Raw genomic sequence first — 45554 nt, 5'->3', positions numbered from 1 at the left:
GCGCTGTTTCTCGTAAAAAACAAGTGGTGCCTCAACTGACAGAAAGTTTTAATGCTTAAAGAGCTCATTTGAATAGATTAGTTACTAGATGAGGGCTATTCCCCTCATACTAAAAAGGAGTTTCGGCTCCTTTTTTGATAGGCGAGAGAAATGAAGATTCAAGATTTACAAGATGGAGATTTGATTTTTACGGTCGGATCTTCAGAAATTGCAGCAGCCATCCGAGCAGCAACTGGCTCATACAGCCACGTGGCCATCTTTTTTAATGGTGAGATTTATCATGCAACCCATGAGAAGGGTGTTGTCAATCAAGATTTGTCTGATTTTTTGCAGGATGAGGATGTTTATGACGTGTATTGCTATCCAGCTATTGATGCAGATGCTGTCTTTAAAAGGGCCAAATTGCATCTAGGAAAGCCATACAATTTCAGCTTCTATCCGCAGTCCGATGGTTTTTACTGTTCGGAGTATATTGCGGAAATTTTGCCGATTTTTGATACGATTCTCATGCAGTTTGGCGATGAGGAAAATTTGATTTCTGATTTTTGGCAGGAATATTATCGAGAATTGGGCTTAGATGTGCCCTTAAATCAGCCTGGGACGAATCCTAGCCAGTTGGCTCAGTCAAGAAAACTCATCTACAAAGGAGAACTTCATGATTAAAATCATCAACCCCAGCCGTTTGACGCGTAAATCTTTTTTTCAGGAGCTGATTGATTATTTGGATCAGCATGAGACGGTGATTCTACGTGAGATTAAGCGAGAGTTTGAGGACGTGGCTAATATTGACCGCTCGATAGAGGACTATATCAAGGCAGGCTATATCCGGCGGGAAAACAAGCGATATTATCTGACGCTGCCTTTTGTGGAAAGTTTGGAGGACTTACGTTTGGACCAGGAGGTCTTTATCCGTGATGATAGCCCCCTCTATCAGGAACTCTTGGAGCTGCGCTTTGAGACCCAGCTTTCCAATCAGACCAATGCGGCGGTCTTGCTGGAAGAGACAGATTTTCAGCGGGATAAGCTGACCTTGGCTAATTATTTTTATAAGATGCAGTGCCAATATCCGCTGTCTGAGGCACAAAAGTCCCTCTATGCTGTCTTAGGCGATGTCAATCCCGAATATGCACTCAAGTACATGACGACCTTCCTCCTCAAGTATGTCCGCAAGGATGAGCTCATGCAGAAGCGGCGGGACATTTTTGTTGATAGCTTAGTAATTTTAGGTTATATTCAACAAAATGAAGCAGGCAAGTATGAGTTACAGGCAAGCTTTGATAAGGAGAGATTGACTTTTCATCTGGACTGATTTTCCCATAGTATGAGCAGAATATTTGACCTTTGAAAAGAAAAAACTTATACTACTGTAAACGGTATCAGAAACCGTAAAAAAGAACGGAGGCAATCATATGTCACTAGAAAATAAATTCGATCAAGCTAAGGGCGCTGTTAAAGAAGGCGTGGGCAAAGTTACAGGAGATAACAAGACCGAAGCAGAAGGCTTTGTAGAAAAAACAGTTGCCAAAGCAAAAGAAGTTGCTGAAGATGCTAAAGAAGCTGTTGAAGGTGCTGTTGAAGGTATCAAAAACAGCTTGGATAAATAAAAAACAATCAGTCGATTATTCGGCTGATTATTTTTTTTGCTGATACATAAGGTAGAGGAAGTAGGGGGCTCCAATAATGGAAATCAAAATGCCTGTCGGGACGGAGCTTCCGATGAGGAAGGTTCTTGTGATCGTATCTGCCCCTGTCATGATAAAGGCACCTAGCAGCATGGCGGCTGGAAAGAGTAAGCGATGATCGCTAGGCAGGAATCGTTTGCTGATATGGCTAGCCAACATACCGATAAAGACAATATTTCCAGCTAGGGATAGACTAAAAGCGACGAGAGCACTGGCTAATAACAAGGTTATCTGACGCTCTCTTTTTAGATGAAGCCCTAGGCCTAGAGCTGTTTCATCATTTAGGCTGAGGATATTGAGCTTGTGGGAGAGCAGATAGGTCAGCAACCAGAATAAAAGCAAGAAGGGGCCAGCAATAGCTAGACTTTCCCAGTTATTACCCGTAATCTTACCAGCTAGCCAGCTAACTACATAGGTCAGTTTGTTCTGATTGACACGGCCGGTGATGGCAATCATACTGGAAGACAGAATGGTTGACAAGGTCACACCAGCAATAATGAGTTTGACGGGGCTGATAGCTTGGCCTTTTTGATGTGAGATCAGGTAAATAAGGGCTACAGTCATCATACCGCCAAAGGTCGCGATGAAGGGAAGATAGCGGATATAGAAAGGATCGGTCACTTCTAGCTTGCTGATAGCAAGAGTAATGATAACACCAGCTCCTGCATTGATTCCCAAGGTTCCTGAATCGGCAAGTGGGTTTCGAGTAAAGGTCTGCAGTAGTACACCGCTCATCCCTAGCGAAGCTCCTGCTAGAAGGCAGACCAGAATTCGAGGCAGGCGGATCTGCTCCATGATAAAGGCGCTGCCATCATCTCCCTGCCCCAGCAGATATCGAAAAGCTTCACCGATATTAAATTCCTGATCGCCTGATGATAGAGACAGTAGGAAAATTAGGAAAGTCAGGAGGCTGAGGCTTACTAGAACCAAAAGAATCCGTTTTTTATCTCTCATAGAAGGCCCCCGTTCTCATCAGCCATAGGAAGACTGGCAGTGTAACGAGACTGATAATAGAGCTAAGAGGCAGACCGACCATATGACTTGCAGCAAAATCACAGATCAGTAGAAAGAGCGCTCCTGTTAGCATCGTCAGTGGCAAGATTTTCTGGTAGTTCTTTCCGCTGATGGTTTTGACAAAGTGTGGAATAATCAGTCCGACGAGGGCTAGGCTTCCTACTAGGGCAACGGCTGCCGCTGATAACAGTAGAACGAGGCTTAGAAAGAGAAGGGTCAACTGAGTCGTTCGCTGGCCTAAGCCCTTGGCTACTGTTTCATTGAGGCTGAGAATGGTTAGTTGGTGAGAAAATAGCTGAGCCAGTAAGAGGCCTAATAAGATAAAGGGAGCAATGAGTTGCAGCATTTTCCAATTGGTTCCTAGAAGTCCTCCAGCCTGCCAACCGATGACAGCATTGGTCAGGTTGAGGTAAATGTTCAAGCCTTGTCCGATAGCAGTCAGGAGTGTTGTTACCATGGCACCGGATAAGACGAGACGTAGTTGCTCAAAACCTATTCTAGGATGGTAGGAGAGACTGAAAACCAGAATACTGGCTAGACAGGCTCCTGCAAGTGAGAGCAGGAGGATGCTACTGTAGTGTATACTCTTAGAAAAGGCATAACCGCAGATGAGCGCTAGGCCAGCTCCAGAGTTGATCCCCAAAAGTCCCGGATCAGCAATGGCATTGCGGGTAATCCCCTGCATGATGGCTCCTGAAACGGCCAAGCTAGCTCCGACTAGCAGAGCTGCTATTCCTCTAGGTAAGCGCAGATCTATGATGATGTTCTGGGCTGGACTTTCCTTGAAAGGATGGCTCAGCGTTTCTATCAGTTGCCGATGGGAGTAGCTGGGAATGCCAAAGCGCAGGTAGAGATAGAGTCCGCTAATCAGCAGGAGAATGAGGGCGAAAAAAACAAGCCAAAAGATGTTTGGCCTATTTTTTTGAGTGAAGAGTGTATGAAGCGTCATCTGGTATCCTTTATATAGTCGAAAATCAAATAGCTGTCATGAGATATATCGCTTACTAGCAATGTTTTTTACTAGTCTGAGTTTCTGCAAGGAATGGCCTAGTTCATTTTTTCAAGGCCATCTTGAATGGTTTTGAGTTCGTATTCAAGTGTCAATGGATCGTTGAAATAAAAGGCGTTGGCATCCACTTTTAAGATATGATTCTGTTGGACAGCGGGAATAGATTTCCAAACATCGCTTTCGTAAAGAGCGCTGCCTGTTTTATCATCTTCAGCTGCAACCAGGACATAATCGCCAATATACTCACTCACCGTTTCTTGGCTGACTTGCAAGTAGCCACTTGGGAATACTTCCTCCTTCACCTTTTGTGGGGCATCAAATCCCAGTGACTTGTAGATAACTTCTCCGCCTCGTCCCCAGTTGTTACCGAAGAGGTAGATTTCCTTTTCATATAGCCCGACAACCGTGAAAGTGACATCTTGTCCCAGCTTTTCTTTTAACTGCTTGCCAATATCAGCTGTTTTACTCTTCCAATCAGCAATCCATTGGTCAGCTTCTTTTTCCTTACCAAAGATTTGGCCAAAGCGATTCAGGATTTCTAAATAGTCATTTTTTCCATAATCAATGGCAATAGTTGGAGCGATTTTCTTTAGTTCATCGATATTTTTGTCACTGGCATCTACCACGATAAGGTCTGGCTTTTGCTTAGCGATTGATTCCAAATCTTCCGGCATCAGGACCTTGGCGTTTTTGACTTTTTCCTTGAGGACAGGGTTTTTAGCATCATAGGATGTTACAGTGACAGGGTCGAAACCTAGTTGCAACAAATAACCGGTGTGGGTTGAGGAGAGGCTGGCGATGCGTTTTGGATTTTTAGGAATGTCGCCGTAGTAGTGAAATCCATCAATTTTGGGCTTGCTGGATAGCTCGACCTTGTCTGCAGAGGCAGAGTTTTCGGGTTTAGATGAGCTGCCGCAGGCAACTAAAAGGAAGATGGTAACAGTAAGGGTGGCAAATGATAAAAACTTTTTCATTTTTTCCTCCAATTCTATAAAAAGTTTAGAAGCTGTATCCATGAAGAAGATATGGAAAAATTATCTATGAATACATAACTTATTTAACGAGCTGATAGCTGAGGCAGAGTGGCTTATCCTGAATAGGATCCCGAATAATCTGGGCTTCAATCTGAAAAATGTCTCTCAGAATATCCGAAGTCATGACCTGCTCAACACTTCCTTGATACCGGATACGCCCATTTTTCATAGCAATCAGCTGATGGGAAAAGCGGGCAGCTAGGTTGATGTCATGCAGAACCATGATAATGGTTTTTCCGCTGAGTCGGTTGAGGTCATTCAGCAACTCCAAGATTTCCAGCTGGTGATTCATATCCAGATAGGTGGTCGGCTCGTCCAGAAAAATAGTCTCTGTATCTTGAGCTAAAGCCATAGCAATCCAGACGCGCTGGCGCTGACCTCCAGACAAATCATCCACCTGCCAGTCTGAAAATTCGCTGACCTGAGTTGCTTCCATAGCCCAGCAGATTTTTTCCCGGTCTTCTGTACTGAGCCGCCCCAAGCCAGTTTGATGCGGAAAGCGGCCATAAGAGACCAGATCATAAACAGTGATGCCATCGGTCGCCTCCATGGTTTGGGGCAGCAAGGCAATCTTTTGCGCCACCTCCTTGGTCGGCAGTAGGGCGATGGATTGTCCATCCAGGGTTATGCTGCCGGCTTTTGTCGGCAAAATACGGGTAAAGGCCTTGAGAAGAGTGGATTTACCGCAGCCATTGCTACCGATAATAGTTGTAATCTTTCCCTCGGCGAGTTGGCAGTCCAGTCCGTCAATAATAACCTTTTGATCGTAGGCGACTTGGATACTTGCTGCAGAGATAATGGACATAGACTTCCTTTCTGGCTGATTCTTCTATCAGAATTACATCTTTTATTATACCATGAAAATTTTTCTAAAAAAAGAGTTTTCTGACAATTTAATAAAAATAAAATAAAAAAGTTTTATAAAATTGTAAATAATAAAAATTTAAGCTTTTCATGCTAAGATAGAAATATAAAAAAGAACCTGAAATGATGACATAAATTTACAGGTGGTGAAAGGAAATATGATGAAATTATTGACAAACCTACGCCCCTCTAAGCCTTTGAAAGAGCTGAGGTGGTTTGATATTGCAGTGATTACCCTGCTCATGTTTGGGCAGTTTATTTATCGCTCAACAGAGCTTTATCTAGCTAGCTTTGCGCCAGCCGCCAGCACAAGAGCGACTGAAACGGTGACCAATACAGCCAGTGAGGGAGCGGCTTTTTCTAGTAATTTCAATTTTCAGCTACTGATGCTGGTCTTGACCATTCTTTACCTATTGCTTCGGCGCTTTGACTTTAAGCAGCTTCCCATCCGTCTGAGCTGGTCGGTTCTCCTTTGGACTCCTCTTATTTTTGTAGTGGTAGGGTTCTTTGGTGACATTGTAACGACACTGAGCGGCGAGTATAATTACTTTGATCCAACTCTCTGGTCTTATGTAGATATTCTGGAAATCTTCCGGAAATTTGCTGAACTGACACCTATGGCCATTCTCTACGGACTTCTCAATGGCTTCTATGAGGAATTCTTTTTTCTGGGGCTTATGACCTCTGTTAAGGATAAGTATAAGTGGTGGGCTCTGGCTTACTCTACTATCATTCGGATTTCTTTCCACACCTATCAGGGCATGCTGTGGGCCTTGGTTATCGGAGTGGTGTACGGTCTCTTTTACTATTTCCTTTACAAGTACAAGGTCAAGAACCTCTTGCCTTTCTTTCTCATGCACGCCTTGGCGGATATGTTTGGCTCCAGCTTGATGTACGTTCTGATTAAATGGCGTTAATTTTTACAAAACGACAATAAAAAGGCGATATTCTCGCCTTTTTTCTTATAAATACTTTTCTGCTAAGGCATAGTCTCCTGAATAGGCTACTTTTTCTCCTTCTATGATTTGGTAAGCATCTGCTCCTTTACCGGCCAGAATGACGGCATCTCCCTCTCGGTCTGTCAGACTGAGAGCTTTTTTGATGGCTTCTTCTCGGTCGGCTATTTTTTCCACTGGATAGGAGATGTAGGATGCGATTTCCTCCGCAATGGCTAGAGGATCTTCATAGTTAGGGTCGTCAGCAGTTAAGATAACAGTCAGCTCAGGATGCTGATTGAGTAAGAGACCGAAGTCTTTGCGGCGGCTTTCACCCTTGTTGCCTGTAGCACCCAAGAGGAGAATAATCTTGCCCTTTTGGTGTTCCTCTACCACAGAAAGCAGGTTGCTTAGGCTGACGCCATTGTGAGCGTAGTCAACGAAGACCTTGGCGCCGTTTTTTTGAGTCAGGACTTCCATACGGCCTGGGACTCGGGTTGCGGCAATTCCTTTTTTGATGTCTTCGAGGCTAGCACCCAGTCGCAGACAGGCAAGACCAGCAGCTACTGCATTTTCCTGATTGAAGTGGCCGATGAGCTGGATATCGTAGCGGCCAGCTAACTTACCAGGAACTTCAAAGCTGAAGGCCTGAGAATCTATGATGGTATTGCTTGAGCCTGCTCCATAGAAATCATGTTCCATAGAAGCGACTTGTTCTTTCACGATTTGGAAATGGTCCATATCGCTATTTACGATAACTGCTCGGCTATTATCCATCAAAAGCCGTTTATTGTAGAAGTAATCCTCAAAAGTCGGATGCTCGATAGGGCCGATATGGTCTGGGCTGATATTAAGAAAGACACCCACATCAAAGGTTAGGCCGTAGACTCTTTTCTTGAGATAAGCCTGACTGGAAACTTCCATGATGAGATGAGTCCGATTATTAGCAAGGGCTTGGGCCATCATTTTGATAAGATCCAGACTCTCTGGTGTGGTCAGAGTTGACTTGAAGAAAGTCTCGCCATCCAAAGTAGTGTTCATAGTCGAGAGTAGGGCAGGACGATGACTTTGAGAAAGGGTTTGATAGGCAAAATAAGCTGTAGTTGTCTTGCCCTTGGTTCCAGTAAAGGCAAGTAGTTTGAGCTTTTTCTCAGGATGGCCGTAAAATTCCATGGCTAAGAGACTCATGGCTTGCTTGACATCGTTGACCAAGAGGACCGGAATGCCCACTTGAAAGTCTGTCTCGCTGATATAAAAGCGCAGGCCAGCTGAGACGGCTTTTTCTAGAAATTCTTTCTTAAAAGCCTCACCCTTGACAAAAAAGAGGGTAGAGGCATCCGCTTCCCTGCTGTCATAACTGATACTATCGAAAGTCAAGCCGCTGTAGGAGAAAAAGTATTCTCCGTCTTTGACAATATCACGAAAATTATGGTCTTCTTTTAAAATATTTAATACGGTTTCAATTTTAATCATAAATCTATTGTAAACCTTATGGCTGGGTTTTACAAGAGGCAAGGAAAAGTTTATAATAAAAGAAGAATAAATAGAAGAGGTTTTCTATGAGCCAAGAAACAACAAGCCAGCAGCAGCAGATGCTGCGGGGAACTGCCTGGCTAACTGCCAGCAATTTTATCAGTCGTCTTCTGGGTGCCATCTATATCATTCCTTGGTATATTTGGATGGGCAAGCACGGCGCCGAGGCCAACGGCCTTTTTACTATGGGCTACAATATCTATGCCTGGTTTTTACTGATTTCTACAGCCGGCGTGCCAGTGGCAGTAGCCAAACAGGTAGCTAAGTACAATACAATTGACAAGGAAGAGCACAGTTTCACTCTCATCCGAGAGTTTCTCAAGTTTATGCTGCTTTTGGGAGCTGTCTTTGCAGTGATGATGTACCTGCTCTCACCAGTTTTCGCTTCTATGTCTGGCGGTGGTTCAGACTTGGTGCCAGTCATGCAGAGTCTGTCTCTGGCCGTTTTGATATTCCCATCCATGAGTGTTATCCGAGGTTTTTTCCAAGGTTTTAACAATCTCAAGCCTTATGCCATCAGTCAGATTGCGGAGCAGGTCATTCGGGTTATCTGGATGCTGCTGACAGCCTTTTTCATCATGAAAATCGGTTCTGGCAACTATGTAGAAGCGGTTACACAGTCAACATTTGCAGCATTTATCGGTATGCTGGCTAGCATGGCTGTCTTAGCCTTCTATCTCTGGAAGACAGGTATGCTGACTTCTATCCTTCATAAGTCTGCCAATGCAGGGGAGATCAATAGCCGTGCCCTCCTCTGGGATACAATCCGAGAAGCCATTCCTTTCATTATCACAGGATCTGCCATTCAGCTTTTTCAGATTATTGACCAAAATACCTTTATCCATGTCATGGGCTGGATCAGCAAGTACAGCAAGTCCGAGCTGCTGGTTCAGTTTGCCTATTTCTCAGCCAATCCTAATAAAATTACCATGATTTTAATTGCAGTGGCTACCTCTATTGGCGGTGTTGGGATTCCTCTCTTGACTGAGAACTATGTCAAAGGTGATTTCCGATCGGCTGCACGCTTGGTGCAGGATAATCTTAGTATGCTGATTTTCTTTATCTTGCCAGCAACCATTGGTGCTGTTTTGGTAGCGGAACCTCTGTATACCGTTTTCTATGGCAAGCCAGATGGTCTAGCACTAGGGCTTTTCATCTTTGCTATGCTGCAGACCATTATCCTCAGTCTATATACGGTGTTGGCTCCGATGATTCAAGCCCTCTTCCAAAATAGAAAGGCAATTATCTATTTCCTCTATGGAGTGGGAGTCAAGTTGGTGTTGCAAGTACCCTTGATTTATATTTTTAAAGCTTATGGTCCTCTTCTTGCGACGACAGTCGGCTTGATTATCCCAATCTTGCTCATGTATCAGGAAATTCGCAAGGTAACAGGTCTGAATCCTAAGAACCTCTTTAAGCGGAGCCTCCTGTCAGTGATTCTGACGGTTCTGATGACCATCTTTGTCTTGGTGGCAGAGCTTCTTATCGGTCTCTTCCTTCATCCAAGCGGTCGGATTTCCAGCTTTGTCTATATCACTCTGATTGGCGGTATCGGTCTCGCTGTCTATGGCGGTCTGGCGCTCAAAGTTCGCCTTATGGATCGCTTCATCGGTTCAAAAGCTGCTAGTCTGCGCCGACGCTTTCATATTTATTAAAAAGCCATAAGGCTTTTTAATTTTTAGCTTTGTTTTTCTAAAACTTTAACATTATAGTTTCAAACTATAGCTAGCTCTTGAAAAGAAAAAAGAAAAATGTTTTCAAAAGATGTTACAATAGAGGGTGAAATATTAGCGAAGGATTGGAAGGTTAATATGAGTAAGGACGTAAAATTAAATACACTACTGGCTCAGGCTGGGGTTAAAAAAGATGAAACAACTGGTGCTTTAACAACACCCCTGCATTTTTCAACAACCTACCAGCACCCTGAGTTTGGCCAGTCAACAGGTTATGACTATACTCGGACCAAGAATCCAACGCGGGTTAGCTTGGAAGAGACTCTGGCTGCTATCGAAAGTGCAGACTATGCCCTAGCGACTAGCTCAGGTATGTCGGCTATTGTGCTGGCCTTTAGTGCCTTTCCGGTCGGCAGCAAGGTTTTGGCTGTTCGGGATCTCTATGGCGGATCTTTCCGTTGGTTTGCCCAAGCTGAAGCAGAAGGGCGTTTTGCCTTTAGCTATGCCAATACAGAAGAAGAACTGCTGAACAATCTGACAGAGGATATAGATATTGTCTATATCGAGACACCGACCAATCCTCTTATGGTAGAGTTTGACATTGCCCGCATTTCCCAAGTGGCTCATGAGCGAGGAGCAGCTGTCATTGTGGACAATACCTTCTACAGTCCCATTTATCAAAGACCGCTAGAGGATGGAGCTGATATTGTTCTGCACTCTGCGACCAAGTATCTGGGCGGACACAATGATGTATTGGCTGGAGCCATCATGACTAATGATGCTGCAATTTATGACAAGCTATTCTATAATCTCAATACAACTGGGCCAGTCCTGTCTCCTTTTGACAGCTATCTGCTTTTGCGCGGTCTCAAGACACTGGCTCTACGCATGGAGCGCTCTACTCAGAATGCGCAAGAAGTAGTCGCTTTTCTGAAGCAATCTCCTGCGGTAAAAGAGGTTCTCTATCCAGGCAAGGGTGGTATGATTTCCTTTAAAGTTGTGGACGAAGGCAAGATTCCTCATCTCCTAAATAGCCTGAAAGTCTTTACCTTTGCGGAAAGTTTAGGAGGAGTGGAGAGCTTGATTACCTATCCGACGACCCAGACTCACGCAGACATTCCAGTGGAAGTGCGTCATTCTTATGGCTTAACTGATGATTTGCTACGCCTGTCAATTGGAATTGAGGATAGTCGAGATTTGGTAGACGATTTACGTGCAGCCTTGGAGAATGAATAATATGGGAAGATATAATTTTGAAAAAGCACCCTGTCGTGTAGGGCATCATACTTATAAATGGAAAGAAGCGGAGAAGGACAAAGAAGTTCTGCCAGCCTGGATTGCGGATATGGATTTTGAAGTCCTGCCTGAAATCCAGCAAGCTGTTCATGACTACGCTAATCAGTTGGTCTATGGCTATACCTATGCCAGTGAAGAGCTAATCAATGCTGTTCTAGATTGGGAGCGGGATGAGCACGACTATACCTTTGATCGGGATGCTTTGGTATTTATCGAGGGGGTTGTTCCTGCTATTTCGACGGCTATCCAAGCCTTTACCAAGGAAGGGGATGCTGTTCTAATCAACACTCCTGTTTACCCACCTTTTGCCCGCAGTGTCAAGCTCAATAATCGTCAGCTTATTACCAATTCTTTGATAGAGCAGGATGGTCTCTTTCAGATTGACTTTGAGAAGCTAGAGCGGGACATTGTAGACAATGAAGTCAAGATTTATGTTCTTTGCAATCCGCACAATCCTGGAGGTCGAGTTTGGGAACGGGAAGTGTTAGAGAAAATTGGCCGCCTCTGTCAAAAGTACGGCGTTCTCCTGGTCTCAGACGAAATTCATCAAGATTTGACGCTGTTTGGCCATGAACATCAGTCTTTTAATACTGTCTCGCCTGACTTTAAGGACTTTAGTCTGATTTTAGCAAGTGCGACTAAAACCTTTAATATTGCTGGAACTAAAAATTCCTATGCTGTGATTGAGAATCCTAGCTTACGACATCAGTTTAAAAAACGCCAGCTGGCCAACAACCAGCATGAAATTCCTGGTCTTGGATTTTTAGCGACAGAAGCAGCCTATCGTTACGGTTGGTCTTGGTTGATGGAGCTTAAGGAAGTTCTTGAGAAGAATGTGAATTTTGTAGTTGATTATTTTGCCAAGGAAGCACCGCGCCTGCGGGTCATGAAGCCTCAAGGGACTTATCTGATTTGGCTGGACTTTTCAGATTATGGCCTGACAGATGACCAGCTCTTTCAGCTGCTACGAGAAGAGGCAAAGGTCGTCCTGAATAGAGGAAGTGATTTTGGTCAAGAAGGCAAAGGCCATGCCCGCCTAAATGTTGCTGCTCCAGAGACCATGGTTGAAGAAATCTGCTCCCGTATTGCAGAGGTACTGCCAAAATAAATCAAAAATTTTTTGAAATTTGTTTCAAGTGAGAAAAATGATTGACAATCCTTCCAAAGAGGAGTATAGTAATAGTGGAAAATCGGTAGGTGAGGCTACCATAAGGATACGGATGACTACCGCAAAGCAGTGGAGACACTACTCGTTGGTCAACAGTCCTGATCGCCAAGGTCAAGACTAAGCTCATTTCATCGCCTTATGGAGTTAAAGCTTGAACGGTGAATGCTTGTTTTATCTGTGCTTAAAACAATGAAGCGAATAACCTGACATGCAAACAACCCTGCCGAGAAATTGGCAGGGTATTCTTTTTTGCTGAAAATATTTCAAGAGTGCAAATAGTTGATTGCCTGCCTCTCAAGAAAAAAGAAGGAGGAATAGTGATGAAATTTTGGTATTCTAGTACCAGTCCTTTTGCGCGTAAAGTATATGTTACAATTTTACATCATAATTTAGAGGAGCAAGTGGATATTCAGAAAGTTCAGGTGGCTTTTGATAGAAATTCACCGCACAATCAAGATAATCCTTTAGGTAGAATTCCTGCTTTTCAAGCTTCCAGTGGAGAATGGTTATATGGTAGTGATTTAATTTCTCAATATTTAGACGAACTAGGTCAGGAAGTCTCACTTTTCCCCAATGGAATGGAGAAATGGCATGTTTTAAATATACTGTCCGTTGCTGAAGGAATTTTGGAAAATACAATGCCGATTGTTGCGGAAAAATTTTTCCATGAAAAAGAACATTGGTGGAAAGACAGACATCAGCAAATTGAAGAGAGAAATATACGGAGTTTGTCTTTGTTAGAGAAACTGGCTACTGAGCAGGGGCTCTCTTTAAATATTGCAACAATCCAAGTAGTTGCTCTTGTAGATTGGTGGAATTTACGTGAAGAAGTTATTGGATTTTCTTTAAAAGAAAATTTTCCAGAATTGCAAGATTGGACACAGAAGATGAATGCCACCTTTGACGTCTTGCAGGCATCTTGGGACTTTTAATTGTTTTTATAAATTAAGAAAGGAGACACGCGATGCAAATTGACGATTATCCGGAACCGCACATACACAGCCAATCGCTGATTTGTGTCGTTCTGTCCTTATAAAGTGATTGGTCCCTGTGTATGAAAATTATTAATCATACATCAAGGAGAAACCAATGAAAACAGTAAAAGAAAGATTAGTTGCTGCTCTGCAGCTTCCTGTAAAAGAAACTCTGGCTTTTTACAAGAGTTCTTTTCGCGGCCTGACAGAAGAACAGGTTGAAGAAAATCGTGACCTTTATGGTGAAAATATCATCACAAAGGGTCAGGAAGACTCTATCCTAAAGAAAATTTACGAGTCTATCATTAACCCCTTTACAGTCATCTTATTGGTGATTGCCCTCGTGTCTTTAGTGACCAATGTTTGGCTGGCTAAGCCTGGTGAGGAAGATCCGACAACTTCCATCATCATTGTTGTTCTGGTGCTGATTTCTGGAGGCATTCGTTTTGTTCAGGAATTGCGGAGCGACCGCGCTGCTAGCAATCTGTCTCAGTTGATTGTCAACACGGCTACGGTTATCCGTGAAGGAGCAGAGCAGGAACTGCCGATTGATGAGCTTGTTGTAGGAGACATCATCAAGCTTAGTGCCGGAGACATGATTCCTGCAGATGTGCTGCTACTGGATTCGCGTGATTTCTTTGTTCAGCAGTCCGGCCTGACAGGCGAAAGCGATGCAGTAGAAAAGGTCTATTTGGCCAAGTCGGATGGGCAAAATCTAGATAGCCTTTTAGAAACAGAGTCGCTGGCTTTTATGGGAACCAACGTTATTTCCGGAAGAGCTACAGCTCTGGTGCTGGTGGTTGGCGATGAGACCATGATGGGAGCCATTGAGCAGACGCTTAACACCTATGATGAGCCGACCTCTTTTGAGCGCGAGATGAATAGCATTTCCTGGCTCTTGATTCGTCTGATGCTCGTCATGGTTCCAGTCGTGTTCTTCATAAACGGTCTGACAGACGGCGACTGGCTGGAAGCAGGTGTCTTTGCCCTCAGCGTTGGGGTCGGCCTAACTCCAGAAATGCTGCCTATGATTATCACGGCGAGCTTGGCTAAAGGTTCCATTATTATGGCTCAGGAAAAGGTCGTGATTAAGAAGCTGAACGCTATTCAGGATCTAGGAGCTATTGATATCCTTTGTACGGATAAGACAGGCACACTGACTCAAGATGAGATTGTGTTAGAATACCCGCTGGATATTCATGGTGATTTGGACTTAGCAGTGCTCCGTCGTGCCTTTCTCAATTCCTACTATCAAACTGGTCTCAAAAATCTCATGGATCGAGCTATTATCAATCGGACGGAGAAAGAAGCAGAAAAGCATGAGATTGTCCGTAATTTAGACCAAACCTTTAAGAAAATTGATGAACTGCCCTTTGACTTTGAACGCCGTCGCATGAGTGTCATTGTCAAGGATGATGAGGATGTTATCAGCATGGTGACCAAGGGGGCCTTGGAGGAAATGCTGGCTATCTCTAGCCATGTAGAATACAAGAAACGCATTACTGAATTGACTGAGGAGATTCGTCAGGAAATCCTTTCGGAAGTGGCTCAACTCAATGAGCAAGGGCTGCGCGTGCTTGGTGTTAGCTACAAGTCAGACTTAGAAGAAGATTACGACTATGAAGTCAAGGATGAATCTAACATGATTTTGACGGGCTATCTGGCCTTTCTAGATCCACCTAAGTCATCTGCGGCTCCAGCTATTGAAACCTTGGCTGAGTACGGCGTTGCTACTAAGATTTTGACCGGTGATAATGATAAGGTGTCCCAGGCAGTCTGTGAAAAGGTTGGGCTAGATGTAGACAATATCTTGCTGGGTGTAGAGGTGGATGTCTTATCTGATGAAGAATTGAGCCAAGCGGTAGAGAATACAACGGTCTTTGCCAAGCTCTCACCTGACCAAAAAGCTCGGATCATTCTCCAACTCAAGGACAATGGTCACAAGGTTGGCTACATGGGTGATGGTATCAATGATGCACCTTCTATGAAGGTAGCAGATGTGGGTATTTCTGTTGATACAGCTGTCGATATAGCCAAGGAAACAGCAGATGTCATTCTGCTGGACAAGGATCTCATGGTTCTGGAGAAGGGGTTGGTAGAGGGACGCAAGGTCTATGCCAACATGACCAAGTACATTAAGATGACGGTCAGTTCCAATTTTGGGAATATCTTTTCTCTCCTCTTTGCCAGCATCTTTTTGCCATTTCTTCCTATGGCACCAGTTCATCTGATTGTCCTTAATCTGGTTTATGATCTGTCCTGTATCGCTCTGCCCTTTGATAACGTTGACAGTGAATTTCTCAAGAAACCACGGATTTGGTCTGCTAACTCTATTACCCGCTTTATGGCTTGGATTGGGCCTATCTCATCCATTTTTGATGTTTTGACATACTTAGCCCTCTACTTTATCATTGTTCCTATGATAACAGTAAGCAGTTATCAAGCTGGCACTGAACAGGCAGAGACCTTTATCACTCTTTTTCAAACAGGCTGGTTCGTTGAGTCCATGTGGACCCAGACCATGGTCATCTACATGCTGCGCTCACCTAAGCTGCCATTTGTGCAGAGCCGTCCTGCTTTATCCGTTATTGTGACGACCATGGCAGCAGCTCTCTTTGTTACTTCCTTGCCATACAGCCTCTTTGCGTCAGTTCTGAAGACAGCTCCGTTGAATGGCACTTATTTCCTTTTCCTCTTCTTGATTATTGTGCTTTATATGGTTAGTGTAACTCTTGTTAAACACCTTTATATCAAGCGCTATAGAGAATGGCTATAAGGTGAAGAAAATCTTTGAAAAGGCTTGCTTATGGCAAGCCTTTTCACTCTTTTTTTGATATAATAAGAAGAATAAATTGAAAGAAGGAAATCCAATCATGGGAAAACTTGAAGTTATCGCTCATCCACTAATTCAGCATAAATTGTCTATCTTGCGTCGTACAGATACCTCTACCAAGGCTTTTCGTGAATTAGTTGATGAAATCGCAATGCTCATGGGATATGAAGTTTTGCGCGATTTACCACTTGAAGATGTAGAAATTGAAACACCGATTACGAAAACGGTCCAAAAGCAGATTGCAGGGAAGAAATTAGCTATTGTTCCAATCTTGCGGGCTGGTATTGGTATGGTGGATGGACTTCTGAGCTTGGTTCCAGCAGCTAAGGTCGGCCATATCGGAATGTACCGTGATGAAGAAACTTTGAAGCCGGTTGAGTATCTGGTCAAGTTGCCAGAAGATATTGACCAACGTCAGATTTTCGTTGTAGATCCAATGTTGGCTACGGGTGGTTCTGCTATCTTGGCTGTGGATTCTCTGAAGAAACGTGGTGCTAGCCATATTACATTTGTCTGCTTGGTTTCAGCGCCTGAAGGAGTAAAAGCCTTGCAGGAAGCTCATCCAGATGTTGATATTTTCACAGCTGCTCTGGATGATCATCTTAATGACCATGGTTATATCGTACCAGGACTGGGAGATGCAGGAGATCGTCTTTTCGGGACCAAGTAAAAGTTTCTATTTGACCTTTTTTGACCAAAAGGATATAATAGTCTCGTAATTTGAAATTCTATTCCCTAGTTTGATAGAAAATTTTAAAAAGAGAAAGAGAGAAAACTATGATTCCTGTAGTTATTGAACAAACCAGCCGAGGGGAGCGCTCCTATGATATTTACTCCCGGCTATTAAAAGATCGGATTATCATGCTGACTGGCCCAGTAGAGGACAATATGGCTAATTCAGTCATTGCCCAGCTCCTTTTCTTGGATGCACAGGACAATACTAAAGATATTTATCTCTATGTGAATACGCCGGGCGGATCCGTTTCAGCAGGTCTGGCTATTGTGGATACTATGAACTTCATCAAGTCTGATGTTCAGACCATTGTTATGGGTGTAGTTGCCAGCATGGGAACAATCATTGCTTCCAGTGGTGCTAAGGGCAAACGATTCATGCTGCCAAATGCAGAATATCTGATTCACCAGCCAATGGGCGGAGCTGGAAGCGGTACTCAGCAGACGGATATGGCCATTGTAGCTGAGCACTTACTTAGAACTCGGAATACCTTGGAAAAAATCTTGGCTGAAAACTCTGGCAAGTCCGTTGAGCAAATCCACAAGGATGCGGAACGCGATTACTGGATGAGCGCTCAAGAAACCTTGGAATACGGCTTTATTGACGAAATCATGGAAAATAGCAACTTGAACTAACATAGGAGGAGCCAAAACCGGCTCCTTTTTGTTGTTTTGAATTTGTTAGTCTGTCAACACTAAGTGTTTTAAGCTAATCATAAAGCTTTTCAGGGCTAGTTTTTTTGACCTATCTTTGCTATAATCATCTAAGAACTACATGGACCGGAAAGGAGTTTTATGATAGAGAGAGAAGAAAGAGTGGGCTTGATTGTCTATCTTTACTATAATCGAGATGCCAAAAAGCTAGCTAACTTTGGGGATATTATTTATCATTCTAAGAAGCATCGCTATCTGCATCTCTATGTCAATCAAGAGGAAGCCCAGAACTTACAGGAGAATCTGCCCAAGGAGCGCTATGTTAAGCAAGTTCGGATTTCTCACATAAAAGAACTGGATCAAAACTTTGTTGGAAGCCTGTATAGAGAGCAAGAAAACGTTATCATTTGATAAAATTTCTATAAAGGGTTGACAATTGTCAGATAATTCGATATATTCTTACTATATCATCAATCAAATCACTTAAGGAGATTTCGGAATGAAGAAAAAATTTGCACTATCCTTAGTAGCTTTTGCTAGTGCGGCTCTTCTCGCAGCTTGTGGAGAAGTATCCAATAACAACTCAACAGCAACTGGTACAGAAATTGGCGATACGATTAAATTTGGTTTTAACTTTGAAGAATCAGGTGAAGTAGCAGCCTACGGTACAGCTGAACAACATGGTGCTCAGTTGGCCGTTGATGAAATCAACGCTGCTGGTGGCGTAGATGGCAAGAAGATTGAAGTTACTGATAAGGATAACAAATCAGAAACAGCTGAAGCATCTACCATCACTACTAGCTTGGTTACCCAAAGCAAGGTAAATGCAATCATTGGCCCTGCGACTTCTGGAGCTACAGCTTCAGCTACTGCAAATGCTGCTAAAGCAGGTGTACCAATCATTACACCAAGTGCGACACAGGATGACCTGACCAACAAGCAAGATTATCTTTACCGTGCAACCTTCATTGATAGCTACCAAGGTAAAATCATTTCTAAGTATGTCACTGACAACTTGAAAGCTAAGAAAGTCGTTCTTTACTATGATCAATCCAGTGACTACGCTAAAGGAATGGCGGATGCCTTCAAGAAGGAATTCAAGGGTGAGATTGTAGCAACAGAAACCTTCCAATCTAAGGATACTGACTTCCAAGCTGCTTTGACAAAGATTAAAGGCAAAGAATTTGATGCTCTGGTTGTTCCAGGTTACTATACAGAAGCTGGTAAAATTGTCAATCAAGCGCGTGGTTTGGGTATTGACCAAACAATCGTTGGTCCTGATGGCTTTGGTGATGCTAAGTTCGTTGAGCAAGCAACTCCAGCTGCAGCTACAAATGTTTACTATGTATCTGGCTTTACAACTTCGGGTGAAATGTCAGAAAAAGCTAAGAAGTTTGTTGAAGCATACAAAGCTAAGTACAAAGAAGAGCCTTCTATGTTTGCAGCTCTGGCATATGACTCTGTTTATATGGCAGCTGAAGCAGCTAAAGGCGCTAAAACTTCTGTAGATATCAAAGACAACTTGGCTAAGCTTAAAGATTTCGATGGAGTGACTGGTTCAATCACTATTGATAAAGATCACAATCCAGTGAAAACAGCTTTGATGATTGGCTTGAAAGACGGTCAAGTAGATACTGTAGAAACAGTTAAAGCGGAATAAGAATTATGAGGCTGGGGCTATCCCAGTCTTTGACTTGTTTTCTATTTCTAGTTGCTTGAGCAAATTAGTAGATAATTTCTTTCTGAATCTACGGATTTGAAAGAGTATTGTTTTATAATCTATTCTTCTTCGTTTCTCAATCAACTATTATTCGTATTTTGGGAGTGGGATGATAAAATCACGACCTAGTCTGCTGATTTTTGTCCCATTCCTTATTTTATTATAGAAAGAGTGGTGTCTAATGCTCCAACAATTAGTCAACGGTCTAATCCTGGGTAGTGTTTATGCGCTTCTGGCTTTGGGTTATACCATGGTTTATGGGATTATTAAGCTGATTAACTTTGCCCACGGCGATATCTATATGATCGGTGCCTTTATGGGTTATTACTTGATTAATATCTTGAAGTTTAATTTCTTCCTATCTCTTATTTTAGCGATGCTTCTAACGGCGCTTCTCGGTGTGGTTATTGAGTTTTTAGCCTATCGTCCTCTGAGAAATTCGACTCGGATTGCGGCTTTGATTACAGCTATTGGGGTCTCTTTTCTACTCGAGTATGGCATGATTTTCTTTGTCGGTGCCAATACTCGTTCCTTCCCGCAGGTTATAAAGACAGTACGCTTTAACTTGGGGCCGATTTCTATCTCAAATATTCAGTTGCTGATTTTGGGAATTTCCATTTTCCTTATGGTGGCTCTGCAATTTATTGTGCAGAAGACAAAGATGGGTAAGGCTATGCGCGCTGTATCTGTGGACAGTGATGCTGCTCAGCTGATGGGAATCAATGTCAATCGGACAATCAGCTTCACCTTTGCTTTGGGGTCAGCTCTTGCAGGAGCTGCTGGTGTTCTAATTGCCCTTTATTATAATTCATTGGAGCCTTTAATGGGGATGACTCCAGGTATTAAGTCCTTTGTAGCGGCCGTTCTAGGTGGTATTGGAATTATTCCTGGTGCTGCGCTTGGTGGCTTTGTTATCGGTCTTTTGGAAACTTTTGCGACAGCGCTTGGACTATCTGATTTCCGTGATGCCATTGTCTATGCGATTTTGATTGTCATTCTTCTGATCCGTCCAGCTGGTATCCTTGGTAAAAATGTGAAAGAGAAGGTGTAAGGTATGAAAAAGAATTTAAAGATAAATATTTTCTGGCTTGGCCTTGTCTTAATTGGCTACTTGCTGATGACAGTATTGGTTAGTGCCGGTGTTCTCAATGCGTTTTACATTCAAATCTTAGAGCAGATTGGGATTAATATTATTCTGGCTGTGGGGCTTAATCTCATCGTCGGATTCTCAGGTCAATTTTCTCTTGGGCATGCTGGCTTTATGGCTATCGGTGCCTACGCTGTAGCGATTATTGGCTCTAAATCGCCAACATATGGAGCTTTCTTCATTGCCATGCTGGCTGGAGCTATCATTGCTGGTATTGTGGCTTTAGTAGTTGGTTTGCCGACCCTGCGACTTAAAGGGGACTATCTCGCGATTGCGACTCTTGGTGTCTCGGAGATTATCCGTATTCTGATTATTAATGGCGGTACTTTGACAAATGGAGCAGCTGGTATCTTATCCATTCCGCCCTTTACTTCTTGGCAGATGGTCTATGTCTTTGTTGTTATCACAACTATTTTGACCTTGAATTTCCTGCGCAGTCCTATTGGCCGCAGTACTCTGTCTGTCCGTGAGGATGAGATTGCTGCCGAGTCTGTTGGTGTTAATACTACTAGAATCAAAGTGACAGCCTTTGTCTTGGGAGCTATCACGGCTTCTATTGCTGGTTCTCTTCAAGCTGGCTTCGTTGGTTCAGTTGTTCCTAAGGACTATTCCTTTACCAACACTATCAATATCTTGATTATTGTCGTTTTTGGTGGCCTAGGCTCTATGACTGGAACCATTGTAGCTGCAGTGGTCTTGGGAGTTCTCAATATGTTGCTACAGGATGTATCCAGCATTCGGATGATTGTCTATTCTTTGGCTTTAATCTTGGTCATGATTTTCCGTCCAGGCGGACTCTTAGGAACTTGGGAGCTGAGCTTGTCTAAGCTCTTCAAAAAGAATAAGGAGGTCAAAGAATAATGGCACTTCTTGATGTGAAAAATCTAACTAAAAACTTTGGTGGTCTGACTGCTGTCAGCGATGTGACCTTGGAACTCAACGAGGGCGAGCTGGTTGGTCTGATTGGCCCTAATGGTGCAGGAAAAACGACTCTTTTCAACCTCCTAACCGGTGTTTATGAGCCTAGTGAAGGAACAGTGACACTAGATGGTCATTTGCTCAATGGTAAGGTACCTTACAAGATTGCTTCTTTAGGTCTAGGGCGGACTTTCCAGAACATCCGGCTCTTTAAGGACCTTAGTGTTTTGGATAATGTTTTGATTGCCTTTGGTAATCATCATAAGGCTCATGTGTTAGCTTCTTTCCTCCGCCTGCCAGCTTACTACAAAAACGAAGAAGAACTCAAAGCTAAGGCTTTGGAGTTGCTGAAAATTTTTGACTTGGACAAGGAAGCAGAAACCTTGGCTAAGAACTTAGCTTATGGTCAGCAGCGCCGCTTGGAGATTGTTCGGGCCTTGGCAACGGAGCCGAAGATCCTCTTCTTGGATGAGCCGGCTGCAGGGATGAACCCTCAGGAGACAGCAGAGCTGACTGCATTGATTCGACGGATTAAAAACGAATTTAACATTACCATCATGCTAATTGAGCATGACATGAGTCTGGTAATGGAAGTCACTGAGCGAATCTATGTGTTGGAGTACGGCCGCTTGATTGCGCACGGAACACCTGATGAAATCAAGAATGACAAACGCGTTATTGAAGCATATCTAGGAGGTGAAGCCTAATGTCCATGCTTAAAGTTGAGAATCTCTCTGTCCATTATGGCATGATTCAGGCTGTCCGTGATGTCAGCTTTGAAGTAAACGAAGGAGAAGTCGTTTCCCTGATTGGTGCCAATGGCGCTGGGAAAACGACCATTCTCCGGACTATTTCAGGCTTGGTCCGTCCAAGTGCTGGTAAAATTGAATTTGTCGGCAATGAAATTCAAAAAGTTCCTGCTCAAAAAATCGTAGCAGCTGGACTTTCGCAAGTACCAGAAGGCCGCCATGTCTTTCCAGGTTTGACAGTTTTGGAGAATTTGGAAATGGGCGCCTTTCTCAAAACAAACCGTGAAGAAAATCAAGCCAATCTCAAAAAAGTCTTCTCTCGTTTCCCACGCTTGGAAGAGCGTAAAAACCAAGATGCTGCTACCCTTTCAGGTGGTGAGCAGCAGATGCTGGCCATGGGACGGGCTCTGATGTCTACACCTAAGCTTTTGCTCTTAGATGAGCCTTCTATGGGCTTGGCGCCAATCTTTATTCAGGAAATCTTTGATATTATCCAAGATATTCAGCGGCAAGGGACAACAGTTCTTTTGATTGAGCAAAATGCAAATAAGGCTCTCTCTATCGCCGACCGTGGTTATGTTCTTGAAACAGGTAAAATTGTTCTGTCCGGAACAGGCCAAGAGCTCCTCGCTTCTGACGAAGTCCGCAAAGCATATCTAGGTGGTTAAAAAGGTCCAATGGACCTTTTTAAGTTGCAGATAAAGAAAACAAGGTTTTCGTCAAGATGCCCGGTAGATTGTTTCAGGTTGCAGATGGGAATTCGCGAGAGCGAATTTTCTTCAAAATGTCTGGGAGACACTTTTAGGTTGTTGATAGAAAGTTACGGTAGTAACTTAACATTTTGAAAAGGTCCAATGGACCTTTTTTATTTGTAGTATGAGGATTTTTTTAAGTCCCATTTTGCGGTGATGAAGTATGTAATCATTGAAAAATAAATAGCAGCGTATCATACACTGCCTATCAATCGAAACATATTTGAATATCAGATTTTAAAACATGAAGTTCTATACTTTAAAAATTATTTGCTAGGTGCAAATAGATTAAATCCAACATGGTACATAATTGCGAACATGACTGCAAAGATAATCACTGCTAGGACTAGCTGAACGCCTTTGGGTAGATTGTTTAATTTGTCCATCAGATTCTTCATGGCTACACTTCAATTTTACTAATATTTTAGTAGTATTGTATCATTAATATATGACCAAGTCAATACATGTTATGATATAAGTGAAGGCTAGAAACTGATGCATATTAACTCATTACCGACTAGCTAAAACTTTATCTTTAAAAATTTCTCTGAAGTGAGATAGTATAGTCGACCATTTCCTATCTTCAATTTTTCCAATCGCGGGATTTTTCTAAATTTTGAAAACTTAGGCATAGGCCTTGGAAGCGTTTGAAATCAGCCTCAAAATAAAGTATAATAAGTATAAGAATTATGGATAGGAAGTAGAGGGAACTTTTATGGCAGTTAAAGATTTTATGACGCGTAAGGTGGTTTATATCAGCCCAAATACAACGATTGCTCATGCGGCTGATATGATGCGTGAGCAAAAACTTCACCGTCTGCCAGTGATTGAGAATGACCAACTAGTGGGACTGGTGACAGAAGGAACGATTGCAGAAGCTAGTCCATCTAAGGCAACGAGTCTGTCCATTTATGAGATGAACTATCTTCTCAACAAAACCAAGGTTGGTGATGTTATGATTCGTGATGTGGTCACAATTTCTCAGTTTGCTAGCTTGGAAGATGCGACCTATCTGATGCTGAAAAATAAGATTGGTATCCTGCCTGTCGTGGACAATGAGCAACTTTACGGGGTTATTACTGACCGTGATATTTTCAAGGCTTTCTTAGAAGTATCTGGCTATGGTGAAGAGGGAGTCCGTCTGCGCTTTGTCACTGAGAATAAGGTGGGGGTTCTTGAGCAGATTATCCGTCTTCTGGTGGAAGAAAATCTCAACATCTCCAATACAGTCAATATACCACGCAAGGATGGCAAAGTCGTCATTGAAGTACAGTTAGCTGGTGATATAGACATGGAGCTTCTCAAGAAAAAATTTGAAGAGCATGCTATTGAGCTGGCTGAGATTACACATACTGCTCCAAAAGCTTTATAAATAACATAAAAAAGCCTCATCGTTAGATGAGGTTTTTAACGTACAATAGGTTGTTTGTTAGCATCTAAAGTGAAGCCTTCGCCCAAAATCTCATGGGCTTCGCTAATAGTAGTAAAGGCAAATGGATCGACTTGGTTAATGAGTTTTTTCATTTGCTGCATTTCATTACGGGAAACAACACAGTAGACAATTTGCAGATCCTGCTTGCTATAGAAGCCTTGCCCCTTGAGGTAGGTCACTCCACGATCCAGCTTGTCATTGATAGCTTCAGCTAGCTCAGTGGGCTTACTTGTAACGATAAGGAATCCCTTACCAGCAAAACCTCCTTCTGCAATTAGGTCAATGACGCGGGAGGTGATAAAGACAAACATGAGGGTGTAAGATACCATGCGTAAGTCTTTGAAGACTAGGAGAACCAAGGTAATGACTACAAAGTCAACTGTCAGCATGAGTCTGCCCATGGAAATGCTGGTGTATTTATTGAAGATGCGGGCTACAATGTCCGTACCGCCAGTTGTTCCACCAGCATTAAAGATGGTGCCCAGTCCAATCCCCATAATAATCCCCGTTCCAAGACAGGCTAGTAAGACATCGCCGTCCAGAGCTGAGATAAAATAGTCTTGCAGGTGTTTGGAGGCAGGTAAGATTTCAAAAATTTTGAGCCAGGCTGACACAGAGAAAGTCCCTAGAATACTGAGGTAGAGGGTTCTCGAACCCAGTAGCTTCCATGCAATAATAAAGAGAGGAATGTTAATCACTAGGTTGGTCGTCGAGACAGGGATTTTAAATAGATAGTAGGTAATCAAGGTCAGACCCGTTGCTCCACCCTCATACAAATGAAAGGGAATGACTAAATAATGAATCCCAAAAGAAAAAATTCCAGCCCCAAAAATGATGGCCAGTACGTTTTTTAATTTAAACATAAGATCCTCCTAAATCTATTTCCAGAAATTTCTTCTGAATATATTTTACCAAAAATTTAGCCTTTATGAAAGACTTTGAAAAAATTTTTAAAGTCTTTTCTTATGATGGGCTTTTAGCTTTTTTTTTGGTAAAATAAACAATAGATAAAAAAGAGTGGGATGAAAATAATGAGCTGACGAATTCGGCTCTTATCAGGCTGCTCAGCCGTTTGGACATGCTGTAAAAGTAGCTTATATCAAGCTTTAGGGCAAGTCTTATCTGCATTTTCTTATAAAGAACGAAAAATAGAAGTTAGAGATTCAAGGTAAAGATGAAAAATGGTATTTTGATTTCGCTGGAAGGTCCAGAAGGGGCTGGAAAGTCAAGTGTGTTGGAAGCCTTGCTTCCTTTTTTGAAAAATTATGGTACTGGCCTGATTACGACGCGGGAGCCGGGTGGCGTCCAGATTGCTGAGGCTATCCGCGAAGTGATTTTGGAACCTAGTCATACTGCGATGGATGCTAAGACTGAGCTTTTGCTGTACATTGCCAGCCGCCGTCAGCACTTGGCTGAACGGGTTTTGCCAGCTTTAACGCAAGGGAAGCTTGTCTTGATGGATCGTTTTATTGATAGTTCAGTGGCCTATCAGGGATACGGACGGGGTCTGGATGTAGCAGACATTGAATGGCTCAATCAGTTTGCGACAGATGGACTCAAGCCTGATTTGACCCTCTATTTTGATATTGATGTGGAAGAAGGGCTGGCGCGGATTGCTAAGAGTGAAAGCCGAGAGGTGAATCGGCTTGATCTGGAAGGTTTGGACTTGCACCAGCGGGTTCGGCAGGGCTATTTGGCGATTCTTGACAAGGAGCCTGAGCGCTTTGTCAAGGTAGATGCCAGCCAACCTTTGGATAAGGTAGTGGCTGATAGTTTGGCCATCATTCAGGAACGATTTGGGAATCCGTCATGAAGATAAAAGATTTACAGCAGAGCCAGCCCAGCTTGTTTGAGCAGTTTCAGCATATTCTGGAACAGGGTCGGCTTAGTCACGCCTACTTATTTACCGGAGCTTTTGGCAGTTTTGAAATGGCCCAAATCCTGTCTCAGAGTCTCTTTTGCGAGGATAAGAAAGGCGTCTGGCCTTGTCAGTCCTGTCGTTCTTGTCGTTTGATTGCAGAAGAAGATTTTTCTGATGTAACGGTGGTGCGACCGGTTAATAACATTATCAAAACAGACCGAGTTCGGGAGTTGGTCCGAAACTTCTCTCAGAGTGGCTTAGAAGGCAGTCGGCAGGTTTTCATTATCTGCGATGCGGATCGGATGCACGTCAATGCAGCCAATTCCTTGCTCAAAGTCATTGAGGAACCGCAGAGTGAGATTTATATTTTTCTCCTGACTGCTGATGAACAGCTGATTCTGCCGACGATTCGGAGTCGGACTCAGGTTTATCATTTCTTGAAAAATACAGCTGCTTTGCAGCACAGTTTGGAACAGGATGGCTTGATTAGAAGTCGAGCGGAGCTACTAGCTGTTTATAGTCAGACTCAGTCTGAAGCGGAAAGCTTAGCTCATAATAATGCCTTTTTTGAATTAGTCAGCGAATGCGAGCGCTTTGTCAAGGATTTTCAAACTCGCCCCAGTCAGGCATTTCTGCAGGTTTCGCGTCTGGTAAAGCTGGCTGATGATAAGGAAAAGCAGGAACAGGTCTTCAAGCTCTTGGAAGTGTTATTTTATAAAGAAATAGCATCAGAAAGCGGTCGACAGGCCTTGGAGCAGCTTTTGCTGGCTCGGAAGATGTGGCGGGCTAATGTATCTTTTCAAAACGCTTTAGAATATATGACTTTGAAGGGGAAGTAAAAAGAGGCAGCACAGGAGTATAAAATGGATAAAAAAGACTTATTTGACGCCTTAGATGATTTTTCACAGACGCTTTTAGTGACTCTTGCTGAGGTGGAGGCTGTCAAGAAAAATCTCAAGAGTGTGGTAGAGGAAAATATTGCTCTGCATCTGGAAAATGACAAGCTGAGGGAGCGCTTGGGAGAGGTGGAGAAGGAAGCTCCGACCAAGACCAAGAAAAACCGGGATAATCTGCGTAAGCTTTACTATGACGGCTTTCATGTCTGCACGGATTTCTACGGTCAGCGCCGGGAGAATGACGCAGAGTGCATGTTCTGCGATGAATTATTATTTAGGGAGTAGTGATGCAGGTTCAAAAAAGTTTTAAGGGCGAAACTGCCTACGGCAAGCTTTATCTGGTCGCGACTCCTATCGGGAATCTGGATGATATGAGCATCCGTATGGTTAATACCCTGAAAGAGGTTGACAGGATTGCGGCTGAAGATACGAGAAACACAGGCCTGCTGCTTAAGCATTTTGGGATTGAGACCAAGCAGATCAGTTTTCACGAGCACAATGCCAAGGAGAAAATCCCAGTTCTCTTGGACATGCTTCAAAGTGGAAGTGATATAGCCCAGGTTTCAGATGCTGGTCTGCCCAGTATTTCTGATCCTGGACATGAATTGGTTCAGGCAGCGCTAGAAGCTGGAATTACTGTAGTGCCGATTCCTGGTCCTAGTGCTGGAATAACAGCCTTGATTGCCAGCGGATTGGCTCCCCAACCGCATATTTTCTATGGTTTTCTACCTAGAAAGGCTGGCCAGCAGAAGGAATTTTTCGCTAGCAAAAAATCCTATCCTGAGACTCAGATTTTCTACGAATCCCCTCATCGAGTTCGGGCTACGCTGGAAAACATGCTGGCAGTTTATGGTGACCGCCAAGTCGTCTTGGTGCGCGAGTTGACTAAGATTCATGAAGAGTATCAGCGAGGGCTAATTTCAGAATTGTTGCCTTATACAGCTGAACATCCGCCTAAAGGAGAGTGTCTCTTGATTGTAGCTGGGGCGGCAGAAAATGCTTCACAAGAAATATCTCAGGACCAATTACTCGCTGAGATTGATCTTTTAGTTGAAGCCGGTAGCAAAAAAAATCATGCCATCAAGAACGTCGCCAAGAAATACGGCAGGAACAAGAGCGAGCTATATGCGGTTTATCATGAACAAAGAGAAAGTTGAAGACTTTAAAAATGTGTTTAATCATGCTCCCTGCTGTCAAATTTTTATAGTAGGTTGTTGATGTTTATCGTACTTAGAGGTTCTTATGCAATTACAGTTTAACTTAGCTTTAATTAAAAATTATAAAAGCAACAGTCAAAAGGCTCGTGTTTTGACAGAAGATTGGGTTGCTCGTCATAGCTATTGCCCAAATTGTGGTAAAACCCCTTTGAAACACTTTGAAAATAATCGCCCTGTTTCAGACTTCTTTTGCCAGAGTTGTTCAGAAGAATTTGAACTAAAAAGTAAGAAGGGAAATTTTTCTTCCATTATCAATGACGGTGCTTATGCAACTATGGTTGAGAGAGTACAAGCAGATAATAATCCAAACTTTTTCTTTTTGACCTATTCGGAAACTTATGAAGTTCAAAATTTTATAGTCCTTCCCAAGCAATTTATAACAGTTGAAACTATAATTAAAAGGAAGCCACTTGGTCCGACGGCAAGACGAGCGGGTTGGGTAGGCTGCAATATCGATTTGTCACAAGTGTCGTCAAAGGGAAGAATATTTCTAGTTAAAAATGGTCAGGTTAGGGAGCCTGAACTCGTTCATAAAGAATTTAGAGAGACTTTATTTCTTAGAAAGCAATCTTTTGCTACCAGGGGGTGGTTACTGGAGATTCTCAAATGCTTGGATAAAATCAAGGAGAGAGAGTTTACGCTTGAAGAAATGTATTCTTTTGAAGAAAGCTTAAAACTCATTTTCCCTAACAACCATCATATTAAGGACAAGATTCGCCAACAATTGCAATTGCTAAGAGATAAAGGGATGATAGAATTTATTGGAAGAGGAAGATATAGGAAGTTATGAAAATTGATTGAACACTTTCCATAGAAATTAAATCTTTAATTTTTCTATGTCTTCAGACTTAGTAATCCTGACTTAAAATCAGGATTTTTTTGTTATCTGGATTAGACAGTTGGTTTTGCTTATCTATATTTCAACAATGTTCGGGAATTGGCTAAAAAAGTGCTTGATTTCTGAAATAAAATAGATATTTTCTAAACTTTGTGATATGATATACAAAATAAATTTTGGAGGTAGGATATGACGATTTACAATTTTTCTGCTGGACCGGCAGTATTGCCCAAGGAAGTCTTGAAAAAAGCTCAGGCTGAGTTTTTAGACTATGCCCAAAGTGGCATGAGTGTGATGGAGCTGTCCCACCGATCCAAGGAATTTGACGATATTATCAAAGAAGCTGAGAGCTTGCTGCGTGAGCTCATGGATATTCCGGACAATTACCGCGTGCTATTTCTGCAGGGTGGGGCTTCTACCCAGTTTAGCATGATTCCCCTTAATCTAGCACAAGGCGGCAAGGCCTATTACCTAGTGGCTGGTTCTTGGGGTAAGAAGGCCTATACTGAAGCTGTCAAGCTGTCCAAGTTCATTCCCTTTGAGCCTATTCTTTTAGCTTCATCAGAGGATTTAAATTACACAGAAATTCCTTCTTTTGATGAAAAGGAGCTTGATCCGCAGGCGGCTTATGTGCATCTGACAACCAATAATACTATCGAAGGAACGGCTATTTATGATCTGCCAGCAACCAATGGCGTGCCGATTGTGGCGGACATGTCTTCTAATATCCTGGCTGCTCAGTACCGAGTGGAGGATTTTGGTTTGATTTATGCTGGGGCTCAGAAAAATATCGGACCTGCAGGCGTGACAGTTGTTATCATCCGAGAAGACTTGCTGGATGATGAGCCAGTTCTATCTAGCATGTTGGATTACCGCATTCAGGCGGAGAATGGCTCTCTTTACAATACACCACCGACTTTCGCCATCTATATGGCTAAGCTGGTCTTTGAGTGGGTCAAGGAGCTGGGTGGCGTAGCAGAAATGGAAAAGCGCAATCGTGAAAAATCTGGCCTTTTGTACGACTTCATTGAGCAGTCAGATTTTTATCGCAGTCCAGTCCGTTACAAGGAGCAGAGATCAGTAGCCAATATTCCCTTTGTGTCTCCTAGCCCAGAGCTGGACGCTAAATTTAACAAAGAGGCTGCTGCAGTAGGATTTAAGAATATCAAGGGGCACCGCAGTGTAGGCGGCATGAGAGCTAGTCTTTACAATGCCTTTCCGCTCCAAGGTGTCAAGGACTTGATTGCCTTTATGCAGAAATTTGAAGAAGAAAATTCTTAAGAGAGGGAAACTATGGTCTTTAGTGTCAAAACCTTTAACAATATCAATCAAATCGGGCTCAAGGAGCTGGGCAATGCTTTTCAGATTGACGGAGACAAGTCGGACAATCCAGATGCTTATATCCTGCGCAGTCAAAACCTGCATGGACAGGAATTTCCAAGCAAGCTCAAAGCCATTGCGCGAGCGGGGGCAGGAACCAATAATATTCCTGTCGACCAGGCAACGGCTCAGGGGATTGTAGTCTTCAATACGCCAGGAGCTAATGCCAATGCAGTGAAAGAAGCGGTCTTGGCTTCCATTCTCCTTTCTGCGCGTGACTATATCGCAGCTAACAGCTGGGCTAATGGTCTTTCTGGTGATGATGTTCCCAAGCAAGTGGAAGCTGGTAAGAAGCAGTTTGCTGGGACAGAGATTTCAGACAAGACTTTGGGAGTCATTGGTCTGGGAGCTATCGGCGGCCGTATTGCCAACGATGCCTATCGTCTGGGGATGAACGTCCTTGGCTATGATCCTTATGTATCCATTGAAACAGCTTGGAATATCTCTAGCCATGTCAAGCGGGTAGCAGACATTAAGGAAATCTTTGAAAAGAGTGATTATATCACTATCCATGTGCCCCTGACTGAGGATACACGCGCTACTTTTGATCAGGCTGCTTTTGGTCTTATGCAAAAGGGAACAACCCTCATCAACTTTGCCCGTGGCGAGCTGGTGGACAATGCTGCCCTCTTTGAAGCCTTGGAAACAGGTGTTATCAAGCGTTATATCACAGACTTTGGTGTAGAAGAACTGCTCCGTCATCCGCAGATTACTGTCTTTCCGCATCTGGGCGGCTCGACCGAAGAAGCTGAGCTAAACTGTGCCATTATGGCTGGGAAAACCATTCGCCGCTTCATGGAAACGGGGGAGATTATCAACTCTGTGAATTTCCCTAATGTCCGTCAGGCTCTCTCAGCGCCTTATCGGATTACTCTGATTAACAAAAATGTACCGAATATTGTGGCTCGGATTTCAACAGCGGTCAGTGATTTGAATATCAATATTGACAATATCATCAATCGTTCCAAAGGCGATTATGCCTATACTTTGTTGGATCTGGATGAGTCGGACGAAAGCAAGATTCAGGAGCTGGTTGATAAATTTGAGAATAGCGACAATATTGTGCGCGTGCGTTTAATTAAAAAATAATCGAAAAATAGAGGTGTTTCTTTATGGAATGCTTCTGTACCAGCCGATAAGCCTTTTGCTTGTCGGCTTTTTCTAATGGGTCTCGGCTTGACAAGAAGGAGCTAGCTGGGCTATCATAGGGACGGAGGAAAAACAATGTTACAATTTATCGAATATCCAAAATGCTCTACCTGCCGCAAGGCCAAGTCTGAGCTCAATCAATTAGGAGTGGACTTTGAAGCGGTGGATATTGTCCAAAATACACCTAGCCGGGACCAGCTCCTAGACTGGATCCAGAACTCGGACTTTGAGCTCAAGGCCTTTTTCAATACTAGCGGTCTCAAATACCGTGAACTGGGTCTAAAAGAAAAAGTTCCGCATTTGTCTGCTCAGGAAGCTGCAGATTTACTGGCTACAGACGGCATGCTGATTAAACGACCGCTTCTGGTTCGAGACAACCGAATCTTGCAGATTGGCTACCGGAAAGCGTATAAAGAGTTAGGTTTGTAAAGTATTAAGAATAGCTGCATTCTCAATCATGTTTTTTGGATGCTTCTTCCTTTCATGATATAATAAATCTATCTCAATCTTAGAAAGAAGAATCATGGTTTTATCAAAAAAACGGGCTCGTTATGTGATTGAAGAGATTATTGCTCTTTTCCCTGACGCTAAGCCCAGTTTGGATTTTCGCAATCACTTTGAGCTTTTGGTAGCGGTCATGCTGTCGGCGCAGACGACAGATGCTGCGGTCAATAAGGCAACACCGGCTTTATTTGAAGCCTATCCAAGTCCTCAAGACATGGCTGCGGCTGGTGAAGCTGACATTGCTAAATATATTTCTCGCCTAGGGCTCTATCGCAACAAGGCCAAGTTTTTGAAGAAATGCGCCCAGCAGCTTTTAGACGACTTTGATGGCCAAGTACCACAAACGCGGGCAGAATTGGAAAGTCTAGCTGGTGTTGGTCGCAAGACGGCTAATGTAGTCATGAGTGTGGGCTTTGGTATTCCAGCCTTTGCTGTCGATACTCATGTGGAGCGCATCTGCAAGCACCATGATATCGTAAAAAAATCGGCAACTCCACTGGAGGTAGAAAAGAGGGTCATGGATGTCCTTCCACCGGAACGTTGGTTGCCAGCTCATCAGGCCATGATTTACTTTGGCCGTGCCATCTGTCATCCTAAAAAACCCGAGTGCGATCACTATCAGCAGCTCTATAACTTTAAAGACATTTAAAAAGCGAGGTCAAATGACTTCGCTTTCTTATTCACTAAATCTTAAAAAATAACCATCTGGATCCAAAATTGCAAACTCATGAGGATAGATAAAGTTATCTCCCACTCGAAATTCTCTTTTTGTCAGGGGACGATGGATGGGATAGTCAGCTTCCAGCAGTTTTTGGTGGAGCTGAGGGACATCTTCAATGCCAAAGGAAATATTGACACCGCGCCCGAAAGGATAGGTTAGTTGGGCTAATTCTTCTGTGCTGCCTTCTTCTAGCATAAGTTGGCAGTCTTCAAGCGAGAGGAAGAGAAATTTCTCCTCTGGACGCTCGTATTCGACAGAGAATCCTAGCAGGTCGCAGTAGAAGTGGCGTGATTTTTCGATGTCAGATACTACAAATTCAGGAATGACAGCTTGATAGTCCATTCGTTTTCTCCTTAGAGTTCAATCTCCATGACAATGGGTGTGTGGTCTTGGCGCGCACCGGAGTCAATCATATCAGACTTGGTCACCTTGTCAGCCACGCGGTTGCTTGTCAGCCAGTAGTCGATTCTCCAGCCTGTATTGTTGATTTTAGAAGTCTTGCTGCGTTGCGCCCACCAAGTGTATTGGTTAGGAATATCACCGTGCAAGTGGCGGAAGGTGTCGGTGAAGCCTTTAGCCAGCAAGTTGGTGAAGCCAGCACGTTCTTCGTCGGTAAAGCCTGGTGAACGGCGGTTGCTGGCTGGATTGGCCAAGTCAATTTCCTTGTGGGCCACATTGTAGTCGCCAGTAGCGAGGACTGGTTTTTGTTTATCTAGTGTTGCCAAGTATTCAGCGTATTTGGCATCCCAGACTTGACGCTCATCCAAGCGTTTGAGGCCGTCACCAGCATTAGGCGTATAGACCTGAGTGACGAAGAAGTTGTCAAATTCCAGCGTAATGATGCGACCTTCGACATCCATGGTTGATGGAGCGCCGATTTCTGGGAAAGTTATGGTTGGCGTCAGTTCTTTTTTGTAGAGGAACATGGTTCCTGCATAGCCCTTGCGGGCCGGCTCTTGGGAGGAGCGCCAAGTGTTTTCATAGTCTGGGAAAAGATTTGTCAAAATCTCCAAGTGTTTTTTTGTCGGACCTGTCGAAGCTAGTTTTGTTTCCTGAATGGCGATAATATCCGCCTTTTCTGCCTGAAGCGTCTGAAGAACAGCCTGAGAAAGCTGAGCACGGGCAGAATCACTGGTCAATGCAGCGTTGAGAGAGTCAATGTTCCAAGAGATGAGTTTCATAAAATTTCCTTTTCTAGTAAAATTTACTGAGTTTATTATAACAAAATTTAGAACTGATTTATAGCAAAGTGATTGTAAGAAAGCTTGAAAAATAATGAAAATTTTTCTATAATGTTTCTAGAAAAATAGGGGGAAGACACCATGAAGTTCTATTCTTATGATTATGTTTTGAGTCAGATTAGTCAGCAAAACTGGGTGACAGTTGCGCTTTCTGTCTTGCTGCTGCTTGTGACAGGATTTTTTGCTTTTAAGGCCTATCGCAATAATCGTGATTCAAAATTTCGGGAACTAGCCATCATCTCTGTTTTGGCCTTGGTGGCTATGGTCTTGATTGGCATTAGCAATTTTCAGACTGACCAAGCCTCTAACAACCAGTTTCAAACCTCTCTGCATTTCATTGAGGTTATTTCAGAAGACTTGGGCGTGGATAAGTCGGAGGTCTATGTCAATACTTCAGCTGCGACGGATGGAGCGATTTTGAAGGTTGGAAAGAACTTTTATCGGGCTATGAGCGGTAGTGAGCCGGATAAATATCTGCTTGAAAAAATTGACTTGCATAAGACGACAGATATCGAAATAGTGAAGGTTGAAAAATGACATTGAATTTTCTTGAAATCCTAATTAAGCTAGCACTGGGACTTTTCTCACTGGTTTTTGTTATCAATGTGACCGGAAAAGGCAATCTGGCGCCAAATTCAGCGATCGACCAGATTCAAAACTATGTCCTTGGTGGCATTATCGGTGGGGTGATTTATAATAGCTCCATTAACATTCTTAAGTATGCAGTCATTCTCATTATGTGGACTATCTTGGTCTTGACCCTAAAGTGGCTCAATAATAATGTCCGTGCGGTTAAGCATCTGATTGATGGCAAGCCGACAACGTTGATTCAGCATGGGAAATTGATTCCCGAAGCCTGCCGTTCTGTTGGTCTTTCAGCAGCAGATGTAGCTTTGAAGCTGCGCAGCCAAGGTATTTTCCAGCTCAAGCAGGTCAAACGGGCGGTTATAGAGCAAAACGGCCAGCTGATTATTGTACAGGCTGGTGAAGAGAATCCTAAATATCCCCTTATCACAGATGGTGTTGTCCAAATTGATATTTTGGAGTCTATTGATAAAACAGAAGACTGGCTGGTGGAGAGACTGGCTAAAGACGGTTACACTGATATTTCTAATATCTTCATCGCTGAGTATGAAAGTGGCAACTTGAATGTTGTGACCTATTGAGAAAATTTTGCAAAGAGAAAGCCATTCCAGAAGCGGAATGGCTTTTGCTTTATTCAAATGGACTTTGCTCGTTTTCAGGTGATGCAAAGTTTTGTTGAGGATTAGGCTGATTTTGATAGGAGTTCTGACCAAATTGCTGCCCTTGATAACTTTGCTGGTTTTGATAAGAATTTTGGCCAAATTGTTGTTCTTGATAATTCTGATTGTTATAGAAATTATTAACAGCAGGTTCATATTTAGTAGGCTGGCAATAAAACACCAACAGAATTAAACGACCCACCAATGGGACCAAGTACAATAAGATAAGTGCCCAATGATAGCCACCATCCCGCAAGCGACGGACTTGAATAGCGAGAGAGGGAAGAAGAATTGCAATAAAATAGACCACCATTAGACCTGCTAAGGTGCTAGATAAGGCTCCCCCAGTCTCAGAGTTCAAAACTGTTTCAATCACAAGAGCAATGCAAAGTATTAGAATCATTACTAAAAAATGGCAGAGAATGGGCCACCAAAAATCTGGGCGAGTTGAGCGACCGGTGAAGTCAAAATAGCCCTTCCAAAACTTTTTATATGCATCAATCATATTAAAATTCCTTTTATTATTTTTTATTTAGTGTACTATATTTGCCCTATGATTGCAAGTTTTCAGAAAATACTAGGTATTTAATATAATATTGCAAGATAAAAACCAACCCGTTTGGATTGGTCCTACCATTATAAAGTGATGAAACTTGATTTTTTAGTATTCTGAGGGTTGACAGAGGAAGAAGAGTAGAATGAAATTACCAATAACTGGAATAAAAGACACGAAGATAAAAGCCCAATGGTAACCAGCATCTCTCAGACGGCGAATGGACAGAGATAGATTAGGAATGATAGTAAAGAAACCATAAATCTGAATTAGCGATAGAAGAGGAGCCGCATCCTCTCCAACCGTAAGTAAGAAAATTAAAGATAAGATAGTTATCAACATATTGGCAAATATAGCCCACCAATAATCTGGGCGATCTGACCGGCCGGCGAAGTCAAAAGCTCTCCGCCAAAAATCAAGATATGCATAAATCATAATAATCTCCTAAATAATTTATTTATCTTATTATATTATAAATCACTAAATATTGCAATTTAATTTTTGTTTTTAGTGGTACATTCCTCTGCACCCTCGCTGAGCAGATACATCTAAGTTGGCAATCCATTGTTTTATTTTTCAAATGGTGATAAAATAAAGTGTTGAAGTTTGCGGTTTATCTGCGTGATAAATGGCAATTTCCGAATAAAAAGAGGTCTCATTTGCCTCCTAAGGAGAAATCATGTCTGAAAAGAACTTTTATATTACAACCCCTATCTACTATCCGAGTGGTAAACTCCATATCGGGTCTGCCTATACAACTATTGCCTGTGATGTTCTGGCTCGCTACAAGCGTCTCATTGGCTACGATGTTTTCTATCTGACTGGCCTTGATGAGCATGGACAGAAGATTCAGCAAAAAGCTGAAGAAGCTGGTATCAGTCCTCAAGCTTATGTAGATGGTATGGCGGTTGGGGTCAAGGAACTCTGGAAACTGCTGGATATTTCTTATGATAAATTTATCCGGACGACCGATGACTACCATGAAAAAGTTGTAGCAGATGTCTTTGAACGACTCTTAGCTCAAGATGATATCTACTTGGGTGAATATTCAGGCTGGTATTCTGTATCAGATGAGGAATTTTTTACCGAAAGCCAGCTGGCAGAAGTCTTCCGTGATGAAAATGGAAAGGTAACCGGCGGAATTGCGCCATCTGGACATGAAGTGGAGTGGGTATCAGAAGAGTCTTACTTCCTGCGCCTTAGCAAGTACCAAGACCGCTTGGTAGAATTTTTTAAATCTCATCCAGACTTTATCACACCAGACGGACGTCTCAATGAAATGCTGAAAAACTTCATTGAGCCAGGTCTGGAAGACTTGGCCGTATCTCGGACGACCTTTACTTGGGGCGTGCCTGTGCCATCTAATCCTAAACACGTAATTTATGTCTGGATTGATGCCCTGCTCAACTATGCGACAGCCCTTGGATACGATCAGGATGATCATGCTAACTACGATAAATTCTGGAATGGAACAGTCTTCCACATGGTGGGCAAGGACATTCTGCGTTTCCACTCTATCTACTGGCCAATCCTGCTCATGATGCTGGATATTAAGCTGCCCGACCGCTTGATTGCTCACGGCTGGTTTGTCATGAAGGATGGCAAGATGTCCAAGTCTAAGGGCAATGTGGTCTATCCCGAAATGCTGGTAGAACGCTATGGTTTGGATGCATTGCGTTATTACCTTATGCGCAGTCTTCCTGTTGGTTCAGACGGAACCTTCACTCCTGAGGACTATATAGGTCGGATCAACTATGAATTGGCCAATGACCTTGGGAACCTGCTCAACCGTACGGTTTCTATGATTAACAAGTACTTTGACGGTCAAGTGCCAGCCTATGAAGAAAATGTGACGGATTTTGACGGAGCTCTGGCTCAGGTGGCAGCCCAATCCATCACTGACTACTACAAACACATGGATGCAGTTGACTACCCACGTGCTCTGGAAGCAGTCTGGACGCTCATCTCCCGCACCAATAAATACATTGATGAAACCGCTCCTTGGGTTCTGGCTAAGAATGATTCCAAGGTCAAAGAACTGGCAGCAGTCATGAGCCACTTGTCAGCGAGCCTTCGTGTTGTGGCACACATGATTGAGCCTTTCATGATGGAAACGAGTAAGGCTGTCCTCAGCCAACTTGGCTTGCCTCAAGCAGCTTCGCTGGAAAACCTAGCAATTGATCAGCTCCCAGCAGGCTTGATAGTTGTAGAGAAAGGAACACCAATCTTCCCACGTCTGGATATGGAAGAAGAAATTGCCTATATCAAGGGACAAATGGAAGGCAACAAACCTGAGGTTGAAAAAGAATGGAATCCAGAAGAAGTCGAGCTCAAACTTAACCGCAAGGAAATCAAGTTTGATGACTTTGATAAGGTAGAAATCCGTGTTGCAGAAGTCAAAGAGGTGTCTAAAGTTGAAGGCTCAGATAAGCTTCTTCAATTCCGCTTGGATGCAGGAGACGGTGAGGACCGCCAAATCCTCTCTGGTATTGCTAAATACTATCCAAACGAGCAAGAACTGGTCGGTAAGAAAGTCCAAATCGTAGCTAATCTCAAACCACGTAAGATGATGAAAAAATATGTTAGCCAAGGGATGATTCTATCAGCCGAGCACGGCGACCAACTGACTCTCCTTACTGTGGACGAAAATGTCCCAAATGGAAGTTTGATTGGATAGCAATCTTTTATCTAATGACAATCCCCCAGCAGCCTCCTGCTGGGGGATTTATTAGTATTTTCTGTTTAGAAATAACTCATATATTTATTTTAAGGATTTACAATTCTAATCCAAAAAGTTATAATAACATTGGTTTTGTAAGGGAGTTAAAAATTATTAAATGAATCGGAGAGAAATATGAGAAAAGGTTACAGGGGAACAAATAGAGTTAAAAAACAGAAATTTATATTTTGGGGTTCTATTATTTGTATAACTATCCTAGGCTTAGTTTGTTTTTTTGTCTATAAGCAATATAGTTCGAAAAATACTAAAGAAGTTAGTGAACATATATATAGTTCGTATAAAGTTGATATTACAGGGGAGTATATTTCTAATACTGGCAGTAAAGCTGTAATTAGTTCCCTTGATCATAAGTGGAAAATAGACTATCAAACCTCCGATGGTAAGGTTTCTGGTATTTTTGAGACTAGTTGGAAAGAAGAGGGAAAGAAAAAAACTTCTACTAGCAAAATGAAAAAATCTGATGGTTATGATAGTTTTAAGATCACTATTGAAGTATTTGATGACAAAGATAAACTCGTTACAGTTACTTTATCTGATGGTGATTTAAAGCATGAAATGATATTTTCTAATCAAAACGATTTCTTTAAATCAGATAATGCCAAAGACCAGGACTTAGTACTCAAGGGGAACTTATCTTCATTTGACGGTGTTTATTCCAATGACGATTTGGAACAATCAATAGCTGATTCAGGATTTACTTTATATGCTTATAAGCCTGAAGATTATTTTCAAAATCGAACCAGTGTATTCCCAAGAATTACTGGAAAAGGCAATGATTGGAATTTTTGGAGTGGCTCTTCTCATATGCAATATAAGTTGAATGAGAATAAACTGCCTAGAAAAATAGGAGATTATTATGAAGCATATTTTATTGGAGTAAACCAAATAGCTGTAGAGGGTAAAGAAATTTCAGTGTTTTTGGTTCCAGAAAATATTGAGGGACCAAATGGAGATATTAGTTCAGAAAAAAGAATAATATTTGGTCAAACAAATCAAATTAGTTTTAGAGAATATCAAGATAAGTGGTGGGAAAAATATACTACTGACTCAGTAGAGAAACAAGATTTGGACATTGAAGCCATTATGAAAGGTGATTATGCGACTTTAGCAGGTGTCTGGAAAAACGGAGAAGGTCTGGAGATAATTATAACCGCAGATGGAAAAACGAACAGAAATGAGAGTATCTCACCAAATTCGATTTCCAATTTCAAGTTTCCAACACTCAACATTCGGTCAGGGAATTCAGGAGCTATGATTGCTTTATTTAAAATAGGCTTTAGAAATCCGTATGGTGATCAATCTGATAGTAGTAGACCGAGATTAGTTTTTGGGCAGAATATCGGAAATGTTCCTGCTGAACAATACTACTATAAACAGTAGGAAAAATTAGAAATCCGAGAGCAAAAACAGTTGTTGTTCTCGGATTTTTATATCACATTTTTGTTTAAAACAAACAAATAATATGGAAAAAAACAGAAAAATGAGTTATAATAAACAAAACTAGAGTGTAGAGAGGGAATAGTATGGGTAAAAATCAGAGACAGGATGAAATAGTTAAGCTGGTGGATCGAACTGGGACAGCGACGGTTGCTGAGATTGTCGAGACTATGAAGGTCTCAGACATGACGGTTCGGCGGGACTTGATCGAGCTGGAAAGTAAAGGGCTGCTGACTCGTGTTCACGGTGGGGCCAAAAGTAATCAGCACCTCAAGTACAGAGAAATCCCTCATGAAGAGAAGCTTTATCAGAATATCGAGGCCAAGCGGACTGTGGCCAAGAAGGCTGAGGAGCTGATTGAAGATGGCGATACTATTTTTCTTGGACCGGGGACTTCTGTGGAAGTGCTGGCTGAGGAAATCACCAATCAGCATCTGCGCGTGATTACCAACTGCCTTCCGATTTTTCACGATCTTTTGAAGAAGAAGTCGGATACCTTCAAAGTCTTTCTACTTGGTGGGGAGATGCGGGAAGCGACTCAAGCCTTTGTCGGCGAGATGACCAATGCTATCATGGATAAGATGTACTTTACTAAGATGTTTTTCAGTGGTAATGGTATCAAAAACGGGCAGATTATGACCTCTTCCTTTGAAGAGGCCTATACTCAGAAGCTAGCTTTGGAGCGCTCGACAGAGACCTACCTACTGATTGATTCGTCAAAAGTCGGAAAAGAGGATTTTACCTCTATTTGTCCTTTATCAGAAATTACAGCTGTTATCACAGACCAGATGTCTGAAAATGCTCAAGAAGAACTGGAGGTTTATACCAAGATTATTTCCTAGTTTATTTTAAATGGATGAAAAAATTATCAGAAAGCTCTTTTTAGGGCTTTTTTGTTTATTTTAATCATTTTCAAAAATATTTTGATTAAAACAAACAAAAACCAGTTGACAAATAACTTTTAAAGGAGTATAGTATGCTTATAGGAAACAGAAAGTGTTTTTTATAAACAATATTCTGTGCAAAAAAATCAAACAAAGGAGAATGCTCATGGCAATTATTATTGGAGCAGATGCTGCTGGAAGCAATCTAAAAGATGTGGTCAAGGATTTTCTCGTCGAAGAAAACTTTGAAGTGGTGGATGTGACGAAAGAAGGTCAGGATTTTGTTGATGTGACCCTTGCAGTTGCGGCTGAGGTGAATAAACAAGAGGAAAATCTTGGTATTGTCATTGACGCTTATGGTGCTGGTCCATTTATGGTAGCGACCAAAATCAAAGGCATGGTAGCGGCGGAAGTCTCAGATGAACGCTCTGCCTACATGACTCGCGGCCATAACAACTCTCGCATGATTACGATGGGAGCTGAAATCGTTGGTGAAGGGCTGGCTAAGAACATTGCCAAAGGCTTTGTCAATGGTAAATACGACGGCGGCCGCCACCAAATCCGTGTCGACATGCTCAACAAGATGTGCTAAGAAAAGGAGAAATCAAATGAAAATTGCAATTGGATGTGACCATATCGTTACCAATGAAAAAATGGCAGTCGTAGATTTCTTGAAATCAAAAGGCTACGAAGTACTGGACTACGGAACTTATGACCATGTGAGGACCCACTACCCTATCTACGGAAAAAAGGTAGGAGAAGCAGTGGCAAGTGGCAAGGCGGATTTGGGAATCTGTATTTGCGGTACTGGTGTTGGCATTAACAACGCTGTAAATAAAGTTCCTGGCATCCGCTCAGCTCTGGTGCGCGATATGACCTCGGCTCTCTATGCTAAGGAAGAGCTCAATGCTAATGTTATCGGTTTTGGTGGAAAAATCACTGGTGAGCTCCTCATGTGTGACATCATCGAAGCTTTCATCCATGCGGAGTACAAGCCTACTGAAGAAAACAAAAAATTGATTGCGAAAATTGAGCACGTTGAAACTCACAATGCTCATCAAGCGGATGCAAACTTCTTTACAGAATTCCTTGAAAAATGGGATCGTGGAGAGTACCACGATTAGAGAGGTAGCTAGATGATTCTTACAGTGACCATGAATCCTTCTATTGATATTTCCTATCCCTTAGAAGAATTGAAAATAGATACTGTTAATCGTGTTGCAGAAGTCAGTAAAACAGCGGGGGGCAAGGGTCTCAACGTAACCAGGGTCTTGGCGGAAATTGGAGACAATGTCGCTGCGACGGGACTGATTGGTGGGACAAATGGTGAGTTTCTCTTGCAGAATCTTCATCAAACTGTGCGGCCATTATTTTATAATATTTCAGGAGATACGAGAAACTGTATTGCTATCTTACACGAAGGCAAGCAAACAGAAATCCTAGAAGCCGGTCCGACTATTACAGCGGATGAGGCAAATGGTTTTTTACATCATTTTAAATCATTAATGGAATCAGCTGAGGTAGTTAGTATCTCGGGCAGTCTGCCAGCGGGTTTACCAGTTGAATATTATATTCAATTGGTTGAAATTGCTAATCAAGCTGGCAATAAGGTGGTGCTGGATTGCTCTGGGGCAGCTCTGGAAGCTGTGCTTAAATCAGATGTCAAACCAACTGCCATCAAGCCTAATAATGAGGAACTTTCTCAGTTGTTGGGTCGCGAGGTTTCCAAAGATTTGGATGAATTAAAAGCTGTCCTTTCAGAACCGCTATTTGAAGGAATCGAGTGGATCATCGTATCACTCGGTGCAGATGGCGCTTTTGCCAAACACTGGGACACTTTCTATAAAGTAGATATCCCTAAAATCCAAGTGGTTAATCCAGTTGGATCCGGCGACTCAACTGTTGCAGGGATTTCTTCGGCTCTGAGTCTTCGCTTAGATGATGCTTCCTTATTGAAGAAAGCAAATGTTCTGGGCATGCTCAATGCCCAAGAAAAAATGACTGGTCATGTCAATGTTTACAATTATGATAATTTATATAATCAAATTACAGTAAAAGAGGTATAAAGAATGGTATTAACAGAACAAAAACGCAAGTACATGGAAAAACTTTCTGATGAGAATGGCATCATTTCTGCCTTGGCATTTGACCAACGCGGTGCTTTGAAACGCCTCATGGCTCAACACCAGGAAGCAGAACCAACAGTAGCTCAAATGGAAGAACTGAAAGTTTTGGTTGCAGAAGAACTGACTCCTTACGCTTCGTCTATGCTGCTGGATCCTGAGTATGGCCTGCCTGCTACTAAAGCTCTGGACAAAAATGCTGGCCTGTTATTGGCCTATGAAAAGACAGGCTACGATACTTCTAGCACCAAGCGCTTGCCTGACTGTCTGGATGTTTGGTCTGCAAAACGCATCAAAGAACAAGGTGCAGATGCAGTGAAATTCCTTCTTTACTACGATGTAGATAGCTCTGAAGAACTTAACCAGCAAAAGCAGGCTTATATCGAGCGTGTAGGTTCAGAGTGTGTGGCAGAAGATATTCCTTTCTTCCTTGAAATCTTGGCTTACGATGAAAAGATTGCGGATGCTTCCAGCGCTGAGTACGCTAAAGTGAAACCTCACAAGGTTATCGGAGCTATGAAGGTCTTCTCAGATCCACGTTTCAACATTGATGTCTTGAAAGTGGAAGTTCCAGTCAACGTTAAATACGTTGAAGGCTTTGGCGATGGTGAAGTGGTGCATACTAAAGAACAAGCTGCAGCCTTCTTCAAGGAACAGGATGAGGCAACGAACCTGCCATACATCTACTTGAGTGCGGGTGTATCAGCGAAACTCTTCCAAGAAACACTTGTGTTCGCTCATGAGTCAGGTGCTAACTTCAACGGCGTTCTTTGTGGACGTGCGACTTGGGCTGGCAGTGTCAAAGACTATATTGAGCAAGGCGAAGAAGCAGCTCGCAAGTGGCTTCGTACAACAGGATTTGAAAATATTGATGAGCTCAACAAGGTTCTTCAAAAAACAGCTACCTCTTGGAAAGAAAGAGTCTAAAATTTGTTAAAAAATAAATAAAGTAAGGGTTTACATTCTGCGACTGATATGCTATAATGAAATCAGAAATTGAATAGGGTGAGCGTTACTAAGTTGGATTAGGCGTGACCGCAAATAAATTGAGGGAAGAACTAGCCTCGGTTTGTTTGTGGTCTTTTTGTTTTGCCAGAACCCTAGAAAATGAAGAGGAGGAGATATGTATCGAATCATACATCCTATGAACAACAATGTTGCTCTAGCCAAACATGAAAACGGTGAAGAGGTTGTTCTGATTGGCAGTGGCATAGCTTTTAATAAAAAGAAGGGTGACATCGTTCTGGAAAGTAAGATTGAGAAAATCTTTCGCCTAAGAACGGAAGAGTCTAAAGAAAACTTTGTGGCCTTGCTCAAAGATGTTCCACTAGACTTTATCACAGTAACCTATGATGTGATTGACACCCTTTCTAAGAAGTATGATTACCCTGTCCAGGAGTATATCTATGTCACGCTGACGGATCACATCTACTGTTCTTATCAGGCTCTGCAGCAGGGGCGGTACAAGGAGAGTGACCTGCCAGATGCTTCGGACAAATACCCTGTCCCTTATCAGATTGCTCAGGAAGCGGTAGCGATATACCGCGAGCGGTTGTTGGATCATTTCCCTAGCGACGAGGTCAATCGCATTGCCTATCACTTTATCAATGCTGAAGGGGAGACTAATCCCGAGGGGCAAAGTCACTTGGGCAAGCGAAAAGATATTCTGGCTGCAGTTGAAGCAGAGCTGAAGAAAAATGGCATTAAAAGAAGTGCAGAAAACAGCAATTTTTATGACCGTTTTATGATTCACCTGAACTACTTTTTAGACTATCTGGACAGAAGCCGTGATGACAATGTTTCCCTGCTGGAAATGGAAAGTCAGATCCAGATGACCTACCCTCAAGCCTATCAGGTCGGAAGCGATATTTACCACATCATTGCCCAGAAGACGGGAACTGATCTCTACCGCAGCGAACGGGTTTACCTGGTGCTGCATATTCAACGCCTTTTATAATAGCAAATAATAATAAAATTTTACACAAGAATACAAGGAGGAACTCTCATGAATAGAGAAGAAGTAACATTGCTCGGTTTTGAAATTGTGGCCTATGCTGGTGACGCTCGCTCCAAGCTCCTGGAAGCATTGAAAGCTGCAGAGGCTGGGGATTTTGCTAAGGCAGACGCCTTGGTAGAAGAAGCCAATGGCTGTATCGCCGAAGCACACCATGCTCAGACCAGTCTTTTGACAAAAGAAGCGGCTGGTGAGGACTTGGCTTACAGTGTGACCATGATGCACGGTCAAGATCACTTAATGACTACTATTTTGCTAAAAGACATGATGCACCATTTGATTGAACTATACAAAAGAGGAGTAAAATAATGAACAAACTCATCGGACTTATTGAGAAAGGGAAGCCTTTCTTTGAGAAGATTTCTCGGAATATCTATCTCCGTGCTATTCGGGATGGCTTTATCGCTGGTATGCCAGTCATCCTCTTCTCATCTATCTTTATCTTGATTGCCTATGTGCCAAATGCTTGGGGCTTCCACTGGTCTAAGGACATTGAAACTTTCCTTATGACTCCTTATAGCTATTCGATGGGGATTCTGGCATTCTTTGTGGGTGGGACCACTGCCAAGGCGCTGACAGACTCTGTCAACCGCGACCTGCCTGCGACAAACCAGATTAACTTCTTGTCTACTA

At 42.7% G+C, this 45554-nt stretch carries 49 protein-coding genes and 1 riboswitch; of the genes, 39 read left to right on the top strand and 10 right to left on the bottom strand.

What is annotated here, in order from left to right; genetic code table 11:
• The first annotated feature begins 150 nt into the window (after window positions 1–150).
• The 3 genes from RWS24_RS07265 to RWS24_RS07255 all read left to right on the top strand — a co-directional run bounded on the left by RWS24_RS07265 (window position 151) and on the right by RWS24_RS07255 (window position 1604).
• Window positions 151–663 (top strand): YiiX/YebB-like N1pC/P60 family cysteine hydrolase, encoded by a 513-nt coding sequence (locus RWS24_RS07265; protein WP_314366402.1) that lies wholly within the window; start codon window positions 151–153, stop codon window positions 661–663.
• A complete protein-coding gene (locus tag RWS24_RS07260; RefSeq protein ID WP_314366400.1) occupies window positions 656–1309 on the top strand; it encodes a DUF1803 domain-containing protein in 654 nt (217 codons plus the stop codon). The genes RWS24_RS07265 and RWS24_RS07260 overlap by 8 nt, the downstream gene beginning before the upstream one ends.
• Before the next feature lie 100 nt (window positions 1310–1409).
• Window positions 1410–1604 (top strand): CsbD family protein, encoded by a 195-nt coding sequence (locus tag RWS24_RS07255; protein WP_002894655.1) that lies wholly within the window; start codon window positions 1410–1412, stop codon window positions 1602–1604.
• Window positions 1605–1631: 27 nt separating this feature from the next.
• Here RWS24_RS07255 and RWS24_RS07250 read toward each other — a convergent pair whose 3' ends face one another.
• The 4 genes from RWS24_RS07250 to RWS24_RS07235 form a co-directional block, all read right to left on the bottom strand.
• Window positions 1632–2636, bottom strand: coding sequence for an iron ABC transporter permease (locus RWS24_RS07250; protein WP_314366399.1), 1005 nt, complete (start codon window positions 2634–2636; stop codon window positions 1632–1634).
• Window positions 2626–3645 (bottom strand): iron ABC transporter permease, encoded by a 1020-nt coding sequence (locus RWS24_RS07245; protein WP_314366397.1) that lies wholly within the window; start codon window positions 3643–3645, stop codon window positions 2626–2628. The genes RWS24_RS07250 and RWS24_RS07245 overlap by 11 nt, the downstream gene beginning before the upstream one ends.
• Window positions 3646–3743: 98 nt before the next feature.
• Window positions 3744–4679 (bottom strand): iron-hydroxamate ABC transporter substrate-binding protein, encoded by a 936-nt coding sequence (locus tag RWS24_RS07240; protein WP_314366395.1) that lies wholly within the window; start codon window positions 4677–4679, stop codon window positions 3744–3746.
• A 79-nt stretch (window positions 4680–4758) separates the two neighbouring features.
• A complete protein-coding gene (locus tag RWS24_RS07235; RefSeq protein ID WP_314366393.1) occupies window positions 4759–5544 on the bottom strand; it encodes an ABC transporter ATP-binding protein in 786 nt (261 codons plus the stop codon).
• 220 nt (window positions 5545–5764) lie between these two features.
• Between RWS24_RS07235 and RWS24_RS07230 the strand changes: the two genes are divergently transcribed.
• A complete protein-coding gene (locus RWS24_RS07230; protein ID WP_023916573.1) occupies window positions 5765–6520 on the top strand; it encodes a CPBP family intramembrane glutamic endopeptidase in 756 nt (251 codons plus the stop codon).
• A 45-nt stretch (window positions 6521–6565) separates the two neighbouring features.
• Here RWS24_RS07230 and RWS24_RS07225 read toward each other — a convergent pair whose 3' ends face one another.
• Complete coding sequence (locus tag RWS24_RS07225; RefSeq protein ID WP_314366391.1) at window positions 6566–8011, bottom strand: UDP-N-acetylmuramoyl-L-alanyl-D-glutamate--L-lysine ligase; 1446 nt, start codon at window positions 8009–8011, stop codon at window positions 6566–6568.
• 86 nt (window positions 8012–8097) lie between these two features.
• On the opposite strand from RWS24_RS07225, the gene RWS24_RS07220 reads away from it, so the two are divergent.
• From RWS24_RS07220 to RWS24_RS07155, 14 genes are all read left to right on the top strand, one after another.
• The gene (locus tag RWS24_RS07220) at window positions 8098–9726 is read left to right on the top strand and encodes a polysaccharide biosynthesis protein (protein ID WP_002899786.1); all 1629 of its coding nucleotides are present in this window, start codon (window positions 8098–8100) and stop codon (window positions 9724–9726) included.
• A gap of 96 nt (window positions 9727–9822) precedes the next feature.
• Window positions 9823–10980, top strand: coding sequence for a cystathionine gamma-synthase (locus RWS24_RS07215; protein ID WP_125402478.1), 1158 nt, complete (start codon window positions 9823–9825; stop codon window positions 10978–10980).
• Entirely contained in the window at window positions 10973–12148 is a 1176-nt protein-coding gene (locus RWS24_RS07210) for a MalY/PatB family protein (RefSeq protein ID WP_314366388.1), read from the top strand. Before RWS24_RS07215 ends, RWS24_RS07210 begins: the two co-directional genes overlap by 8 nt.
• 74 nt (window positions 12149–12222) lie before the next feature.
• A riboswitch (M-box (ykoK) riboswitch) is annotated at window positions 12223–12378 on the top strand.
• Window positions 12379–12528: 150 nt separating this feature from the next.
• Entirely contained in the window at window positions 12529–13140 is a 612-nt protein-coding gene (locus RWS24_RS07205; protein ID WP_314366387.1) for a glutathione S-transferase family protein, read from the top strand.
• 157 nt (window positions 13141–13297) lie between these two features.
• Window positions 13298–15958, top strand: coding sequence for a magnesium-translocating P-type ATPase (gene mgtA / locus RWS24_RS07200; RefSeq protein ID WP_125434778.1), 2661 nt, complete (start codon window positions 13298–13300; stop codon window positions 15956–15958).
• 97 nt (window positions 15959–16055) lie between these two features.
• Entirely contained in the window at window positions 16056–16685 is a 630-nt protein-coding gene (upp, locus tag RWS24_RS07195; RefSeq protein WP_002894672.1) for a uracil phosphoribosyltransferase, read from the top strand.
• An 80-nt stretch (window positions 16686–16765) separates the two neighbouring features.
• The gene (locus tag RWS24_RS07190) at window positions 16766–17383 is read left to right on the top strand and encodes an ATP-dependent Clp protease proteolytic subunit (protein ID WP_314366404.1); all 618 of its coding nucleotides are present in this window, start codon (window positions 16766–16768) and stop codon (window positions 17381–17383) included.
• 159 nt (window positions 17384–17542) lie between these two features.
• Entirely contained in the window at window positions 17543–17812 is a 270-nt protein-coding gene (locus tag RWS24_RS07185; protein ID WP_002918525.1) for a YlbG family protein, read from the top strand.
• 88 nt (window positions 17813–17900) lie between these two features.
• Window positions 17901–19061: an ABC transporter substrate-binding protein gene (locus RWS24_RS07180; protein ID WP_002905096.1), complete on the top strand. Its 1161-nt coding sequence runs from the start codon at window positions 17901–17903 to the stop codon at window positions 19059–19061.
• Window positions 19062–19302: 241 nt separating this feature from the next.
• A complete protein-coding gene (locus tag RWS24_RS07175; RefSeq protein WP_314366382.1) occupies window positions 19303–20172 on the top strand; it encodes a branched-chain amino acid ABC transporter permease in 870 nt (289 codons plus the stop codon).
• A gap of 3 nt (window positions 20173–20175) precedes the next feature.
• Entirely contained in the window at window positions 20176–21129 is a 954-nt protein-coding gene (locus tag RWS24_RS07170; protein ID WP_002914606.1) for a branched-chain amino acid ABC transporter permease, read from the top strand.
• Window positions 21129–21893 (top strand): ABC transporter ATP-binding protein, encoded by a 765-nt coding sequence (locus RWS24_RS07165; RefSeq protein ID WP_002913262.1) that lies wholly within the window; start codon window positions 21129–21131, stop codon window positions 21891–21893. The genes RWS24_RS07170 and RWS24_RS07165 overlap by 1 nt, the downstream gene beginning before the upstream one ends.
• Window positions 21893–22603: an ABC transporter ATP-binding protein gene (locus RWS24_RS07160; protein ID WP_002894681.1), complete on the top strand. Its 711-nt coding sequence runs from the start codon at window positions 21893–21895 to the stop codon at window positions 22601–22603. Before RWS24_RS07165 ends, RWS24_RS07160 begins: the two co-directional genes overlap by 1 nt.
• Before the next feature lie 799 nt (window positions 22604–23402).
• Window positions 23403–24059 (top strand): CBS domain-containing protein, encoded by a 657-nt coding sequence (locus tag RWS24_RS07155; protein ID WP_314366379.1) that lies wholly within the window; start codon window positions 23403–23405, stop codon window positions 24057–24059.
• A gap of 35 nt (window positions 24060–24094) precedes the next feature.
• Here the strand turns inward: RWS24_RS07155 and RWS24_RS07150 are convergent, their stop codons facing one another.
• Window positions 24095–24982, bottom strand: coding sequence for a YitT family protein (locus tag RWS24_RS07150; RefSeq protein ID WP_125434782.1), 888 nt, complete (start codon window positions 24980–24982; stop codon window positions 24095–24097).
• A 311-nt stretch (window positions 24983–25293) separates the two neighbouring features.
• On the opposite strand from RWS24_RS07150, the gene tmk reads away from it, so the two are divergent.
• The 9 genes from tmk (at window position 25294) to nth (ending at window position 32613) form a co-directional block, all read left to right on the top strand.
• Complete coding sequence (gene tmk, locus RWS24_RS07145) at window positions 25294–25932, top strand: dTMP kinase (protein WP_048773035.1); 639 nt, start codon at window positions 25294–25296, stop codon at window positions 25930–25932.
• A complete protein-coding gene (locus tag RWS24_RS07140) occupies window positions 25929–26819 on the top strand; it encodes a DNA polymerase III subunit delta' (RefSeq protein ID WP_314366378.1) in 891 nt (296 codons plus the stop codon). Before tmk ends, RWS24_RS07140 begins: the two co-directional genes overlap by 4 nt.
• A 24-nt stretch (window positions 26820–26843) precedes the next feature.
• On the top strand, window positions 26844–27161 hold the full coding sequence (yabA, locus tag RWS24_RS07135; RefSeq protein WP_002894690.1) for a DNA replication initiation control protein YabA: 318 nt from the start codon (window positions 26844–26846) through the stop codon (window positions 27159–27161).
• Window positions 27162–27163: 2 nt separating this feature from the next.
• Window positions 27164–28033 carry a 16S rRNA (cytidine(1402)-2'-O)-methyltransferase gene (rsmI, locus tag RWS24_RS07130; protein ID WP_314366376.1) on the top strand — a complete coding sequence of 290 codons (870 nt, stop codon included), beginning with the start codon at window positions 27164–27166 and terminating at the stop codon, window positions 28031–28033.
• Window positions 28034–28118: 85 nt separating this feature from the next.
• A complete protein-coding gene (locus tag RWS24_RS07125; RefSeq protein ID WP_314366374.1) occupies window positions 28119–28883 on the top strand; it encodes a DpnI domain-containing protein in 765 nt (254 codons plus the stop codon).
• 237 nt (window positions 28884–29120) lie between these two features.
• Window positions 29121–30212, top strand: coding sequence for a 3-phosphoserine/phosphohydroxythreonine transaminase (gene serC, locus RWS24_RS07120; RefSeq protein WP_314366373.1), 1092 nt, complete (start codon window positions 29121–29123; stop codon window positions 30210–30212).
• A gap of 12 nt (window positions 30213–30224) precedes the next feature.
• Window positions 30225–31400 (top strand): 3-phosphoglycerate dehydrogenase family protein, encoded by a 1176-nt coding sequence (locus RWS24_RS07115; RefSeq protein ID WP_314366370.1) that lies wholly within the window; start codon window positions 30225–30227, stop codon window positions 31398–31400.
• Between the two features lie 135 nt (window positions 31401–31535).
• A complete protein-coding gene (locus RWS24_RS07110; protein WP_314366369.1) occupies window positions 31536–31889 on the top strand; it encodes an arsenate reductase family protein in 354 nt (117 codons plus the stop codon).
• Between the two features lie 94 nt (window positions 31890–31983).
• Window positions 31984–32613: an endonuclease III gene (nth, locus tag RWS24_RS07105; RefSeq protein ID WP_314366368.1), complete on the top strand. Its 630-nt coding sequence runs from the start codon at window positions 31984–31986 to the stop codon at window positions 32611–32613.
• A 27-nt stretch (window positions 32614–32640) separates the two neighbouring features.
• Here the strand turns inward: nth and RWS24_RS07100 are convergent, their stop codons facing one another.
• Together RWS24_RS07100 and RWS24_RS07095 are read right to left on the bottom strand one after the other, a co-directional pair.
• Complete coding sequence (locus tag RWS24_RS07100; protein ID WP_314366366.1) at window positions 32641–33027, bottom strand: VOC family protein; 387 nt, start codon at window positions 33025–33027, stop codon at window positions 32641–32643.
• Between the two features lie 11 nt (window positions 33028–33038).
• Entirely contained in the window at window positions 33039–33866 is an 828-nt protein-coding gene (locus tag RWS24_RS07095) for an exodeoxyribonuclease III (RefSeq protein ID WP_314366364.1), read from the bottom strand.
• A gap of 141 nt (window positions 33867–34007) precedes the next feature.
• Between RWS24_RS07095 and RWS24_RS07090 the strand changes: the two genes are divergently transcribed.
• The gene (locus RWS24_RS07090; protein WP_314366363.1) at window positions 34008–34463 is read left to right on the top strand and encodes a DUF3290 family protein; all 456 of its coding nucleotides are present in this window, start codon (window positions 34008–34010) and stop codon (window positions 34461–34463) included.
• Window positions 34460–35092, top strand: a complete 633-nt coding sequence (locus tag RWS24_RS07085) for a DUF421 domain-containing protein (RefSeq protein ID WP_314366361.1) — start codon at window positions 34460–34462, stop codon at window positions 35090–35092. Before RWS24_RS07090 ends, RWS24_RS07085 begins: the two co-directional genes overlap by 4 nt.
• Before the next feature lie 49 nt (window positions 35093–35141).
• Here RWS24_RS07085 and RWS24_RS07080 read toward each other — a convergent pair whose 3' ends face one another.
• Both RWS24_RS07080 and RWS24_RS07075 read right to left on the bottom strand, forming a co-directional pair.
• Window positions 35142–35675 (bottom strand): DUF805 domain-containing protein, encoded by a 534-nt coding sequence (locus tag RWS24_RS07080; RefSeq protein ID WP_314366359.1) that lies wholly within the window; start codon window positions 35673–35675, stop codon window positions 35142–35144.
• A 156-nt stretch (window positions 35676–35831) separates the two neighbouring features.
• Window positions 35832–36158 carry a DUF805 domain-containing protein gene (locus RWS24_RS07075; protein WP_223313393.1) on the bottom strand — a complete coding sequence of 109 codons (327 nt, stop codon included), beginning with the start codon at window positions 36156–36158 and terminating at the stop codon, window positions 35832–35834.
• 244 nt (window positions 36159–36402) lie between these two features.
• Here RWS24_RS07075 and metG point away from each other — a divergent pair, with 244 nt between their 5' ends.
• The 10 genes from metG to RWS24_RS07025 form a co-directional block, all read left to right on the top strand.
• On the top strand, window positions 36403–38400 hold the full coding sequence (gene metG, locus RWS24_RS07070) for a methionine--tRNA ligase (RefSeq protein WP_314366356.1): 1998 nt from the start codon (window positions 36403–36405) through the stop codon (window positions 38398–38400).
• A gap of 177 nt (window positions 38401–38577) precedes the next feature.
• Window positions 38578–39843 (top strand): DUF6287 domain-containing protein, encoded by a 1266-nt coding sequence (locus RWS24_RS07065; protein WP_314366354.1) that lies wholly within the window; start codon window positions 38578–38580, stop codon window positions 39841–39843.
• A 143-nt stretch (window positions 39844–39986) separates the two neighbouring features.
• Window positions 39987–40742, top strand: a complete 756-nt coding sequence (locus RWS24_RS07060) for a DeoR/GlpR family DNA-binding transcription regulator (RefSeq protein WP_314366352.1) — start codon at window positions 39987–39989, stop codon at window positions 40740–40742.
• A gap of 208 nt (window positions 40743–40950) precedes the next feature.
• Complete coding sequence (gene lacA, locus RWS24_RS07055; protein ID WP_101771657.1) at window positions 40951–41376, top strand: galactose-6-phosphate isomerase subunit LacA; 426 nt, start codon at window positions 40951–40953, stop codon at window positions 41374–41376.
• 16 nt (window positions 41377–41392) lie between these two features.
• Window positions 41393–41908, top strand: a complete 516-nt coding sequence (gene lacB / locus RWS24_RS07050; RefSeq protein WP_101771656.1) for a galactose-6-phosphate isomerase subunit LacB — start codon at window positions 41393–41395, stop codon at window positions 41906–41908.
• Window positions 41909–41920: 12 nt separating this feature from the next.
• Window positions 41921–42850, top strand: coding sequence for a tagatose-6-phosphate kinase (locus tag RWS24_RS07045; protein WP_314366348.1), 930 nt, complete (start codon window positions 41921–41923; stop codon window positions 42848–42850).
• 3 nt (window positions 42851–42853) lie between these two features.
• A complete protein-coding gene (gene lacD / locus RWS24_RS07040) occupies window positions 42854–43834 on the top strand; it encodes a tagatose-bisphosphate aldolase (RefSeq protein ID WP_002905075.1) in 981 nt (326 codons plus the stop codon).
• Window positions 43835–44030: 196 nt separating this feature from the next.
• Entirely contained in the window at window positions 44031–44864 is an 834-nt protein-coding gene (locus tag RWS24_RS07035; protein ID WP_227963820.1) for a PRD domain-containing protein, read from the top strand.
• A gap of 48 nt (window positions 44865–44912) precedes the next feature.
• Window positions 44913–45230 carry a PTS lactose/cellobiose transporter subunit IIA gene (locus tag RWS24_RS07030; RefSeq protein WP_002894735.1) on the top strand — a complete coding sequence of 106 codons (318 nt, stop codon included), beginning with the start codon at window positions 44913–44915 and terminating at the stop codon, window positions 45228–45230.
• Window positions 45230–45554, top strand: a 325-nt coding sequence (locus RWS24_RS07025) for a PTS transporter subunit EIIC (RefSeq protein ID WP_314366342.1), incomplete at its 3' end; no start/stop codon positions are given. The genes RWS24_RS07030 and RWS24_RS07025, both read left to right, overlap by 1 nt.

Origin of the sequence: uncultured Streptococcus sp. (assembly GCF_963528215.1) — a bacterium.
In the GTDB taxonomy this organism is placed as follows: Bacteria; Bacillota; Bacilli; order Lactobacillales; family Streptococcaceae; genus Streptococcus.
This window is presented reverse-complemented; position numbering and strand designations above follow the sequence as displayed.

Coding starts and splice junctions, on each gene's coding strand:
- mgtA (WP_125434778.1), top strand. CDS start 13,298: ATGAAAACAGTAAAAGAAAGATTAGTTGCTGCTCTGCAGCTTCCTGTA.
- RWS24_RS07155 (WP_314366379.1), top strand. CDS start 23,403: ATGGCAGTTAAAGATTTTATGACGCGTAAGGTGGTTTATATCAGCCCA.
- RWS24_RS07245 (WP_314366397.1), bottom strand. CDS start 3,645: ATGACGCTTCATACACTCTTCACTCAAAAAAATAGGCCAAACATCTTT.
- RWS24_RS07060 (WP_314366352.1), top strand. CDS start 39,987: ATGGGTAAAAATCAGAGACAGGATGAAATAGTTAAGCTGGTGGATCGA.
- RWS24_RS07185 (WP_002918525.1), top strand. CDS start 17,543: ATGATAGAGAGAGAAGAAAGAGTGGGCTTGATTGTCTATCTTTACTAT.
- RWS24_RS07095 (WP_314366364.1), bottom strand. CDS start 33,866: ATGAAACTCATCTCTTGGAACATTGACTCTCTCAACGCTGCATTGACC.
- serC (WP_314366373.1), top strand. CDS start 29,121: ATGACGATTTACAATTTTTCTGCTGGACCGGCAGTATTGCCCAAGGAA.
- RWS24_RS07085 (WP_314366361.1), top strand. CDS start 34,460: ATGACATTGAATTTTCTTGAAATCCTAATTAAGCTAGCACTGGGACTT.
- RWS24_RS07210 (WP_314366388.1), top strand. CDS start 10,973: ATGAATAATATGGGAAGATATAATTTTGAAAAAGCACCCTGTCGTGTA.
- RWS24_RS07140 (WP_314366378.1), top strand. CDS start 25,929: ATGAAGATAAAAGATTTACAGCAGAGCCAGCCCAGCTTGTTTGAGCAG.
- RWS24_RS07180 (WP_002905096.1), top strand. CDS start 17,901: ATGAAGAAAAAATTTGCACTATCCTTAGTAGCTTTTGCTAGTGCGGCT.
- RWS24_RS07215 (WP_125402478.1), top strand. CDS start 9,823: ATGTTTTCAAAAGATGTTACAATAGAGGGTGAAATATTAGCGAAGGAT.
- RWS24_RS07165 (WP_002913262.1), top strand. CDS start 21,129: ATGGCACTTCTTGATGTGAAAAATCTAACTAAAAACTTTGGTGGTCTG.
- RWS24_RS07035 (WP_227963820.1), top strand. CDS start 44,031: ATGTATCGAATCATACATCCTATGAACAACAATGTTGCTCTAGCCAAA.
- RWS24_RS07110 (WP_314366369.1), top strand. CDS start 31,536: ATGTTACAATTTATCGAATATCCAAAATGCTCTACCTGCCGCAAGGCC.
- RWS24_RS07240 (WP_314366395.1), bottom strand. CDS start 4,679: ATGAAAAAGTTTTTATCATTTGCCACCCTTACTGTTACCATCTTCCTT.
- RWS24_RS07170 (WP_002914606.1), top strand. CDS start 20,176: ATGAAAAAGAATTTAAAGATAAATATTTTCTGGCTTGGCCTTGTCTTA.
- RWS24_RS07030 (WP_002894735.1), top strand. CDS start 44,913: ATGAATAGAGAAGAAGTAACATTGCTCGGTTTTGAAATTGTGGCCTAT.
- rsmI (WP_314366376.1), top strand. CDS start 27,164: ATGCAGGTTCAAAAAAGTTTTAAGGGCGAAACTGCCTACGGCAAGCTT.
- RWS24_RS07160 (WP_002894681.1), top strand. CDS start 21,893: ATGTCCATGCTTAAAGTTGAGAATCTCTCTGTCCATTATGGCATGATT.
- RWS24_RS07220 (WP_002899786.1), top strand. CDS start 8,098: ATGAGCCAAGAAACAACAAGCCAGCAGCAGCAGATGCTGCGGGGAACT.
- nth (WP_314366368.1), top strand. CDS start 31,984: ATGGTTTTATCAAAAAAACGGGCTCGTTATGTGATTGAAGAGATTATT.
- RWS24_RS07045 (WP_314366348.1), top strand. CDS start 41,921: ATGATTCTTACAGTGACCATGAATCCTTCTATTGATATTTCCTATCCC.
- tmk (WP_048773035.1), top strand. CDS start 25,294: ATGAAAAATGGTATTTTGATTTCGCTGGAAGGTCCAGAAGGGGCTGGA.
- RWS24_RS07175 (WP_314366382.1), top strand. CDS start 19,303: ATGCTCCAACAATTAGTCAACGGTCTAATCCTGGGTAGTGTTTATGCG.
- upp (WP_002894672.1), top strand. CDS start 16,056: ATGGGAAAACTTGAAGTTATCGCTCATCCACTAATTCAGCATAAATTG.
- RWS24_RS07075 (WP_223313393.1), bottom strand. CDS start 36,158: ATGATTTATGCATATCTTGATTTTTGGCGGAGAGCTTTTGACTTCGCC.
- lacD (WP_002905075.1), top strand. CDS start 42,854: ATGGTATTAACAGAACAAAAACGCAAGTACATGGAAAAACTTTCTGAT.
- RWS24_RS07265 (WP_314366402.1), top strand. CDS start 151: ATGAAGATTCAAGATTTACAAGATGGAGATTTGATTTTTACGGTCGGA.
- lacB (WP_101771656.1), top strand. CDS start 41,393: ATGAAAATTGCAATTGGATGTGACCATATCGTTACCAATGAAAAAATG.
- lacA (WP_101771657.1), top strand. CDS start 40,951: ATGGCAATTATTATTGGAGCAGATGCTGCTGGAAGCAATCTAAAAGAT.
- RWS24_RS07150 (WP_125434782.1), bottom strand. CDS start 24,982: ATGTTTAAATTAAAAAACGTACTGGCCATCATTTTTGGGGCTGGAATT.
- RWS24_RS07100 (WP_314366366.1), bottom strand. CDS start 33,027: ATGGACTATCAAGCTGTCATTCCTGAATTTGTAGTATCTGACATCGAA.
- RWS24_RS07125 (WP_314366374.1), top strand. CDS start 28,119: ATGCAATTACAGTTTAACTTAGCTTTAATTAAAAATTATAAAAGCAAC.
- RWS24_RS07090 (WP_314366363.1), top strand. CDS start 34,008: ATGAAGTTCTATTCTTATGATTATGTTTTGAGTCAGATTAGTCAGCAA.
- RWS24_RS07115 (WP_314366370.1), top strand. CDS start 30,225: ATGGTCTTTAGTGTCAAAACCTTTAACAATATCAATCAAATCGGGCTC.
- RWS24_RS07250 (WP_314366399.1), bottom strand. CDS start 2,636: ATGAGAGATAAAAAACGGATTCTTTTGGTTCTAGTAAGCCTCAGCCTC.
- RWS24_RS07255 (WP_002894655.1), top strand. CDS start 1,410: ATGTCACTAGAAAATAAATTCGATCAAGCTAAGGGCGCTGTTAAAGAA.
- metG (WP_314366356.1), top strand. CDS start 36,403: ATGTCTGAAAAGAACTTTTATATTACAACCCCTATCTACTATCCGAGT.
- RWS24_RS07080 (WP_314366359.1), bottom strand. CDS start 35,675: ATGATTGATGCATATAAAAAGTTTTGGAAGGGCTATTTTGACTTCACC.
- RWS24_RS07230 (WP_023916573.1), top strand. CDS start 5,765: ATGAAATTATTGACAAACCTACGCCCCTCTAAGCCTTTGAAAGAGCTG.
- RWS24_RS07205 (WP_314366387.1), top strand. CDS start 12,529: ATGAAATTTTGGTATTCTAGTACCAGTCCTTTTGCGCGTAAAGTATAT.
- RWS24_RS07260 (WP_314366400.1), top strand. CDS start 656: ATGATTAAAATCATCAACCCCAGCCGTTTGACGCGTAAATCTTTTTTT.
- RWS24_RS07065 (WP_314366354.1), top strand. CDS start 38,578: ATGAGAAAAGGTTACAGGGGAACAAATAGAGTTAAAAAACAGAAATTT.
- yabA (WP_002894690.1), top strand. CDS start 26,844: ATGGATAAAAAAGACTTATTTGACGCCTTAGATGATTTTTCACAGACG.
- RWS24_RS07235 (WP_314366393.1), bottom strand. CDS start 5,544: ATGTCCATTATCTCTGCAGCAAGTATCCAAGTCGCCTACGATCAAAAG.
- RWS24_RS07225 (WP_314366391.1), bottom strand. CDS start 8,011: ATGATTAAAATTGAAACCGTATTAAATATTTTAAAAGAAGACCATAAT.